Raw genomic sequence first — 54,689 nt, 5'->3', positions numbered from 1 at the left:
GCTCCGCGGTGATCCCCTGCCGCAGCGCCTCGGCCGCCGCGTCGGCGGTGAGCCCGAACCGGACCGACACCAGCACCTGCACGGCGTCGTCCTCGACCGCGACGGCCGACACCCGCACCCCCTCGGGCGCCCGTTCGGCGGCGATGGCCGACGCGAGCTGGGCGACTACGTTCCCGGTGACGCGCAGCCTGCCCGTCTCGCCGGGCACCTCGACGGCGGTCCGGCGGCCGCGCGCGACGGCCCGCAGCACGCGTTCGACCAGCCCGGGCGGGGTCGGCACCCGGCGGCGCGCCGCCGCGCGCACGGCGTCCCAGCGGGGGTCCCGCTCGGGATCGGAAAGCTCGGCCATCACCGCTCCCTCAACTCGGCGAGCAGCGCCACCCTGGCCCGGTGCAGCCGCGAGCGCAAGGCGCCGACGTTCACGTCGAGCACCTCGGCGACCTCTTCGTAGCTCAGGCCCTCCAGCTCGCGCAGCACCAGCGGCACGCGCTGCGACACCTCCAGCCTGCCGATCGCGCGCAGCACCGCGTCGACCTCCTCGGCCCGCACGACACGGCCTTCGGGGCCAGGGTCGGCCCCGGCGAGCAGCGCACTGTCCAGAGTGGACTGCCCGTCGGGTTCCGGGCAGTCGAGCGAGATCGTGGGCCGGCGCCGCCGCAGGAGCGCGAGCGCGCTGTTGGTGACGACGCGGTAGAGCCAGGTCGACACCGCGGACTCGTGCCGGAAGGAGCCGAGGGAGCGCCACGCGGCGAGCCACGCGTCCTGCACGACGTCCTCGGCCTCGGCGGCGCTGCCGGTGATCCGCAGCGCGACGCGGTACATCCGCGGCGTGTGCTGCCGCACGAGCGCGCCGAACGCGGCGTCGTCGCCGGCCGCGGCCCTGGCGAGCAGGTCGGCGTCGCCGCTCACCCGGCGTCCCGGCGGTAGCGCAGGAACGTGAAGCCGTCCTCGAGCAGGATCGACGCCAGCGCGAGCCGGCGCGGGACGGCGACCGGCCCCGCGGCGATCCGGGCCGCCGGACCGGCCACGAGCAGCGGCGCGACCGTCAGGCACAGCTGGTCGACGAGGTCGTCCGCGACGAGCCGGCCGAACAGCCGCGGCCCGCCCTCGCAGGCGACGCGACGCAGCCCGCGCGCGGCGAGCAGCTCGAGCGCGCGGCGGACGTCGACGTCGTCGTGGCCCGCGCGCAGGATCTCCGCCCCGGCGGCCTCGAGGGCGCCGGTCGGCGCGGACTCCGTGGTGACCACGATCGGGGGTACGACGGTCTCGGTGAACAGCCGGGACGAGGGGTCCAGATCCGCGGTGCGGGTCACGACGGCGATCGGCGGGACGGTCCCGAACCCGAGCCGGCGACGGCGTTCCAGCCGCTTCGGGCCCGCGACGACCCCGCGGTAGTCCTCCGCGCGGGCGGTGCCGGCGCCGACCAGGACCACGTCGGCGAGGTCGCGTCCCAGCAGGAAGATCCGCCGGTCGGCGGCGTGCGAGAGCCCCGCGGACGTCGTGTCGACCTCGACGGCGCCGTCGGCCGAGGCGACGAAGTTCACCTGGACCCACGGGCGGTCGAGATCGGCCGGGTAGGCGTAGATCCCCTCGAGGTCCACCCCGGTCAGCTCGCCCGTCGAAGAGGGCCACACGCTCCGCACGCGACAATCCCAACACGGGCGTGAAGTGCGTCTCGACCGGGGGACATCGCCGCCGGGCGCGCCCCGTCGCGCGGTTAGGCTCTGGCACCATGCCCGCGCACCTCGCCGATCGCCGTCCCGAGCTGTCCGCCGACGAGCTGATCGGCGCGCTGGTGCCCCCGCCGCGCTTCGACGCGGTCCGGTTCGACACGTACCTCCCGAACCCCGACGAGCCGAGCCAGGCCGCCGCGGTCGAGGCGTGCTCGGCGTTCGCGGCCAAGATCGGGGCGCGCAAGGAGAAAAAGCGCTTCAAGCTCTTCGGCGGCTCCCCGGAGCCGGCCGGGCCCATGGGGCTCTACCTCGACGGCGGCTTCGGCGTCGGCAAGACCCACCTGCTCGCCTCGGCCTGGCACGCGGCGCCCTCGCCCAAGGCGTACGGCACGTTCGTCGAGCTGACCCACCTGGTCGGCGCGCTGGGCTTCGCCGAGGCCGTGCGGCGGCTGTCCGAGCACCGGATCCTGGCCATCGACGAGTTCGAGCTGGACGACCCGGGTGACACCACGCTGGTCACGCGGCTGCTGCAGGAGCTCATGGACGCCGGCGTGTACATCGCGGCCACGTCGAACACCCTGCCGGAGAAGCTCGGCGAAGGCCGCTTCGCCGCCGAGGACTTCCTGCGCGAGATCCAGACGCTGTCGGCCCGCTTCGGCGTGGTGCGCGTCGACGGCCCGGACTACCGCCACCGCGGCCTGCCGGACGCGCCGCCACCGGTCTCGCCCGAAGTCCTCGAGGAGTCCGTCGCCGCGCACGAGGGGTCCACTGTGGACGACTTCGACGCGTTGTGCGCGCACCTGGGCGAGCTGCACCCGTCGCGCTACGGGCGGCTGCTCGACGGCGTCACCCGCGTGCACCTGCGCGGCGTCCACCCGGCGCCGGACCAGAACGTCGCGCTGCGGCTGGTCGCGTTCGCCGACCGGCTCTACGACCGGGCCATCCCGGTCGTCGTCTCCGGCGAGCCGCTGCCGTCGCTGTTCACCGAGGAGATGGTGAACGGCGGGTACCGCAAGAAGTACCTGCGCGCGGTCAGCCGGCTGACGGCACTGGCACGCGACGCGGCACCGACCACGTGAGCAGCACGACGGCGACCGCGAACAGCGTCCCGCCGACGACGTCGGTGAGGTAGTGGTAGCCCATCCCGACCAGCCCGGCGGCCGCGGCGACCAGCGCCAGCGCGGCGAGCACGGCGACGACCGCCTTGCGCGTGACGAGGACGAGCACGGTCAGCACCGCGACCAGGCTCACCGTGTGGCCGCTCGGGTAGACCAGGGTGTCGTTCTTCCACCGGTCGTAGAGCGGTTTCAGCAGCCAGCCCGTCAGCAGGATCGCCAGCAGCGGCGCGCCGAGCGCGAGGGCGGCGTCGGTCCGCCGCCCGGCGCGCAGACACAGGACGACGGCGAGCACGCCGAGCGCGATCACGACGTACGGCTCGGTCGGGAAGACCAGCACCCGCAGCACACCGGGGCTCAGGTGGGCAGTCCAGCCGGCGACGGTCGCGTCGACGGCGCCGGGCGTGGTCCCGCCGGCGAACGGCAGTCCCAGCAACACCGCGAGCAGCCCGCAGACCGCGGCCGGCACCCACATCGTCCTCACTCGCGAGAGGGTAGCTGTGACTCCGTGATGCACCCGTCTGCCACGATGCGGGCATGCACATCACGGTGGCGGGGGCCGGGATCATCGGCCTGAGCTGCGCGTACCGGCTGGCCGGTGCGGGACACGACGTCACGCTCGTCGCGGCGGCCCCGCCGGGGGAGACGACCTCGGCGGTCGCGGGTGGGGTGCTGTACCCGCCGGTGCGCCTGCCGGACAAGCGGATCGTGCGCTGGACGGCGGAGACCCTGGCCGTGCTGCGCGCGCAGGAGACACCCGGAGTGCGCTTCCGCCGCGGCCACGTCCTGCTGGCGCCGGGGGAGCCCGAGCCGCAGTGGCTGCCGGCGATGCTCGACCCGGTCCGCGACGGCGGCCACCTGGTGTTCACGACGGCCCTGGTCGACACCCCGGTGTACCTGGACTGGCTTCTCGCGCAGGTGGTGGCGCTGGGCGTGCGCGTCGAGCACCGGACGTTGGCTTCGCTGTCGGACCTGGGCCCGGTGGTCAACGCGACGGGCCTGGGCGCGGGGGCGTTGGCGGGCGACGGGTCGATGGTCCCGATCGGCGGGCAGGTCGTGCACTTGAGCGACCCGGGTTTGCCGGAGTTCGTGGTCGACGAGAGCGGCCCGGGCGTCACGTACGTCATCCCGCACGGCGGCCACGTCGTGTGCGGCGGCACGGAGGAGCCCGGCCGGAGCGACGTCGAACCCGACCCGGCCGTGACGGCGGACATCGTGCGCCGCTGCCGCGAGCTGGTCCCGGCGCTGGCGGGGGCGGAGGTCCTGCGGTCGGCGGTGGGCCTGCGCCCGTACCGGCCGGTGGTGCGGCTGGAGCGGAAGGGCGAGGTCGTCCACTGCTACGGCCACGGCGGTTCGGGGATCACCCTGGCCTGGGGCTGCGCGGCGGACGTCACCGAGTTGTTCGCGGCCTAAGGTGCCGAGAAGGCGGCGTGGTCGGCCTCCGTCCGGTCGGCGTAGCGCACCGCGTACGCGCCCATCGCTTCGTCCAGTTCGGAGTCTTCGGCGAAGTAGCCCGCGAGGAGCTTCGGGTGCAGCGAGCGCGTGTGGGCGCGGGCGAGCAGTGCGCCCGCCAGCCTGCCGTAGTCGTCGAGGTGGTCCTTCTCCAGCTCCGACGGGTCGATGTCGCCCTTGAGGTTGCGGAACTGGCGGACGATGAACGGGACGCCGTCGATCGTGGTCCAGCCGAGCAGGACGTCCGTTTCGGCCTGGACCAGGCGGGCGCCGTCGACGATCCGGCGGCCTTCGTGCTCCGCTTCCGGGAGGTCGAGGTACGGCGCGAGCGCCGGTGGTTGCGCCTGTTTCACCTGCAGCACCAGGTCTTCGTCGTCGTTGCCGTGCAGCAGGGCGACGTAGCTGCGCAAGCCCACGCTGCCGGTGCCGACCACGCGGAACGCGACGTCGGCGATCCGGTACCGCGCGATGAGTGTCCGCCGCGACTCGCGCAGGGTGTCCACATAGGACACCAGGCCGGCGGCGACCGCCTCGGCCGTCTTCTCGTCGACGTGCGTGAGCACCGGCGGGTCCTCGACGAACCGGTGGCGCGCCAGGCCGGTCTCGTGGTCGTCGACGCGCTCGGTCCACTTCGCGGCGACCTTCGCGCTGTCGTTCTTGCGGGCCTTCTCGGCGGCGTCGGCGAAGTCGTCGATCAGCTCGTCCGCGCGCGCCTTGGACAGCACCGAGGAGTCCGGCAGGGCGTTCCAGCTGCGCAGGAACGGCAGGTCGGCGAGCGCGCGAATGGTGCGGCGGTAGGACTTCACGGCGTCTTCGGCGGCTTCGCGGCAGCCGGACTCGCCGATGCCGCCCTCGCGGCCGGCGAGCACGAGGCTGGCCGCGAGCCGCTTGAGGTCCCACTCCCACGGGCCCGGGACGGTCTCGTCGAAGTCGTTGATGTCCATCACGATCTTGCCTTCGGGCGTGCCGTAGAGCCCGAAGTTGGCGGCGTGGGCATCGCCGCAGAGCTGCGCGGTGACCCCGGACGACGGCGTCCCGGCGAGATCGGCACCCATCAGCCCGGCGGCGCCGCGGAAGAAGGTGAACGGCGAAGCGACCATGCGTTCGCGACGGAGCTCGACCAGTTCGGGGAGGCGCCCGGCGTTGCTGGCGTCGAAGTACTGCTTCGCGCTCGGCCGGTCCTTCGCGGCGGCTTCGTGATCGTGCACGGCGGCGGGCGTCTTGTCCCGGAGCCGCTTGCCCTGTTCGTAGAGTTCGGCCGGCGTGACGCTGTCGGCGCCGACGAGCGGCCGCTCCACCCATTCCCCTGATCCCATATCGGGCACAACGTCCGAAGGGGACGATCTGCTCCCGAGCCGCCAGGTGTCACCCGGCCGCGCTCATGACCCGAAGGCCGGGACGGGGGACGCGCCGCCGGGCCGGGGCCGCGCATGCCGCGGCGGGGTTCTCGCCTGGGCCCGGGGATGCGCCACCGGGCCGGGGCCGTGCTCGCCTGGGCCGGGGCCGCGCGAGCCGCGCCGGGGTGCTCGCCGGGACCGGATCTGCGCTGCGGACTGCCGCCGCCCGCGGGCCGGCCCGGGCTCGGATCGCCGGCAGCGCATACCGGCGCCGCGTTGTGCTCCGGATGCCGCCAGGGCTGCGGACTGCCGCCGCCCGCGGGCCGGCCGCAGCGCGCACCAGGGCCGCGCACCAAAGCCGCGTTGTGCTCCGGATGCCGCCGGGGCGGGAGGCTCACCCGGCGGCATCCGGGGGTTCAGGGGCGGATGACCTCGGCGATCGCGTCGATGCCGCGGTCCAGCTCCTCGCGGGTGATCACCAGCGGCGGTGCCACCCGCAGCGTGCGCTCGTGCGTCTCCTTGCACAGCACACCTCGGCCGGCCAGTGCCTCGGACGCCTCGCGCCCGGACGGTCCGCCCGGGGCGATGTCGATGCCCGCCCACAGGCCGCGGCCGCGGACCTCGGACAGCCCGGACCCGATCAGCGAACCCAGCCGCGTCTGCAGGTGGGCACCCAGCTCCGTCGACCGCTGCTGGAACTCGCCCGTCGCCAGCAGGCGGACGACCGCGCGCCCGACCGCGCACGCCAGGGGGTTGCCGCCGAACGTCGAGCCGTGCTCGCCCGGCTTCAGCACTCCCAGGACGTCGCGGCGGCCGACCACCGCGGACACCGGCATGATGCCGCCGCCGAGGGCCTTGCCCAGCGTGTACACGTCCGCGCGGACGCCCTCGTGGTCCAGTGCCAGCACCGTGCCGGTGCGGGCCAGCCCGGACTGGATCTCGTCGGCGATCAGCAGCACGCCGTGCTCGTCACAGGCGGCGCGCACGTCGGCGAAGTAGCCCTCCGGCGGGACGATGACGCCGGCCTCGCCCTGCACCGGCTCCAGCAGCACGGCGGCCGTGCGCGGGGTGATCGCGTCGCGCAGCGCGGCCGCGTCGCCGTACTTCACCGTCACGAAGCCCGGCGTGAACGGGCCGAAGTCGGCGCGGGCGGTCTCGTCGGTCGAGAACGACACGATCGTGGTGGTCCGGCCGTGGAAGTTCGAGTCGGCGACGATGATTTCGGCGGTGCCGTCGGGCACGCCCTTGACGCGGTGCGCCCACTTGCGGGCGATCTTGACGGCGGACTCGACGGCCTCGGCGCCGGAGTTCATCGGCAGGACGAGCTCGGTGCCGGTCAGCTCGGCCAGCTCGCGGCAGAACAGGCCGAGCTGGTCGTGGTGGAACGCCCGCGACGTCAGCGTGACGCGGCCGAGCTGCTCGACCGCGGCGGCGATCAGGTCCGGGTGGCGGTGGCCGAAGTTCAGCGCGGAGTACCCCGACAGGAAGTCCAGGTAGGACCGGCCTTCGACGTCGGTCACCGAAGCCCCGGAAGCTTCGGCGATCACGACGGGCAGGGGGTGGTAGTTGTGCGTGCTCCACCGCTCGTCGAGCTCGATGAAGCTCGCGGCGGAGGGGGCGGCGGTCTCCCGGCCGGCGAACGTCGTCATCTGTTCAGATTAGAGGCAGAACACGCAGAGTTCAGCCGGGAATCGTTGCTTTCACCCGTTGTTCGTTGCGCAATCCGTGTGTAACACCCTCGAAACAGTGCGCGCCGGTTGACGAGGCCATTGGTAAGCCGTAACTTACCGTTCGTGGCGACTTACGGAAGCGACCAGCTGGCCGCGCTGGCCGACCCGTCGCGGCGCGCGATCGTCGAAGCGCTCCGTGCCGGGCCCCGCGCGGTCGGTGAGCTGGCCGCGGACCTGCCGATCAGCCGCCCGGCCGTCTCCCAGCACCTCAAGGTGCTCAAGGAGGCCGGCCTGGTCGCGGACCGGGCCGAGGGCACGAAGCGGCTGTACCGCCTCGAGCCCGACGGCATCGCCGCGGTGCGCGCCTACCTCGACCGGATGTGGTCGGACGCGCTGCGCTCGTTCGCCGAGTACGCCGAATCCACCGAACCCACCGAAGAGGAGCAGTCATGACCCTGGAGCCGATCCGCAAGACGATCACCGTCGCGTGCTCGCGCGAACACGCGTTCAAGACCTACACCGAGGCCTTCGACAGCTGGTGGCCGCGCGAGCACCACCTGGGCGAAGCCGACCTCGCCGAGGCCGTCATCGAGCCGAAGCCGGGCGGACGCTGGTACGAGAAGACCGTCGACGGCGCCGAGTGCCAGTGGGGCGAGGTGCTCGTCTGGGAGCCACCCGCCCGGGTGGTCCTGTCGTGGCGGATCGACGGCGACTGGAAGGTCGACCCCGATCCCGCGCACGCCAGCGAGATCGAGGTGAGATTCGTCGAGGAGGGGCCGCGCAGCACGCGAGTCGAGCTGGAGCACCGGAACTTCGAGCGGCACGGCGAAACCGCGCGGAAGGTCCGTGACGGCGTCTCCACCGAGGGAGGACACGGTGGTCTGCTGAAACTCTTCGCCGAGAAAGCCGCCGCCTGAGCGGGTAACTTCACGAGATGGCCAAGAAGGACGACGGAAGCCGGGTCCGGAACACGCTGCGCGTCGGCGCGGAGCTGCCGGACCCGGGCTCGACCCCGGTGGGGCCCGGCAAGAAAGCCAAGGCGCTCGCCAAGTTCGAAGGCGCCGGCGAGCGGCTGTCCGGGCTGCAGGAGGCGCTCTACGCCGAGGGCGTCGGCGGCGGACGGCGCAGCGTCCTGCTCGTGCTGCAGGGCATGGACACCTCGGGCAAGGGCGGCACGGTCTCGCACGTGCTCGGCCTGGTGAACCCGATGGGCGTGCACTACGCCGCGTTCAAGAAGCCCACCGCGGCCGAGCGGCGCCACCACTACCTGTGGCGGATCCGCAAGCAGCTGCCCACGCCCGGCCAGATCGGCGTCTTCGACCGCTCGCACTACGAGGACATCCTGGTCCCGCGCGTGACCGGGCTGCTGACCGCGGCCGAGCGCCGCCGCCGCTACGGCGAGATCAACGCCTTCGAGCAGGAGCTGACGGAGACGGGCACGACCGTCGTCAAGGTCTTCCTGCACATCTCGCCGGAGGAGCAGCTGAACCGGCTGAAGGCCCGGCTGGAGACACCCGAGAAGCGCTGGAAGTACAACCCGGGCGACCTCGAAGCCCGCTCGCACTGGCCGGCCTACCAGGAGGCCTACGCCGACATCTTCAAGAAGACGTCGACCGCCCACGCCCCCTGGTACGTCGTGCCCGCCGACCACAAGTGGTACCGGAACTGGGCGGTCGCCGAACTGCTGATCGAGACCCTCACGGAGCTGAAGCCGGAGTTCCCGGAGCCGGACTACGACGTCGCCGAAGAGCTGGCGAAGCTGAAGGGTGTTGGCGTCCCGTCGTGATCGTCTGAAAGAGTGCGGACGTGACCGATGTCGACGACCTCCCGTTCCTCCGCAAGCAGGCCCGGACCCAGCGCTTCACCCTCGGCGCGCCGAAGGAGTTCCGGGTCGCCCCGGACGCCTCGCGCGTGCTGTTCCTGCGCGCGGAGTCGGGCACCGACCCCCGGCACAGCCTGTGGTCGGCCGACCTGGCGACCGGCGCCGAGACGAAGCTCGTCGACGCCGTCGAGCTGCTGCCCGGCGAGGAGGAGCTGCCGGCCGAGGAGCGGGCGCGGCGTGAACGCGCTCGCGAGACCGGCGGCGGGGTCGTCCACTACAGCGTCGACGCGGCGTTCACGGTCGCCGCGTTCTCGCTGTCGGGCAAGCTCCACACGCTGGATCTCGCTTCCGGCGAGGTGACCCTGCGCGTCGACGGCTCGGTCATCGACCCGCGCCCGAACCCGGCCGGTACGCACGTCGCGTACGTGCAGGACCGGCGGCTGCACGTACTGGAGCTGGCCACCGGCGACGACCGCGTGCTCGTCGAGGAAGACGGCGAGGACATCGCCTGGGGTCTCGCCGAGTTCATCGCGGCCGAGGAGATGGACCGCAGCCGCGGCTACTGGTGGTCCCCGGACGGCGCGAGCATCCTGGCCGAGCGCTCCGACCGCGGTCCGGTGCCGCGCTGGACGATCGCCGACCCGGCCAACCCGCAGCACCCGGCGAACGTCGTCGCCTACCCGGCCGCGGGCACCACGAACGCGCTCGTGTCGCTGTCGGTGCTCGGCCTGGACGGCTCCCGCGTGGACGTCGCCCCGGGTGAGTGGGAGTACCTGGCTTCGGTGCACTGGTCGGCGGGCGGCCCGCCGCTGCTGGCGGTGGAGCCACGCGACCAGAAGCGGATGGACGTCCTCGCCCTGGACGTCGCCGACGGCTCGACGTCGGTCGTGCACACCGCGGCCGACCAGCACTGGATCGACATCGTCGGCGGCGTCCCGGCGTGGACCCCCGACGGGCGGCTCGTCACCGAGGGGATGGTCGACGGCGACCACCGGCTGTTCGTCGGCGGCGAGGCCGTCACCCCGGCCGGGCTGCAGCTGCGCGCCGTGCTCGACGTCGGCGACGAAATCCTCTTCAGCGCGTCCGAAGAGGACCCGACGCAGATCCACGTTTTCCGGACGGAAGGCGCCACGGTCCGCCGGCTGTCCACCGTGGACGGTGTGCACGTCGGGGCCGGGTCCGCGGCGGTCACCGTGCTTTCCTCGTGGAGCCTCGAACACAGCGGTCCGCGGGTGTCGGTGCTGCGGGACGGCGCGCCGGTCGCGTCGATCGCGACGTCCACTGTGGACCCGGACATCGTGCCCAACCTGACCTGGCTGACGCTGGGGGAGCGCGGCCTGCGCGCGGCGCTGCTCCTGCCGCGCGGCTACGAGCCGAGCGAAGGCAAGCTGCCGGTGCTGCTCGACCCGTACGGCGGCCCGCACGCCCAGCGCGTGCTGCAGAGCCGCAACGCGTTCCTGACGTCGCAGTGGCTCGCCGACCAGGGCTTCGCGGTGCTCGTCGCGGACGGCCGCGGCACCCCGGGCCGCGGCGCGGTGTGGGAGCGCGAGGTCCACGGCCGGCTCGCCGACGTCACGCTGCAGGACCAGGTGGACGCGCTGCAGGCGGCGGCTGCGCAGTTCCCGGAGCTGGACGTCGAGCGCGTCGCGATCCGCGGCTGGTCCTACGGCGGGTACCTCTCGGCGCTGGCGGTGCTGCGCCGGCCGGACGTCTTCCACGCGGCGGTCGCGGGCGCGCCGGTCACCGACTGGTCGCTGTACGACACGCACTACACCGAGCGGTACCTGGGCAAGCCCCAGGACGAGGTCGAGAGCTACGCGCACAACTCGCTGATCGAGAGCGCCGCGGAACTGAGCCGCGCGCTGCTGATCGTGCACGGGCTGGCCGACGACAACGTGTTCGTCGCGCACTCGCTGCGTTTGTCGTCGGCGCTGCTGGCGAAGGGGCGGCCGCACGTCTTCCTGCCGCTGGCCGGCGCCACCCACATGACGCCGCAGGCCGAAGAGGTCGCGGAGAACCTGATGCGCACGCAGGTGGACTGGCTGCTGCGCGAGCTTTCCGCCGTGGACAAGGAGAATTCATGAGCCGTTGGGGTCTCACGATTCCGCTGACCGGAGTGCCGCTGACGGCGCACCGGGAGCTGGTCGAGCAGCTGCCGGACCTGGGTTACACCGACGCGTGGACGGCGGAGACGGCGGGCACGGACGCGTTCACGCCGCTCGTGCTCGCGTCGCAGTGGGCGCCGCAGCTGCGGCTGGGCACCGCGATCGTCCCGGTGTACACCCGCGGGCCGGGCCTGCTGGCGATGCAGGCGGCGACGGTCGCGGAGCTGGCACCCGGCCGGTTCGTCCTCGGCATCGGCGCGTCGTCCCCGGTGATCGTCTCGAACTGGAACGCGGCGGCCTTCGAGGAGCCCTTCGCGCGGTCCCGGGACACGCTGCGGTTCCTGCGGTCGGCGCTGGCGGGGGAGAAGGTCAGCGAGAAGTACGACACGTTCGCCGTCTCGAAGTTCCGCCTGGAGCGCCCGGCCGACCCGCCGCCGTCGATCATGCTGGCGGCCCTGCGCCCGGGCATGCTGAAGCTGGCGGCCCGCGAGGCGGACGGCGCGATCACGAACTGGCTGGCGGCATCGGACGTGCCTCAGGTGCGCTCGGTGATCGGCCCGGACGTCGAGCTGGCGGCCCGGATCTTCGTCTGCCCGACGGAGGACGCGGAAGCGGCGCGTGGCCTGGGGCGCATGCTGATCTCGAGCTACCTGACGGTCCCGGTGTACGCGGCGTTCCACGACTGGCTCGGCCGCGGCGAGGCGCTGGCCCCGATGCACGAGGCGTGGGCGGCGGGGGACCGGCAGAAGGCGAACCAGGTGATCCCGGACGCCGTCGTGGACGAGCTGGTGATCCACGGGAGCGTGGAGTCGTGCCGCGAGCAGGTGCAGTCCTATGTGGACAACGGGCTGACGACGCCGATCATCGCTTTGCTGCCCACGGGCGGGGATCCGTTCGAGCAGGTGCGGGGCCTCGCGCCGCGCTGAGGGGTCGTGAGTGAGAAACAGGGTTAGAACACTGTTTCTCACTCACGACCAAAGTGCGGTGGCGAGCAGCAGGCCGAGCGCGCCCGAGGTGAGGCCCGCGACCACCGTCACCACGACGTTGAGCACCGCGTACAGCCGCGTCTTCTCCAGGAACAGCCGGACGGTCTCGTAGCCGAACGTCGAGAACGTCGTCAGCCCGCCGCAAAACCCTACCGCCACGAGAGCCCGGACCGACGACGGCTCCGCGCCGTGCAGCAGCCAGCCGCTCAGGAAACCCAGGATGAACGAGCCCACGACGTTCACCGTCAGCGTCCCGAACGGGAACGGCGAGTCCCGCCACGCCTGCACCCGCCGGTCGGTCAGGTAGCGCAGGATCGAGCCCGCCGCCCCGCCGAGGGCCACCAGGACCAGCGTCACTCCGTCCGCCCCACGTAGCGGACCACCTCGACCTGGTCGAGCGTCACCAGGCCCTCGCCGATCAGCTCGTCCAGCTGCGGCAGGAACGCGCGCAGCTTGTCCTCCGCGTCGATGATCACGATGACCATCGGCAGGTCCTCCGACAGCGAGAGGATCCGCGTCGTGTGGATCAGCGACGACGCGCCGTAGCCCTCGACGCCGCGAAGCACCGAAGCGCCCGCCAGCCCGGCGTCCCGCGCCCGGCGGACGATCTCGTGGTAGAGCGGCTTGTGGTGCCAGTGGTCGTCTTCGCCGAGGTAGATCGTCAGGCGGGTGGCCGGCCCTTCCATCAGCGTCCCTTCCGGACCGCGCGGGTCGCCGTCAGGCCGGCCGTCACCGCGGCCAGGCACAGCACCAGCGACGCTGCCGTGTACAGCAGCGAGCCCAGTATCCGCCCGGTCGTCGCCGCGTCGAGGGTGTCGGTCACGAACGTGGAGAACGTCGTGAAGCCGCCGAGGATCCCGACGCCGAGGAACGGCCGGAGCAGGTGGTGGGGGCGCGCGGTGGTCGTCAGGAACGCCATCAGGACGCCGATGAGCAGGCACCCGAGCACGTTGGTGACCAGCGTGGCGACGGCGAACTCCCCGCGCGCGTGCGGGATCGCCACCGACAGGCCGTAGCGGGCGAGACTCCCCAGCGCGCCGCCGGCGCCGATCGCGAGCAGGACGTCCCACCGGGTCGCCGGAACCGCGGAAATGCCGATCACCTCCCGACCGGGAACCTACTCCAGCAGGCTCCCGGCCGGGCGGTGAGCCGTCACGCCGGGCGAATGTTCTGGTTGACGTGGAACACGTTCTCCGGGTCGTACCGGCGCTTCACCTGGGCCAGCCGCTCGTAGTTCGCGCCGTACGAAGCCTTCACCCGGTCCTGGCCCTCCTCCATCATGAAGTTGACGTACGCGCCGCCCGCCGAGGTCGGGTGCAGTTCTTCCCAGTAGTCCCGTGTCCATTGGGAGATTTCCGAAGCGTTGGCCGGCGACGGGTCGACGCCCACGATCACGCCCGACCAGCCGCCGGACCGGTGCGGGAACGCCGTCGCGTCCGGAGCCACCCGGCTCGCCGCTCCGTCGATCGGGTACAGGTGCATCGACGAGTGCATGCTCGGCAGGCGTTCGCCGTACTTGACGTGGATGTCGATCGCCGCGTCGGAGATCTCGTGGAACACGTCCGCGCGCCAGTACCACTGCAGCCCGGGCGGGTACAGCGCGTCGAACGCGCCCTGCAGCGCCGTGTACGGCATCTCCTGCAGACCGACCAGCAGGGGTGACCCGAACTCGCGCGCCGGGGCCAGGACTTCGTCCGCTTTGTCGTGCGAACCCGTGTAGCACCAGACGATCCCGCACGCCTTGCGCCCCCACAGCTCCTCCGGGAACGGCGGTGCCGGCGGGATCGTCAGCAACCCGAACCAGCCGTTGAGCTCCTCGGGCAGGGACGGCAGCAGCTCGCGGTACCAGCGCAGCACGTCCGGGGTGTCGCCCAGGTCGTACAGCACCGGCCCGCCGATGATCGTGCCGTTCTCGCCGATGTCGTGGCAGCGGAACGTGAACGACGTGACGACGCCGAAGTTGCCGCCGCCGCCGCGCAGCGCCCAGAACAGGTCGGTGTGCGACGACTCGGAAGCGTGCACGAACGAACCGTCCGCGAGGACGACGTCCGCGCCGAGCAGGTTGTCGATCGTCAGGCCGAACCGCCGGGCCAGGTAGCCGATGCCGCCGCCGAGCGTCAGGCCCGCGACGCCGGTCGACCCGACGATGCCCGACGGCGTCGCCATGCCGAACGCGACCGTCGCGTGGTCGACGTCGCCCCAGGTGCAGCCCGCGTCGGCGCGGACGGTGTGGTTCACCGGGTCGACGGTGGTGCTGCGCAGCCCGGACAGGTCGATGACGAGCGCGCCGTCGGCGACGCCGAGGCCGCCCGCGTTGTGGCCGCCGCCGCGCACGGCGATGTCCAGGCCCTGCGCACGGCCGTAGCGGACGCAGGCGACGACGTCGGCGGTGTCGCGGCAGTAGGCGATCGCCGCCGGTCGCTTGTCGATCATGGCGTTGTAGACGGCGCGGGCTTCGTCATAGCCCGGGTCGGCCGGCGTGATCAGGTCGCCGCGCAGCGCGGCGGCCAGTTCCTCGTGCGGCAGAGCGGTGGTGGTCATGGTGCCCCTCTCGGATTTCCCGTACCCGAGGAGAACGTAGGCACGCGGCGTTCGCGCAGCGTTCGGTCCGTTCGCCGCAGGTCAGGACGGGGATCGAACGCTGCGAAATCCGGGGGATCGTCCCGAGCCGGGGGCTCCGCCACCCGGACCCCCTAAAGCGCCGAGGTCGGCCTCCGCCCGCCGCCGCAGGGCGACGCTGCCCTGGGCGCGGGCGAGCTTCGCGGCGGCCCGCAGGCGGGGCGCCGGGTCGGGGTCGTGCGCCGCCCGCAGCCGCAGCACCTCCGGCAGCCACCAGCGGTCGTCGCGGGCCTCCCCGGCGGCGAGCGCGGCGTCCAGCGTCGCGCGGGCCGCCTCCGGCGCCGACACGTCGGCGACCAGCGTCAGCCAGTACGGCATCCGCGCGAACGCCCCTTCGGCCTTCAGGTGCGCGACACCCTCCTGGGCGGCGGCGAGCCCGGCCGCGCCGCCGCGGGACCAGCCGCCCAGCACCAGCGCCCACTCCCGGTAGTACGCGAAGCCGTACCGGTCGCACAGCGCGTGCAGCTCGGTGACGGCGGCCCACAGCGCCCGCCGGTCGCGGCGCATCTGGTGGGTGATCCCGGCGTACGCGAGTGCGATGGCCAGGCTGTACGGCTGCTCGATCGCCCGTGCGAGGTCGATCGCGGCGTTGCTGCTGGCCACGGCTTCGTCGTCGTGACCGAGGAGCCAGTGCGCGTGCGCCGCCCACGCCGGCCCGTGCACGTCCGGCCGGGTGCCGATCGGCCACGACGACGCGCCGCGCGTGCGTTCGGCGCCCAGCTCGAAGTGCCGCAGCGCTTCGGCCGGGTCGTGCCCGAGGCTCAGCGACGAGCCTCCGACGATGAAATGCGCCGAGCCGCCCTGTGCGGCGCTGGTCCCGGGGACGAGCAGCGAGAGGGCGCGTTCGGCCGCTTCGTGCGCCTCCGCCGTCCGGCCCTGGACGAACCGGGACGACCACAGTTCCAGCAGCGCCGTCAGCGCGGACTCCTTGCCGCCGGCGGACTCCGCGAGCGCGAGCGACCGCTCCAGGACGTGCTGCAGCTCGGGGGAGGAGTACCCGTGGTGGGCGTTGAGCGGGCCGGCGAGCGCTTCGAGGACCTCGAGCTCGGCGCGGTCGCGGTTGCCGCTCGCCGGGCGCGCGCGGACGAGTTCGAGGGCCGCCTTGAGCAGCCGGATCGCCTCGGCGTGGGCGAACGTCCGGGCGGCGACGGCCGCGGCCCGCCGGTAGTGGGCGACGGCGCGGTCGGGTCGCCCGCCGCGCGCGTACTGCTCGGCCAGCTGGGCCGCCACGGCGTCGGTGTCGTCGGCGTGCAGCAGCTCCATGCCCTGGGCCAGCCGCCGGTGCAGCAGCCACCGCCGCGGCGGGCTGACCTGCTGGTAGGCGGCTTCGCGCAGGAGATCGTGGGCGAAGTCGTAGCTGCCGCCGAACTCGCGCACGATCCGGCGGCGCCACAGCTCGTCGACCGCGTCGACGACGGTGTCCGCGTCGAGGTCGCTCGCCTCGGTGAGCAGCTCCAGGGTGAAGTCGCGGCCGGCCGCGGCGGCGAGCCCGGCGATCTCGCGGGCGGCCGGGCCGGGCTGCTCGAGCCGCGCCCGCAGCACGCCGGTGAGCCGGCCGGACGGCGGGGAGTCGTTGGTGCGCAACGCTTCCACGACGTACAGCGGGAACCCGCCGGTCGCCGCGTGCAGCACGGCGCGGTCGGACGCGGACAGCGGGCGCCCGGCCACCGCTTCGCCGAGGCGTGCGGTGCCGTCGGCGTCGAACGGGAGCAGCGGCAGCTCGGTCAGCTTGCCGTCGTCGCGCAGCTGGGCGGTCCAGGCCGCGACGCCGGGGTCCTGGTCGCCGTCGCGCAGCGTCCCGGCGACCAGCAGCGGCGCGTCCGGCAGGAGACCGAGGCAGAAGGCGAGGAACGCGCGTGTCTCTTCGTCGCACCACTGCAGGTTGTCGAGCACCAGCAGGACGGGCCGCCCGCCCGCGGTGAGCGCGCGGGCCAGCCCTTCGAAGAACCGCAGGCGCTGCCACGCGTCGACCCTCGGGTGCCCGCCCGTGCTCCGGCGCGCGGCCGGCAGCAGCCGGTCGACCTCGGTCCGCCACACCGGATCCAGCGCCGTCGCCGCCCGCTGCACCGCGGGCGCGCGCAGCCAGTCGGCCACCGGCGCCAGCGCGACCCGGCCCGCCGTGCCGAAACAGCGGCCGACCGCGACGACGGCGCCCTCCGCGCGGGCCTGCCCGGCCAGCTCGGCGACCAGCCGGGTCTTGCCGACCCCGGCGTCACCCCGGACGAGGACGACCCCGGCGCGTCCCGCCGCGGCGCCGCGCCAGGCGTCGCCGAGCCGGGCCAGTTCGGCGGCCCGGCCGACGAGACCGGGTGCGGCCGCCCGCCGGGGTTCGGGGTCCGGCCGGGCGAGCAGCCGGCGCAGCGCCGCGCGGGTCGGCTCGGCCGGGACGACGCCGAGCTCGCGTTCGAGGACCGACGCACACCGGTGGTACGTGCTCACCGCGCCCGCCCGGTCGCCCGCGTCGGCCTGCAGCCCCATCAGCGTCCGGTAGCCGGTCTCCTCCAGCGGGCGCAGCCGGATCCGGCGCCGGGCCGCGGCGAGCGCGACGGCCGGGTCGCCCGCCGGGGTCCGGCAGAGCAGGTCGCACAGCTCGACGCACTGGCGGTCCAGCTCGGCGCGGGCCGCCAGGACCCAGTCGTCGGCCAGGCCCGGCAGCAGCTCGCCGCGGTAGGTCGCGAGGGCGGCCTGGGCGTGGGCGACGACGTCACCGGGGTCGGTCGCGGCCAGCGCGGCCCGGCGGGCGACGTCGAACTCCCGCACGTCCACGCGGCTCGACGGCGTGTCCCGCCAGGACAGGTCGCGCCCGGTGACGGCCAGCGAGGGCGGGTCGCCCAGCACGCGGCGCAGCTGGTGCAGCTCGCGGCGGAGGTTGGTCAGGGCCTGCGCGTCGGTGGAGTCCGGCCAGAACAGCCCGGCGATCAGCCGCCGCGGCTGCGCCAGGCCGGCGTGCACGACGAGGTGACCGACGAGCGCGACCGAGCGCGGCGACCGCGTCAGCACGGCCCCGGTCTCGTCGTCGGCGATCACCTGCTCGCCCAGCAGCGACACCCGCAGCACCCGGTCACGCTAGCGCCGAGACGGCATCGCGCGCGGATCTTCACCGGCGAGGGGTTGCGCCGGGGCGCCCGGGTGCGCAGGCTCGACGTCGTGAGCGAGCACGAGTACGACCTCATCGTCATCGGTTCGGGCCCCGGCGGCCAGAAGGCCGCGATCGCCGCGGCGAAACTGGGCAAGCGGGTGGCGGTCGTGGACCGGCACGACATGGTCGGCGGGGTGTGCGTCAACACCGGCACGATCCCGTCCAAGACGCTGCGCGAAGCGGTGCTCTACCTGACCGGCATGAACCAGCGCGAGCTGTACGGCGCGAGCTACCGCGTCAAGCAGGACATCACGATCGCCGACCTGCTGGCGCGCACCCAGCACGTCGTCGGGCGCGAGGTCCAGGTGGTGCGCGCGCAGCTGATGCGCAACCACGTCGACCTGGTCGCCGGCACCGGCTCGTTCGCCGACCCGCACACGATCGTCGTGGACGGCAAGCACGCCGGCGACCGCCGGACGCTGAGCGCGGACTACGTCGTGATCGCCACCGGGACCCGCCCCGCGCGCCCGGCGCACGTCGACTTCGACGCCGCGCGCGTGCTCGACTCCGACGAGATCCTGCGGCTCGAGCAGATCCCGTCGTCGCTCGTCGTGGTCGGGGCGGGCGTGATCGGGATCGAGTACGCGTCGATGTTCGCGGCGCTCGGCTCGCGCGTCACCGTCGTGGAGCAGCGCGACCAGATGCTCGACTTCTGCGACCCCGAGATCGTGGAGTCGCTGAAGTTCCAGCTGCGCGACCTCGGCGTCACGTTCCGCTTCGGCGAGAAGGTCGCGGACGTCGCGGTGTCCGACGACGCGACGATCACGACGCTGGTCAGCGGCAAGCGCATCCCGGCCGACGGCGTCATGTACTCCGCGGGCCGCCAGGGGATGACGGGCGAGCTGGCCCTGGAGGCGGCGGGCCTGCAGGCGGACGAGCGCGGCCGGCTCGTGGTCGACGAGAGCTACCGCACCGAGGTCCCGCACGTGTACGCGGTCGGCGACGTGATCGGCTTCCCGGCCCTGGCGGCGACGTCGATGGACCAGGGCAGGCTCGCGGCGTACCACGCGTTCGGCGAGCCGGCGAACGGCCTGGGCGCGCTGCAGCCGATCGGCATCTACACGATCCCGGAGATCTCCTACGTCGGCGCGACGGAGGCCCAGCTGACGTCGTCGGCGGTGCCGTACGAGGTCGGCATCGCGCGCTACCGCGAGCTGGCGCGCGGCCAGATCACCGGCGACAGCTACGGAATGCTGAAGCTGCTGGTGTCCACAAAGGACCGCAAGCTGCTCGGGGTGCACGTGTTCGGCACGGGCGCGACGGACCTGGTCCACATCGGACAGGCGGTGATGGGCTGCGGCGGCACGGTCGACTACCTGGTCGACGCGGTGTTCAACTACCCGACGCTGTCGGAGGCGTACAAGGTGGCGGCATTGGACGCGACCAACAAGATCCGCGCCCTGGACCGCTTCACGTCCTGAGCCCCGGCGCCGCGCGGTCCCGGAACGTCTTGAATGAGTCTTTCAAGACGCCTGGTGACCTGAATGACTCATTCAAGACGTTTGCCGCCGCCGGACGGACCCCAGGAGTCACAGCAGCACCACCCCGATTCGCCTGCGGCGAACGCGTTTGACACTCGTCTAGAACATATGTTCGACTGGCGCTGTGCGATGGGATCGGCAGCGAGCGGGGGAAGGTGAGCCGGCACTGCCCGGGCTGGAGGGCCTGGTGCGGTCCGTGCGGTCACCGGAGTTCGACGGCGTCACCTTTCACGAGGTGCACGCCCGCTCCGTGCTGAACAAGGTGCCCTCCGGGTCCGGCGTGCCGTTCAGCTGGACCGTCAACCCGTACCGCGGCTGCTCCCACGCCTGCACCTACTGCCTCGAAGGCGGCACCAAGATCCTGATGGCGGACGGCCGCACCAAAGCGCTGTCCGAGCTGGAGGTCGGCGACGCCATCTACGGCACCCGCGGCCACGGCGCGTCCCGGCGGCTGGTGCCGACCCGGGTCGAAGCGCACTGGACGACCCTGCGCGCCGCCTACCGGGTGACCCTGGAGGACGGCACCCGGCTCGTCGCGGGCGGCGACCACCGGTTCCTCACGAGCAAGGGCTGGAAGCACGTCACCGGCACCAAGTTCGGCGCCGCGCAGCGCCCGCACCTGGAGCCCGGCACCGAGCTGATCGGCGTCGGCCGGTTCGAGCCGACGCCGGACGAGACGCTCGGGTACCGGGCCGGCTACCTCTGCGGGATGCTGCGCTCCGGCGGGTTCGCCGCGGAACCGGACGCCGCCACGCGCGCGCTCGAGTACCTGCCCGACTTCGGCTCGTCCGTCGGGTTCCTCAAGGTCCCGGCCGAGCCGGACGCGCACTGGCAGCGCGGCTTCCTGGCCGGCATCTTCGACATCGCGGGCGACTACGGCCGCGGCGTCCTCGCCGTCGCGCACGACGAACCCGAGATCACCGACGCCTTCGTCGGCGCGCTCACCCGCTTCGGCTTCGCGCACCAGATCGACGAGGTGCCGAAGTTCCCCGCCCGGCAGGAGGTCCGGCTCCTGGGCGGGACGGCCGAGGTGCTGCGGTTCCTGCACGTGAGCAACCCGGCGGTGGGGTGGAAGCGGTCGCTGGACGGCGCGGTGATCGGCGCGAGCCGCCGCCGCGTCGAGGCGATCGAGCCGCTGGGCCTGCAGCTGCCGCTGTTCGACATCACCACCGGCACCGGCGACTTCATCGCCGACGGCATGGTGTCCCACAACTGCTTCGCCCGGAACACCCACACGTACCTGGACTTCGACGCCGGCCACGACTTCGACACGCAGGTCGTGGTGAAGGTCAACGCCCCGGAGGTGCTGACGGCGCAGCTGAAACGGCCGTCGTGGCGGTGCGAGCCCGTCGCGATGGGCACGAACACGGACCCGTACCAGCGCGCGGAGGGCCGCTACCGGCTGATGCCGGGGATCATCACGGCGCTGGCCCGCTCCGGGACGCCGTTGTCGGTGCTGACGAAGGGCACCGTGCTGGCGCGCGACCTGCCGCTGCTGCAGCGGGTCTCCGCCGACGTGCCGGTCTCGCTCGCGGTGTCGATCGCCCTGCTCGACCGCGAGCTCCAGCACCGTCTCGAACCGGGCACGCCGAGCCCCCAGGCCCGGCTGGAGCTGGTCCGCAAGGCCCGTGACGCGGGGCTGCCGTGCTCGGTGCTGGTGGCGCCGGTGCTGCCGTGGCTGACGGATTCGCCGGAGGCGCTGGACGCGCTGTTCGCGAAGCTGGCCGAGGTCGGCGCGACGAGCGCGACGGTGATCCCGCTGCACCTGCGCCCGGGCGCGCGCGAGTGGTTCGGGCGCTGGCTGGCGGGCGCGTACCCGGCGCTGGTGCCGCGGTACCGGGAGCTGTACGCGCGGGGGAGCTACGTGCAGAAGGCGTACCGGGAGCGGCTGGGGGAGCGGGTGGCGCCGTTGCTGCGGAGGCATGGGCTGGCGCCGAAGACGGGGTACGAGGCGCGGCGACCGGAGAAGCTGCCCGAACCGCCGCCGGAAGCACCGGTGGTGGAGCAGCTGCGGCTGTTGTGAGGCCGCGAGCCGAGACACCGGTGGCCGAATAGTCACAGCTCTTCCGGCGCGAAGCGGTGGGAGCGCGAACACCGTCGCGCGATCGGTCCTTTGTGGACAACACCGTCCGCCGGTCCGTGATCATCCGCCGGGCCGCCGTGTGGGTGAGGCCGTCACCCGGAACGCCGCCGGCTACCGGTGAACTCCCCCGTTCGCCGTAGTCCGGACACGATTGCGCCACCGTGTCGCGGCCTTGCGGAAAAATGTCCGATCGTGTCGTTGTCGCCCCACCTCACCGACGCCTAACGTCGAAGGGATCGAAGCGGAAGGGAGAGCGGTGATGACGACCTCGCAGACCGACCGGGTCGCGGCCGCCCGGCTCGCGTGGGCCGCCCTGAAGCTGACCCGGGCCGGCCGGCACCCGGTGGGCGTCGAACGGCTGGCCGCCATCGTCGGCGTCGCCCCGGCCGAGGTCCGCCGGCTCGTCGAGCTGATCGGCTTCACCCTGCACCGCGACCTCGTCAGCACCGGTCCCGCGCCGCGCGGCGCCCACCACCGCCTCCAACCCGCCGAAGGCACCCTCGGTGCCGGCCCGGACGGCACCGTCGACATGTTCCTGCTGGCCATCGCCACCGGCGAGCGCGTGCACGCGGAGGCGATCTGCCCGGTCACCCGGACGCGCATCCGCATCGACCTCACCGACCGGGGGATCATCCAGGCCGACCCGCCGTCGGCCGTCGTCGCCGCGGTCGACCTGGGCTTCGGGCTCGACCACGTCGACGCGATGGCCTGCGCGGGCCAGCCGTTCTTCGCGTCCCCGCCGGCGGCGGCCAGCTGGCTGGTCGCCCACCCCGGCGGCGGTATCTACCCGGTCGGCGCCTACCTGGCCCAGGCCCACCGGCTGGTCGCCGCGCTGGAGGCCCGGCCGAAGTACGTGCTCTGACCACCGCGCAAGCCAAGCCTGCCGACGTCGTACGCTGGGCTGTTCGTTAGCCTTTCCGGGCAGCGAGAACACCCCATGTCGAAGGAGAGCAGTCGCAGTGCTCCGCACTCACAACGCCGGCACCCTGCGTGCCGGACAGGCCGGACAGACCGTCACCCTCACCGGATGGGTGGCCCGGCGGCGCGATCACGGCGGCGTCATCTTCATCGACCTGCGTGATGCCAGCGGCGTCGCCCAGGTCGTCTTCCGCGAGGGCGAGATGGCCGAGCGCGCGCACGCGCTGCGCTCGGAGTTCTGCGTCAAGATCGTCGGCGAGGTCGCGAAGCGCCCCGAGGGCAACGCGAACGCCGAGATCCCCACCGGCGAGATCGAGGTCCTCGCGACCCAGCTCGAGGTGCTGTCCGAGGCCGCGCCGCTGCCGTTCCCGATCGACGACCGGGTCGACGTCGGCGAGGAGATCCGCCTCAAGCACCGCTACCTGGACCTGCGCCGCAGCGGCCCGGCCGCGGCCATGCGGCTGCGCAGCGAGGTCAGCCGCGCCGCCCGCGAGGTGCTGCACAACCAGGACTTCGTCGAGATCGAGACGCCGACGCTGACCCGTTCCACCCCGGAAGGCGCCCGCGACTTCCTCGTCCCGGCCCGGCTCAAGCCCGGCTCCTGGTACGCCCTGCCGCAGTCGCCGCAGCTGTTCAAGCAGCTGCTCATGGTCGGCGGCATGGAGCGGTACTACCAGATCGCGCGCTGCTATCGGGACGAAGACTTCCGCGCCGACCGCCAGCCGGAGTTCACCCAGCTCGACATCGAGATGAGCTTCGTCGAGCAGGACGACGTCATCAAGGTCGGCGAGGACATCGTCTCCGCGCTGTGGAAGCTGGTCGGGCACGAGATCCCGCGGCCGATCCCGCGCATCACCTACCACGAGGCGATGGCCAAGTACGGCTCGGACAAGCCGGACCTGCGCTTCGACCTCGAGATCACCGACATGACGGAGTTCTTCGCCGACACGCCGTTCCGCGTGTTCCAGGCGCCCTACGTCGGCGCGGTCGTGATGGCCGGCGGGGCGAGCCAGCCGCGCCGCCAGCTCGACGCGTGGCAGGAATGGGCGAAGCAGCGCGGCGCGCGCGGCCTCGCCTACATCCTCGTGAACGAGGACGGCACGCTCGGCGGCCCGGTCGCGAAGAACCTGTCCGAGACCGAACGCGAGAACGTCGCCGCCGCCGCGGGCGCCAAGCCCGGCGACTGCGTCTTCTTCTCCGCGGGCAAGGCCTCGAGCACGCAGCCGCTGCTCGGCGCCGCGCGCGACGAGATCGGCAAGCGCCTCGGCCTGATCGACGAGGACGCGTGGTCGTTCGTGTGGGTCGTCGACGCGCCGCTGTTCGCGCCGGTCGAGGACATCGGCGACGACGTCGCCGTCGGCGCCGGCAAGTGGACGGCGGTGCACCACGCCTTCACCTCGCCGACCCCGGAGTGGATCGACAAGTTCGAGCAGGACCCGGGCAACGCGCTGGCCTACGCCTACGACATCGTCTGCAACGGCAACGAGATCGGCGGCGGCTCGATCCGTATCCACCGCGGCGACGTCCAGAAGCGCGTCTTCGCGCTGATGGGCCTCGGCGAGGAGGAGGCCCAGGAGAAGTTCGGCTTCCTGCTCGACGCCTTCGCCTTCGGCCCGCCGCCGCACGGCGGCATCGCGTTCGGCTGGGACCGCATCGTCATGCTGCTGGCCAAGGCCGACTCGCTGCGTGACGTGATCGCGTTCCCGAAGACCGGCGGCGGCTACGACCCGCTGACCGCGGCGCCCGCGCCGATCACGGCGCAGCAGCGCAAGGAGGCCGGCATCGACGCGAAGCCGGCCACCCCGCCGCAGAACTAGTGCTGCACCTCAGGGCCGTGTGCCCGCCGGAGAAGACCGCCGAGGCGCTCGACATCCTGCGGGCACACGCCGGGACGGCGCACCTGATCGTGCACCGCGGCGTCGCCGTGTCCCCGGAAGGGGACCTGGTCGAGGCCGATATCGCGCGCGAGGCGGCGGACGAGATCGTGGACGCGCTGTGCGTGCTCGAGCTCGACCGCACCGGCGGGATCACGCTCGAAGCGATCGACACGGCGCTGTCCGACGCCGCCGACGAGGCGGAGGAGGCGGCGCCGGGCGAAGGCGCGGACGCCGTCGTCTGGCAGGAGCTGCTGGCCCGAACGGGCGAGGAGTCGCGGCTCAACGTGACGTTCCTGGCGTTCCTCACCATCGCCTGCCTGCTGGCCGCGGTCGGCGTGCTGACGGACTCCGCGGTGACGATCGTCGGCGCGATGGTCGTCGGCCCGGAGTTCGGGCCGCTCGCCGCCCTGGCGGTGGGCGTGGTGCTCCGCCGGTGGGACCTCGTCCGGCTGGCGGGCGCGGCGCTGGGGATCGGCTTCCCGCTGGCCATGGTCGTGACACTCGGCGGCTCGCTGCTCGTGCGCGTCACGGACGTGTTCGGCGCGCAGGCGTTCGAGCTGAAGCAGCACAACGAGGTCGACTTCGTCTTTTCGGTGGGCATGCCGTCACTGGTCGTGGCGATGCTCGCCGGCGCGGCCGGGATGCTCGCCATGACCTCGGCGAAGTCGGCGGCGCTCGTGGGCGTCTTCATCTCCGTGACGACGGTGCCGGCCGCGGGCTACGCGGTCGTGGCCGCCGTGGCGGGGGAGTGGGGCCGATGCGTCCAATCGGTGGGACAGCTGCTCGTCAACCTTCTCGGAATCGTTGCAGCAGCGGCCATTGTGTTGATCCTGCGCCGGAATGGGCAACGTTTACCGGTGGGGCAGCGTCCGCTTTCACGGGGATGACCCCGCCCGGGCCGGGGGATCCTTCTTGTCCGGATGTCAGTAGTCATGGTTGCTCAGTCACGAGTAGGGTCGGTGACAATGACAGTCGACACCTCCTCCACCGGCGATGCTGGGGTCGGGGCAGGAGCCGAGCAGCTCGCCGTCGCCGCTGCGGTCGCGGCGGGCGAGTCCGTTCTTTCCCGCCGGTTCGGCAGCGCGATCACGCTGGTCGCGCCCGAAGACCTGGCGGGGAGCGGGCCGGCCACGGTCGTCCGGGCGAGAGTGGTGTCGTCGTCCTTCGCGCTGCCGCGCACGCTGGTCATCAAGCACTACGCGGACCAGCCGTCGTCGGGCGCCGACCCGTTCGCCCATGAGGCGGTCAGCTACCAGCTCTTCACCGCGCTCGCGCCGGACGAGCGGATGTGCCCGGAGCTGCTGGCCCACGACGGCCGCGACCGCGTGCTGGTGCTGGAGGACCTCGGCCGCACGCCGACGCTGGAGGACAAGCTCTACGCCCGCGACTCCCGCGCGGCCGAGCGCGCGCTGCTGTCGTGGGCCCGTTCGCTGGGCCGGCTGCACGCGAGCACGGCGGGGCGCGAAGCGGACTTCAACGCGCTGCTGCGCCGGCTCGGCGGCCCGTCGAAGACGGACTCCGCCGCGGGCGACGAACTGCACGAGCGCGTCCCGGCGGTGATCCAGGAGCGCCTGGGCATCCCGGCGCCGGACGAGGTCCTCGCGCAGGTGGCGGCGGCACTGGAGCAGTCGCGGTCGGCGGGCTTCCGCGCGTTCAGCCCGGTGGAGCTGAGCCCGGACAACAACCTCGTGACGGGCGAGAGCGTCCGCTTCCTCGACTTCGAGTACGGCTGCGTCCGCTCGGCCCTGGTCGACGCGGCGCACCTGAGGCTCCCGTTCGCGAGCTGGCCGGACGCGCTGGCCCTCCCGGCGGGCATGAGCGAGGCGATGGTCGCGGCCTGGCGCGCGGAGGTGGTCGGGGTCTGGCCGGCCCTGGCCGACGACGAGGCACTGGCCGAGCACCTGACGACCAGCGAGCTGCTGCGGGTGTGGCTGATCACGGGCGAGGAGCTGGGATCGCTGGACCTCTCCCGCCACGCGGCCCCGGTGAGCCGCGAGGCGGCGCTGGTGACGTGGTGGCGAGACTTGGCCAAGCACGCGGGATATGTCCGGATGACGGCGGTTTCGGAGTTCGCGACCCGGGTGGCGGCGGCGTTGGCGGCCCGGCTGGGCCCGCACGCCGACCTGGCGTTCTACCCGGCTTTCCGCTGACGCCTCTGAGCCGCCCGCGAACAGGACATTTCGCCCTCCTGTGAGGTGAGCGTCAAGAATTAGGCGCCCGGTCGCGGGCGTGTTACCTCGTCCTCACCGCAAGTGAGCTTCCGTGGCCGATGGTCGTGGGCGTGACCGTGATGAGTGTCGAAGTCACCCCCGAACCCTCCCGTCCGAGCCGCCCAGCGCTCGCCGCCGTGCCGTCGCTCGAGCCGCTGAAGCAAGCCCGGCGGCTCGTCGTGCTCGGTGACTCCACCGCTGTCGGGCTGGGCGATCCGCTTCCCCGGCGCGGGGGCTGGCGGGGCGTCGGCCCGCTCGTCGCCGCCGCGCTCGGGGTCGACGATGGTGGCTACCTGAACCCCGCCTTCACCGGTGCGCGGATGCGGTGCGTGCTCACCGACCAGGTGCCCGCCGCCGTCGCGCACCGGCCGGATGTCGCGCTGCTCGTGGCCGGGATGAACGACACCCTGAGGCCGGACTTCGACGCCGCCCGCATCGCCGCCGACCTCACCGGCATCATCCACCGGCTCCGCGAGGTGAACACCACCGTCGTCCCGGTCCGGTTCCACGACCACAGCAAGGTCTTCCGCCTCCCGCCGTCGCTCAAGCGCGCCCTCAGTGCCCGCGTCGCCGAGCTGAACGCCGCCATCGACGACGTCGTCGCCCGCGAAGGCGTGCCCTGCCTCGACCTCGACCGCCTCCCGGGCGCCTACGACTTGGCCGTCTGGAGCGTCGACCGGCTGCACCCCTCGGAGTTCGGGCACCGCCTGCTCGCGGACGGCTTCACCGGCCTCCTCGCCGAAGCCGGCTTCGACGTCCCCGAGCCCGTGAGCCTCACCTGCGGCGGGGGCGTCGAGCCGAGCGCCTCGGGACACGTGGGGTGGCTGGTGCTCAAGGGAATCCCGTGGCTCTGGCGCCGCGGCCGCGAGTTCCTGCCCTACGCCGCGGTCATCATGTGGAAGTCGTTCCGGACCCGCTGAACACCCGCAGCGCCTCCGCGTCGGAAGCCGGGTCGCGGATGAAGTAGTCCGCCCACGCCTCGATGTCGGGATAACCCGAGCGTGAAGCCAGGAACCGGCACGCCGCCTCGACGTCGTACGCCGTGCGCCGCAGCTGGACGCCGTCACCGAGCAGGGCCCAGTGCGCACCGCTTGCGCCGTAAGGCATTCCGACGCTCCCGGGGTTGACGACCAGGCGCCGGTCCGCGAGCCGCACGAACGGCATGTGCGTGTGGCCCAGCACGACCGTTCGCTCGGCCACCCCGGCAAAGACCTCCGTCCACCGCTCCAGCGGGCTGTCGACGAGCACGATTTCCGTGTCGTCACGCGGGGTCGCGTGGCAGAACAGCACGCCGTCGAGCGACACCGTCAGCGGAAGCGCGTCGAGCACCGGCAGGTCCTCGGGACGCAGCTGCCGCGCCGCCCACGGGAAGATCGGGTCCGGGACGAACTTCCCGGCGCCGCGCGCCGAGGCCGCCAGCTCCCGGTCCGCGTTGCCCCGCACCCAGATCGCGCGTGAGCCCAGCGCCCGCAACCGGTCCAGGGTCTCCACCGGCATCGGGCCCGCGAGCAGGTCGCCCAGCAGCACGATCCGGTCCGCCGCCTCGACGTCCGGCTCGGCGAGCACGGCCTCCAGCGCGGGCAGGACGCCGTGGATGTCCGACAGCACCGCCACGTTCATCGGTCCACCCTCGGGCACGGCGGCGCCCCGGGGCGAGTGATTTCGCCCAGGGCGCAACCGGTTCACGCCGTCGTGAGCGGCAGCTCCCGCACGCCCGTCATGTTCGGGTTCACCTGGAACTTCGGCGGCTCACCCGGGATCGTGCGCAGCGCCGGGTAGCGGTCGAACAGGATGTTCAGCGCCACCCGGCCTTCGAGCCGGGCGAGCGGCGCCCCGATGCAGAAGTGGATCCCGCGGCCGAACGCGAGGTGCGGGTTGGGATCGCGCAACGGGTTGAAGGTGTCCGGGTCGGCGAACACCCGCTCGTCGCGGTTGGCGGCCGCCACCCAGACCAGCAGCATCTGGTCCGCGGGCACGGTCGCCCCGCCGAGCTGCACTTCACGCGTGGTCGAACGGGCCACCACCGCGAACGGCGAGAGGTACCGCAACGACTCTTCGATCGCCGGCGGCACCAGGGACCGGTCGGCGCGCACGCGCTCGTCCCACTCCCGGTGCGTGTCCAGGCACAGCACGGCGTTGCCGAGCAGCATCGTGGTGGTGATGTGCCCGGCCAGCAGCAGGACGTTGGCGAAGTTGACGACCTCGTTGCGGGTCAGCTTCTCGCCGTCGACCTCGGCTTCGACGAGCTTGGTCAGCAGGTCCTCCCGCGGCTGCTTCCGCCGTTCGTCGACGTGCACGCCGAGGTACTCGACGAGCGCCTTCTGCCCCTCCAGGGACTTCTTGACCGCCTCCTGCCGCCCCTCGGTCTGCTCCTTGAGCGAGAACTGCTCCGAGGAGTCGAACAGCTTGTCCACCCAGCCCTTGAACAGGTGCCGGTCGCTCGCGGGGACCCCCAGCAGCTCCGCGATGACGATCACCGGCAACGGGTAGGCCAGGTCCTCGACCAGCTCGAGCCGGCCGGACGAGCCCGCCGCGTCGAGCATCTCGTGCGTCACCGCGGCGATGCGCGGCTCGAGGTCCGCGACGACCTTCGGCGTGAACGCCCGGCTGACCAGCTTGCGCATCTTGTTGTGCAGCGGCGGGTCCAGCTGCAGCAGGTTGCCCGCCTGCATCTCCGCGAAGTCGACGTCGAGGTCCTGCCCCTCCATCATCTCCTTCGGCACCAGCCGGGTGGTGTCCGAGGAGTACGTCGCCGGGTCGCGCAGGACCTCTTCGGCCTCCGGGTGCCCGTAGACGTTCCAGAACCCGAGCTCGGCCGCGTGGTGCACGCGCTCCTCGGGCTGCTTCCCCCGCAGCCAGAACTGGGATTCGTGGAGACCCCAGGTGTCCGCTTGTGTGGTGGTCATGTCCGCCCCTTCTTTCCCCTTGTGGCCCCGGGATCAGCCGGGCGCCCTGGTGGGATCGTGTGCGTAGATCCCTTGCCGGTAGCCCGAGACGAGCTCCTCGAGCGCCGAACCGAGCTCCGCCGCCACGTCCGCGACCGCCGCGGGGTCGGGTTCCCCGGCCGGCTCGAACGCCGTGCGGATCAGGTGGGCGAGCACCGTCGCCTTCTCTTCGAGCGGGATGCCGTCGAATTCGCAGGAAAGCGTGTCGCCCAGGTAGAAGCCGAGCGTCGCGGCGTTGAGCGCGTAGGTCAGGTTCGGGACGTCCGAGCGGATCAGCCCGCGCCGGAGCATCGCCTCCTCGAACTGCGAGCGCAGCGCGTCCTGCTGCTTGCGCAGGGCGAGGTCGCCGAGCGAGCCGAACATGTCGGCGTTGCCGCGCAGCATCGCCATCACCAGCGGCCGCCGGTGGGTGACGAGGAACGAGGACGAGATCATCCGGTGCGGGAGGATCATCGCCGGGTCGTCCCGGATCCGGCCCAGGATCTCGTCGGTCAGGTCGGCCGACTCGCGCATCATCAGCGCCTGGAACAGCAGCTCCTTGTTGCGCCAGTGCAGGTAGACGGTGCCCTTGCCGATGCCGACCGCGCGCGCGATGTCGTCGACCGCCACCTTCCGGTAGCCCATGCGCAGCAGCAGCTCGCCCGCCGCGTCCAGGATGCGGTCGGCGCGCTCGCGGTTGGGATGGCTCATGGGTCTCCACCTGCTTGTTCGTTGAGCGTTTGACCTGTTGACCGGATTCGCACTTTCGGTCAACCAGTCATCACGACGGTAGCGCCGATGCGCCGACCACGGCAAGGGTTCTGTCGGTGCCGTCGGTTAACGTCATCGGTGTGGCACAGGACGAGCTCTTCACCGTGAACGCCGACGTGGCCCCGCCGCCCGAGCGGACGACGTCGAACGCGGACGAGCGGCAGGCGGACCCGGCGAGCTCTCCGCTGGCCGTGCGGATGCGGCCGCGTTCGCTCGACGAGGTCGTCGGCCAGCAGCACCTGCTGCGCGAAGGCGCCCCGCTGCGGCGGCTGGTCGAGGGGGCCGCGCCGGCGTCGGTGCTGCTCTACGGCCCGCCCGGCACGGGCAAGACGACGTTGGCGAACCTGGTCTCGATCGCCACCGGACGCCGGTTCGTCGCGATGTCGGCGCTTTCGGCGGGTGTCAAGGAGGTGCGCGGCGTCATCGAGGAGGCGCGGCGGCGCCGGCAGTACAACACCGAGAACACCGTGCTGTTCATCGACGAGGTGCACCGGTTCTCCAAGACCCAGCAGGACGCGCTGCTCGGCGCGGTCGAGGACCGCACGGTCCTGCTGGTCGCGGCGACCACCGAGAACCCGTCGTTCTCCGTCGTCTCGCCGCTGCTGTCGCGCTCGCTGGTGCTGCAGCTGCGCCCGCTGACCGACGACGACATCACGCGGCTGATCGAGCGCGCGCTGGCCGACGAACGCGGCCTCGGCGGCGAGCTGACGCTGACCGACGACGCGCGCGCCCACCTCGTCCGGCTCGCCGAGGGTGACGCGCGCCGCGCGCTGACGGCGCTGGAGGCGGCGGCCGACGCGGCGTCGGCCACCGAGGCGAAGACGATCGACCTGCCGATCGTCGAGTCCACTGTGGACAAGGCCGCGGTGCGCTACGACCGCGACGGCGACCAGCACTACGACGTCATCAGCGCGTTCATCAAGTCGATCCGCGGGTCCGATGTGGACGCCGCGCTGCACTACCTGGCCCGGATGATCGAGGCGGGGGAGGACCCGCGGTTCCTCGCGCGGCGGCTCGTCGTGCACGCCAGCGAGGACATCGGGATGGCCGACCCGACCGCCCTGCAGTCGGCGGTCGCGGCCTCGCACGCCGTCCAGTTCATCGGCATGCCCGAGGGCAGGCTGGCGCTCGCGCAGGCGACGATCCACCTGGCCACGGCGCCGAAGTCGAACGCGGTCGTCACCGGCATCGACGCCGCGCTGGCCGACGTCCGCGGCGGGCTCGCCGGCACTGTCCCGCCGCACCTGCGCGACGGGCACTACGCGGGCGCGAAGAAGCTCGGCAACGCGCAGGGCTACCGCTACCCGCACAACGTCCCGGAAGGCGTGCTGGCCCAGCAGTACCCGCCGGACGAGCTGGTCGGCAAGGACTATTACGAGCCGACCCAGCGCGGCGCCGAGCGCACGCTCGCCGAGCGCGTCCCGAAGCTGCGCCGGACGATCCGCGGGGAGAAGTGAACCCGGCGCACGAATCGTCGGGAACCTGATCACCGGCGTGGCCCGCGGAAGTCAAGATCATCGGGTTACGTAAGCTTCGCGCCTTGAGGTGGCCCGAAACCGGGGTCGCCGTGACCGCAGGAGGCGCTCCCGTGCCCGCGACACTGCAGTGCATCGTCCTGGATTGTCCGGAACCGGTGGTGCTCGCCCGTTTCTACCAAGCCCTGCTCGGCGGCGAGGTGGACCGGCCGGACCCGCGGTGGCGGGTCGACGAGGACTGGTCCACCGTGCACGTCAACGGGATCGTCCTGGGTTTCCAGCGGTCGTTCGACTACCGGCCGCCGCGCTGGCCGGACCCGTCGTTCCCGCAGCAGTTCCACCTCGACTTCGAGGTCGACGACTTCCGCGAGTCCCACCACCAGGTGCTGGCGAACGGCGGCCGGCTCCTCGACCCCGACCTCGGCGGCCGCGGCTGGCGCGTCTACGCCGACCCGGCCGGGCACCCGTTCTGCCTCCTCGGCGACTACTGACCGGACTGCGGGACCGCCGCGCGTTCGGCACGATGGGCACATGAGCGTCGCGTTTCTGGGAACCGGGATCATGGGTGCGCCGATGGCGGCCAACATCGCGAAGGCGGGCCTCGACGTCCGGGTCTGGAACCGGACCCGGGCGAAGGCCGAGCGCCTCGCCGACGTCGCCACCGTCGCCGGTTCGGCGGCCGACGCGGCCGAGGGCGCGGACATCCTGGTGACCATGCTCGCGGACGGACCCGCGGTCGCTTCGGCGTTCGAAGCCGCTTCGCCCGCTTCGGGCACGTTGTGGCTGCAGATGAGCACGGTCGGCCTCGACTGGACCGACCGCCTCGCCGCGGTCGCGGAGAAGGCGGGCGTGGTGTTCGTCGACGCGCCCGTGCTCGGTACGCGCACCCCGGCGGAGCAGGCGCAGCTGCAGGTGCTGGCATCCGGGCCGGACGAGGCCCGTCCCGCGGCGACGCCGGTGTTCGACGCGGTCGCCGTGAAGACGCGGTGGCTCGGCCCGGCCGGGCAGGGGAGCCGGCTGAAGCTGGTGGTGAACGCGTGGGTGCTCGCGCTGACCAACGCCACGGCCGAGAGCCTCGGCCTGGCCCACGGCCTGGGCCTGGACCCGTCGCTGTTCCTGGAGACGATCAAGGGCGGCGGCCTCGACGTCGGCTACGCGCACGTGAAGGGCGCGGCGATGCTGGCCGGCGAGTACCCGCCGGCGTTCCCGGCGGGCTTGGCGGCGAAGGACGCCCGGCTGGTGGTGGAGGCCGCGGGCACCGACATCGACGTGGCGGGCGCTCGCGCGGCGCTGGCCCACCTGGAGGCGACGGTGGAGGCGGGCCACGGCGAAGAGGACATGGCGGCGCTGTACCTCGCGGTGGTGAAGGACGCCTGACCCGCTCGGGTCAGCCCGGGAGGAGCGTGGCGAGGCGGTCGATGCCCAGCCCGCTCGTCATCAAGCGTTCCTTCGCGTTCCCCAGCAGCCGGCGCGTCCACGGCGTGAAGCCGCCGTCGCCGACTTCGGCCGGCTCGCCGCCGAAGGCCGCGTAGACCTTGAAGCACAGCCCCTCGTAGTACCCGCCTCGGCCGCCTTCGCGGTCCGGGAACGCGTGGACCGGCACCGGGACCCCGTCGAGCAGGCCCTCGAACCGCGGGTCCAGCACCGTCACCCCGAGCGAGACCGCGGTGGCCCCGAGCGCGAAGCAGCCCGCCGCCACGAGGCGCGCGTGCTCGGCCGCCGCCGTCCGCTCGAACTCCAGGCCGCCCGTGTCGCGGCCCGCCGTCACCGCGCCGAACAGCGAGAAGTGCGCGAACAGCCCGGCCGGCACGCGCTGGGCGCGCACCACGCGCTGGACGGTCGCCAACCGGACGACATCCCCGGCCGGGCGCCGGACCGCCGCCTCCAGGGCCAGTCCCGTCGTGGGGTCCGCCGCGACCTCGGTGCCGCGGCCGGTCGGCACCACCCGGTGCTGGGCCAGTCCCGTCACCGCCGACTGCGTGCCCAGCGGGACCAGCGGCGCGAGCGTCACCAGGTCGAACTCCGAAGCCGCACCGAGCAGGGCGTCCTCGACCCGGCGCAGCACGGTGAACGGCAGCGGGCTGGCCGCGACGAACCGGTCGTCCCGGTGCCGGCGGAGCACGTCGGCGGGAGCCAGCCGGGCCGCGCGCCGCCGCGCGATCTCCAGCTGGACCGTCGTCAGGTCGGCGCCCGGCAACGCGGCCAGCACGTCGGCCGCGGCTCCGGCCGGGCCGGCGAGCACCCGGCGACCGGGCCCGTCGTCGTGTCCCATCGCCCAGGTGTACCGCCCCGCGACCGCCGGAGCGAGGCGTTTTCCGGCCCGCGCGGGGTGACACGGTCGGGGACCCGGCCAGGCGGTAACCTCACCTGCACCCAAGACGCCAAGTCACACAGTGAACCGAGGAGGGCCCGTGTCGGCAGGGCAGATCGCCGCGTTGATCGCCGCAGGAGCATTCGTGGTGCTGGTCGTCCTGCTGGCGATCCCGCTGATCAAGCTCGGCAAGACGCTGGACGCGGCCACCGAGGCGATCGAGCGCACCAACAGCAACACCGACCCGCTGCTGGTCGGCGCGAACCAGACGATCACCCACGTCAACGCCCAGCTGGAGCGCGTCGACGGGATCACGTCGAACGCGCAGGCCGTCACCGGCAACGTCTCCGCGCTGACGTCGGTGTTCACCGCGACCCTGGGCGGCCCGCTGGTCAAGACCGCGGCGCTGTCCTACGGGCTCAGCAAGGCGATCCGGGCGCGCAAGAAGAAGAGCGCGCTGAAGGCAGCGAAGAAGGCCGGCAAGTGAAGCGGCTGTTCTGGCTCGGTGTCGGCGTGGTCGCCGGCGTCGCCCTGTCCCGCAAGGCCGCCGAAACCGCTCGTCAGGCCACTCCGGCCGGGTTAGCATCGAACCTGGGCGAGGCCGTGCGCGAGCTGGCCGGCGCCGTCGGTTCGTTCGGCGCCGAGGTGCGCGCGGGCATGAGCGAGCGGGAGCAGGAGTTGCACGACATGGTCGAGGAGCGGACGGGCGTGGTGACGCCGCAGGCGTCCGGCCGGCACGCCGCCGACCGCCGCCCCGTCCGGCGAGCTCGCCGGGCGGAGCGCTGACCGGTCGCGCCCGCGCGACCCGGGGCCGCTCCGCCGCCGACGTCCTCCCACTCCGGCACCACAGCACAAGGACTGACCCGTGGACACACACGAAATCACCGATCGTTTCCTGCGCCATTTCGAGAGCAAGGGCCACACGCGCGTGCCGAGCGCGCCGCTGATCCTCGACGACCCGAACCTGCTGTTCGTCAACGCCGGCATGGTCCAGTTCAAGCCGTACTTCCTCGGTGAGGCGCCGCCGCCGTACCCGCGCGCGACCTCCGTGCAGAAGTGCGTGCGCACGCCGGACATCGACGAGGTCGGCAAGACCACCCGGCACAACACGTTCTTCCAGATGGCCGGCAACTTCTCCTTCGGCGACTACTTCAAGGAAGGCGCCATCGAGAACGCCTGGGAGCTGATCACCAAGCCCCAGAGCGACGGTGGCTTCGGCCTCGACCCGAACCGGATCTGGGCGACCGTCTACAACGACGACGCCGAGGCGGCCGGCCTGTGGCGCAAGCTCACCGGGCTGCCGGGCGAGCGCATCCAGGAGCGCGACGGCAAGGACAACTACTGGGACATGGGCGTGCCCGGTCCCGGCGGTCCCTGCTCGGAGATCTACTACGACCGCGGCCCGGCGTACGGCCGCGAGGGCGGCCCGGTCGCCGACGAGGATCGCTACATCGAGATCTGGAACCTCGTCTTCATGCAGGACGTCCGCGGCGACCTGAGCCCCAAGCTCGGGCACAAGCCGATCGGCGAGCTGCCGAAGAAGAACATCGACACCGGCATGGGGGTCGAGCGCGTCGCGACGATCCTGCAGGGCGTCGAGAACGTCTACGAGACCGACCTCGTGCGCCCGGTCATCGGCCGCGCCGAGGAGTTCTCCGGCCGCCGCTACGGCTCGAACCACGCCGACGACGTCCGCTTCCGCGTGATCGCCGACCACGCGCGCACCGGCGTCATGCTGATCGGCGACGGCGTCACCCCGGGCAACGACGGCCGCGGCTACGTGCTGCGCCGGCTGCTGCGCCGCATCGTCCGCTCCACGCGCCTGCTGGGCGTGCAGGAGCCGGTGCTGCAGGAGTTCGCGAAGGTCGTGCGCGACACCATGGGCCCGACCTACCCCGAGCTGGTCGCCGGGTTCGACCGGATCAACGAGGTCGTCCGGATCGAGGAGGAGGCCTTCCTCTCGACCCTGACGAGCGGTTCGCGCATCTTCGACCTGGCCGCCGAGGAGACCAAGCGCGGCGGCGGCGACGTGCTGGCCGGCGACAAGGCCTTCCAGCTGCACGACACCTACGGCTTCCCGATCGACCTGACCCTCGAGATGGCGTCGGAGCAGGGCCTGTCCGTCGACGAAGACGGCTTCCGCACGCTCATGAACGAGCAGCGCACCCGCGCGAAGGCGGACGCGGCGGCGCGCAAGACCGGCCACGGCGACCTCTCGGAGTACCGGAAGGTCCTGGAGCAGCACGGCGAGACCGAGTTCCTCGGCTACACCGACCTGCAGGCCGAGGCGAAGGTCGTCGCGCTGCTCGAAGACGGGCAGCCGGTCCGCAGCGTCTCCGCGGGCAAGAAGGCGGAGCTGGTCCTCGACCGCACGCCGTTCTACGCCGAGAGCGGTGGCCAGGTCGCCGACACCGGCGTGCTGCTGGGCGACGGCGTCGAGCTGAAGGTCCTCGACGTGCAGAAGATCGTCCCGGGCCTGTTCGTGCACCGCGTTGAGGTCACCGACGGCGAGGTCGGGCTGGACACGAAGCTCACGGGTTCGGTCGACGCGCACCGGCGCCTCTCCATCGAGCGCTCGCACTCCGCGACGCACCTGGTGCACGCGGCCGTCCGCGGCGCGTACGGCAAGCGCGCGGCGCAGGCGGGTTCGCTGAACTCGCCGGGCCGCATGCGGTTCGACTTCACCACGCCGGGCTCGGTGTCGGCGGACGTGCTGACCGAGGTCGAGCAGGAGGTCAACGACTACCTGCAGACCAACGTCGAGGTGCGGAGCTTCACCACGACCAAGGACAAGGCCCTCGAGCTGGGCGCGGTCGCGCTGTTCGGCGAGAAGTACGGCAACGACGTCCGCGTGGTCGACATGGGCGAGTACTCCCGCGAGCTCTGCGGTGGCACGCACGTCGACCGGATCGGCCAGCTCGGCCTGGTCAAGCTGGTCTCGGACGCCTCCATCGGCTCGGGCGTGCACCGCGTCGAGGCGCTGGTCGGTTCGGACGCGCTGAAGTACGTCCGCAAGGAGCAGCTGCTGGTCTCACAGCTGGCGAACACCTTCAAGGTGCCGTCGGACGAGCTGCCGGGCCGCATCGAGGACGTCCTGACCCGGCTGAAGAACGCCGAGAAGGAGATCACGCAGCTCAAGACCCAGCAGGTGCTGGGTTCGGCGGGCGCGCTGCTCGACAAGGCGCAGGAGATCGGCGGCGTCACCGTGGTGGCGGAGGTCGTCCCGGACGTCGACGGCAACGGCCTGCGCGCGCTCGCCTCCGACATCCGCGGCCGGCTCGGCGCGCGGCCCGGCGTGGTGGCGCTGTTCTCGCCGGCCGGCGAGAAGCTGAGCTTCGTCGTCGCGACGACGAAGGCGGCTCAGGACAAGGGCATCGCGGCGGGCAAGCTCGTGCCGTCGTTCGCGGAGAAGATCGGCGGCCGCGGCGGCGGCAAGCCCGATATGGCCCAGGGCGGTGGCACGAACCCGGCCGGCGCGAACGACGCGGTCACGGCCCTGCGCTCGGCGATTGCCGGCATTGGTTAACCGCGGGAACCGCGGCCCGGATCGGCCTGGGGAAGGCGATCCGGGCCGCGGGCGCCGGCTCGGCGTCGATGTCGGATCCGTCCGGGTCGGGGTCGCGCTGAGCGATCCGGCACCGGTGCTCGCATCGCCATTGGTTACCCTCTCCCGCGATGCGACCGACGACAGTGATCTGGACCAGCTGGCCGCCCTCGTCACCGAGCACGAGGTGGTCGAAGTGATCGTGGGCCTCCCGCGAACGCTCGCCAACCGCCAGGGACCGGCGGCCGAGTCCGCGATCGCGTACGCTGACCTTCTGGCCGGGCGCGTCGCGCCCGTGCCGGTCCGGCTGGGCGACGAGCGGCTGACCACGGTCACCGCATCCCGCATCCTCTCCCAGCGCGGGGTCAAGGGCCGCAAGCAACGCGCGGTGGTCGATCAGGCCGCCGCCGTGGAGATCCTGCAGGCCTGGATCGACGCCGCAGCTGCGCACCGCGCCCGGGAGGGAGACCGATGAACGAGCAGCCACCTGAGTCCTCACGCGGGCGCAGGCGACTCCGCGAGCCGGGACCGGCCACACCGCCGCCGTCCCGGCCCGCACCGCGTCGTGCGGACCCGCACGACCCCCACGCCAGCGGGTACCAGGAGCTTCCGCAGCCTTCGCGCCGCGGTGGCTCCCAAAACAGTGGCTCCCAGGAGCTGCCCCAGCCGTCCCGCCGGGCGCGGCCCGAACCGGGTCACGACCCGCGCCGCGACGCGCCGGCCGGCCGTCGTCGCCGCCTCGAGCCGCCGGGCACGCTGCCCCCGGCCGACGAGGACTTCGACCCGCAGGCCCAGCAGGCCGCGCCCGCCCGGGCCGCCCGCGCCCGCCACGGTCTCGACGAGGGTGCCGGCGATACGCCGGCCCCGCGCCGCCGCGCCGCCCCGGATCCCGGCGAACCCCGGCGCCGCCGTCCGGCCCCGGAGGACGAAGCTCCGCGCCGCCGTCCGGCGCCGAACCCGGACGAGCGCGGCGAAGCACGCCGTCGCCGGCCGAGCCCCGAAGAGCTGGCCGAAGCCGAGGCCGCACGTCGTCACCAGGCGATGCTCGACCTGGAAGAGGCCGCCGAAGCGCAGGCCGCGCGCCTGCGTGGCGCGCCGGACGACGAAGGCCAGGTCCCGCGCCGCTCGAGAGGTGCCTCGGACGAGGTGGCCGACCTGGCCCGGTACCGGGCCGCGGCCGGCCCCGACGAGGCCGCCGAGCCACCGTCCGGCCGGCGTCGGCGCGCCGCTCCCGACCCGGGCGAGGCCGTCGATCCACGGCGGCGCCGTGCGGCACCGGACCCCGAAGACACCGGCGATTCGCGCCGGCGCCGGGCCGCCTCGGACCCCGACGCCGCGGCCGACCCGCGTCGCGCGGCACCGGAACCCCCGCGGCGGCCCGTCCAGCCGGGTGACCGCTCTGTCGGCGTGCCCGAAAGCGGCCTGGAGCCGCCTCGGCGCCGTCGCCCGCCGCCCCCGCCGGTGCGCGAGGAACCGGTCACCGACATCATCCCCGCGCAGACCGCTCCGCCGCCTGCGGCCGAGCCGGCGCACGAGGAGCCCGAGGAGTTCTTCGCCGAGGACGACGAGTACGCGCAGTACGACGAGGACTACGACGAGTACGACGAGGGCGAGTACGAGGACTACGACGACGCCGAGTACGAAGACGACTACGAGGACAAACCGGCCAAGCCGCGCAAGAAGAAGGGCAAGCGCGCCCTCGGCTGGGTCGCCGCGCTCGTGGTGATCGTGCTGCTCGCGGGCGGTGCCTACTACGGCTTCAACAAGATCTTCGGCTACGAGGACTTCGAGGGCTCCGGCGACGGGGACGTCCTGTTCCAGGTCGACGACGGCGACTCGACGTCGGCGATCGGCGCGAAGCTCGCCACGGCGGGCGTGGTCGCCAGCGGCAAGGCGTTCGTCAAGGCCGGCGAGGACAACCCGAAGCTGTCGCGGATCCAGCACGGCTTCTACGTGATGAAGTCGCACATGTCCGGGGCCAGCGCGGTCGACCGGATCCTCGACACCGGCTCGCGGGTCGGCCAGCTGGAGATCCGGCCGTACACGCAGTTCGACGACATCACCCAGCCCGACGGCAAGGTGACGCCCGGCGTGTACAGCCTGATGGCGAAGGCGTCGTGCGCGCAGATCGACGGCAAGAGCACCTGCGTCACGGCCGACGCCCTGCGCAAGTTCGTCGACGGCGCCGACCTCAAGACGCTCGGGGTGCCGGACTGGGCGATCGAGCCCGCGAACAAGGCCGACCGCAAGGACCGCAGGCTCGAGGGCCTGATCGCGCCGGGCCTCTACGACGTCCGGCCCGGGGCGACCCCGCAGGAGATCGTCGGGCAGCTGGTGCGCTCCTCGACCGAGGCGATCCAGAGCGCCGGGCTGAGCCCGCAGTCGACCGGTCCGGGGATGACGCCGTACCAGACGCTGATCATCGCCTCGATCATCGAACGCGAGGCTGTGAAGGCCGACTTCGGCAAGCTCTCGCGGGTGATCTACAACCGGCTCGGGATCAACATGCGGCTGCAGATGGACTCCACGGTCAACTACATCCTGGACCGCCCGACGCTGCTGACCGACGAGGCCGACCGCGTGAAGTCCGGGGCGTACAACACGTACAAGATCAACGGGCTGCCGCCGACGCCGATCTCGGTGCCGAGCCCCGAAGCCGTCCAGGCGGCGGTGCACCCGGTGGCGGGGGACTGGGTCTACTTCGTCAAGTGCGAGAAGAACGGCCTGTCCTGCTTCGCGGTCACCAACGACGAGCACAACAAGAACCGGGACCTGGCCAGGGATCGCGGTGTCATCTGAGCCGCGCCGGGCGGCTGTCCTGGGCAAGCCGGTGGCCCATTCGCTGTCGCCGGTGCTACACGGCGCCGCGTTCACCGCGCTCGGCCTGACCGGCTGGACGTACGAGCGCATCGAGACGGGCGCCGAGGAGCTCCCCGGCCTGGTCGCCGGCCTCGGCCCGGAGTGGGCCGGGCTCTCGGTCACCATGCCGGGCAAGCGCGCGGCGCTGGACCACGCCGACGAGGTGACGCCGCGCGCGGCCGCCGTCGGCGCGGCCAACACCCTGGTCCGCACGGCGAAGGGCTGGCTCGCGGACTGCACTGACGTCGACGGCGTCACCGGGGCACTGCGGGCCGCGGGCGGCTACGAGCCCTCGCCCGGGGACACCGGCGTCGTCCTCGGCGCGGGCGGCACGGCGGCCGCGGCGGTCGTCGGCCTCGCGGCGCTGGGCGTGCGGCAGGTGCGCCTGGTCGTGCGGGATCCCGCACGGGCCGGCGAAACCCTCGATGCGGCGAAGCGGGCTTCGCTCGACGTCGACGTGCTTCGCTGGTCCGAGACGGACTTCGCGGCCCTGGGGTCCGCGGCGGTGCTGGTGAACACCGTGCCGCCGGACGCGGTCGCGTCCCTGGCGGACGACCTCGCGGCGGTCGAGCACGTCCTCGACGTCATCTACCACCCGTGGCCGACGCCGCTCGCCGAAGCCGTCGCCGCCCGCGGGGGACGGCTCGCGACCGGGCTGGACATGCTGCTGCACCAGGCGTTCGGCCAGGCCGAGCACTTCACCGGCCGCCCGGCCCCGCGCGCGGCGATGCGCGACGCCCTGCGCGAAGCCACCGGGAACCTGCTGCCGCTGCCGATCTCGTAAATCCGCTTGCGCGTGTTGATAATCTGGTCGACTGCCTTGAAGAAGGGGGTCTACCGGAATGACCAGCCAAGAAGCGTTGAGCGAGGACGAGATCGAGTCGGGTTGGGTCGGCGGCGAGGCGCCGAAGCTCAACACCACGGTCACCCTCGTCGACTACGACCCGGAGTGGCCGGCGCAGTTCGAGCGTGAGGCCGCGCGGATCCGGGGCGCGCTGGGGGAGCGGGTGCTCGTCCTCGAGCACGTCGGCTCGACGTCGGTGCCGGGCCTGTGCGCCAAGCCCTGCGTCGACATCCTGTTGGAGGTGCCGGACTCCGACGATGAGGACGCCTACCTGCCGGCGCTGGAGGCCGCGGGCTATCGGCTCGTGATCCGCGAGCCGGACTGGGAGAAGCACCGCTGCTTCAAGGGCCCGGACACGAACATCAACCTGCACGTCTACTCGCCGGGCAACGGCCAGACGCCGCGCTACCGGCTCTTCCGCGACCGGCTGCGGTCGCACCCGGAGGAGCTGGAGCTCTACGCGACGACGAAGCGTGAGCTGGGTGCGAAGGAGTGGAAGTACGTCCAGCAGTACGCCGACGCCAAGACGGCGGTGGTCGAGGAGATCCTCGCCCGCGCGCGGGCCGAGCAGTACGACGGCTACAGCGAGGCCTACGCGTCGCACGCGGAGAAGTCCGTCACCAACGCCCTCTACGACCGGCCCGCGATCGTGGACCTGGCCGGCGACGTCGAGGGCCTGAGCGTGCTCGACGTCGGCTGCGCGGCCGGGCACCTCAGCGCGCTGCTGGCCGAGCGGGGCGCGGACGTCCTCGGCGTCGACGCCAGCGCGGGCATGGTCGAGGTCGCCCGCCGGAAGTTCGGCGACGTCGCCCGCTTCGACGTCGTGGACGTCAGTGGGCCGCTGCCGCTGCCGGACAGCTCGATCGACGTCGTCACGGCGTCGCTCGTGCTGCACTACCTGAAGGACTGGGGCGCCACCCTCGCCGAGTTCCGCCGGGTCCTCAAGCCGGGCGGGGCGCTCGTGTTCTCGGTGCACCACCCGGGCGAGGACTGGCACTGGTTCGACAAGGACGACTACTTCCAGCTCGAGCTGCTCGAAGACGACTTCGGCCTCGACGGGAAACCGCACCCGGTCCGGTTCTACCGGCGCCCGCTGAGCTGGACGTTCCAGGCGGTGCGCGACGCCGGGTTCGCCGTCGACCGGCTGGTGGAGCCGATGCCGGTCCCGACGGCGGACGAGGCCGACCCGAAGTGGGCGGAGAAGCTGCGGACCCAGCCTCGGTTCCTCTACTTCCGGGCGGTCAGTCCTTCTTAGCCAGATCCTGGATGAGGTCGACGATCTCCCGGCTGACCGGGCGGAACACCCGCAGCCGGGAGAGCGCGGCCAGCCGGGCGATCAGCGGGACGCTGCGCTCCACCAGCATCCGGCTGCGCCTCTGCCCGGCCGAGCGGTCGTGGACCCAGAACAGCACCACGCCCATCTGGTAGAGCCACAGCAGCTCGGGCAGCTGGCCGCGCAGTTCCGGGTCGAGCTTGACGTCGGAGCCGTCGACGACCTCGCGCATGAGGCCGATCGACGCTTCGCGGGCGGCCGAGGAGTCGTCGCTGAACGGGCTCAGCGGCGACTCCGGGTCGGCCGCGTTGACGAAGAACTGCGTGCCGAAGCGCTGGTAGGGCTCGGCGATGTCCAGCCAGCACAGCAGCACGGTCTTCAGGCGGGCGGCGAAGGCGGTCTCGCCGCCGATCCGGGCGCGGGCCTCGTCGAGGTGCTGCTTCGCGATCTCGTCGTAGAAGCCCTGGATCAGCTGTTCCTTCGACGAGAAGTAGTAGTAGGCGTTTCCGACGGACACGCCCGCGCCGGCGGCGATCGCCCGCATCGTCGTGCGGTCGTAGCCGTTCTCGGTGAACAGCCGCATCGCGGTCGTGACGATCAGGGACCGCGTTTCCTCGCTCTTGGCCACGTGCGGCACGTTAGCGCCGGGCACGTCAGGGCGCGGGGAAGGGCGGGGCCTGCGGCATGCCGTAGGGCAGTGGCGCCGGCTGCGGTGCCTGCCTGGCGGCCAGGTGGTGGCGGCGGATGCCGTTGAAGACCAGCACGTTCGTCAGGTGCATCACGCCGAGGATCAGCGCGACCACGCCGACCTTCACCGAGAGCAGCTCGAACACCTCGCGCGCGGTGGGTACCTCGGCGTGGCTGGTCAGGAAGAGCGTCACGAAGCCGAGGCTGACCAGGTAGAAGCCGACGACCAGCAGCTGGTTGACGGCGTTGGCCAGGCCGGGGCTGTCGGCGAAGACCTCGGTGAGGAAGGTGCGGCCGTGCCGGCTCAGCGTCCGGGCCACGAGCACCGTCAACGGGATGCTGATCAGCAGGTAGAGGGCGTACGACAGCACTATGCGGTCCATGGTTCCTCCTTGTTTTGAACGTGTTCAAGAGGGACGGTAGCGCTCCTTTTGAACACGTTCAAGAGGGTAGGGTCACACCGACTGGGAGGTATCACCGTGAAACGCATCGCCGCCGGGTTGACGGCCGCCGCGCTCGTCGCGCTCTTCGTGCCCGCCACCGCTTCCGCGAGCTTCGGGACCAATGTGCGCTTCGCGACCTTCAACGCCTCGCTGAACCGGGCGGCCGCCGGGCAGCTGGTCACCGACCTCTCGACGCCGGGCAACGCCCAGGCGCAGAAGGTCGCCGAGGTCGTGCAGCGCAACCGCGCCGACGTCCAGCTGATCAACGAGTTCGACTACGTGCCCGGCAACCGGGCCGCGGACCTGTTCCGGAAGAACTACCTGGCGGTGGGGCAGAACGGCGCGAAGCCGATCGACTACCCGTACGCCTACACCGCGCCGGTCAACACGGGCGTGCCGACGGGCTTCGACCTCGACCGCGACGGCACGGTCGGCCTCGGCAACGACGCCCAGGGCTTCGGCACCTTCGAGGGCCAGTACGGGCTGCTCGTGCTGTCGAAGTACCCGATCGACCTGGCGCACGTGCGGACGTTCCAGAAGTTCCTGTGGAAGGACATGCCGGGCGCGCTGCTGCCGGACGACCCGGCGACGCCGGCGCCGCACGACTGGTACAGCCCCGCGGAGCTGAACGTGCTGCGGCTGTCGTCGAAGTCGCACTGGGACCTGCCGCTGAAGATCGGCCGCTCGACGGTGCACTTCCTCGTCTCGCACCCGACGCCGCCGAGTTTCGACGGTCCGGAGGACCGCAACGGCACCCGCAACAACGACGAGATCCGCTTCTGGGCCGACTACGTGACGCCGGGCAAGGGTGGCTACATCCACGACGACCGCGGCCACTGGGGCGGCCTGGGCGCGTCGGAGCGCTTCGTGGTGGCGGGCGACAACAACTCGGACCCGCTCGACGGCGACAGCGTCCCGGGCGCGATCGAGCAGCTGCTGAACGCGCGTCGCGTCATCCAGACGCACCCGGGCAGCCGCGGCGCGGTGCTGGCGGCGCAGACCCAGGGCGGCGCGAACGTCGGCCAGCGGAGCGACCCGTTCTACGACACGGGCGACTTCAACGACGTCGCGCCGGGCAACCTGCGGACGGACTACGTGCTGCCGTCGAAGGGTCTGGTGCCGTGGCACGCGGAGGTGTTCTGGCCGGTCCCGTCCGATGCGCTGTCCCGGCTGAACGACGCCTCCGACCACCACCTGGTCCGCGTGGACGTGTTCGTGCCACTACGGTGAGATCATGCGGATCGCGATTCTCGACGACTACCAGGACGTCGCCCTGACCTTCGGTGACTGGGACTCGCTCAAGGCGGACATCACCGTCTTCACCGAGCCCCTCACCGACGTCGTGGCGCAGCTCCAGGGCTTCGACGCGATCGTCGCGATGCGGGAGCGCACCCGCTTCCCGGCCGAGGTGCTCGACCGGCTGCCGGACCTGAAGCTGCTGGTCAGCACCGGTCCGCGCAACGCCGCCATCGACGTCCCGGCCGCGAAGCGCAACGGCGTGGTCGTCTCCCGGACCGGGTACCTCGGGCAGCCGACCGCCGAGCACACCTGGGCGCTGATCCTCGCCGCGTCGCGGAACCTGCCGCAGGAGTTCCGGAACATGCGCGAAGGCGGCTGGCAGACGACCGTCGGCACCATGCTGCACGGCAAGACGCTGGGCCTGCTCGGCCTCGGCCGGCTCGGGGCGGGCGCGGCGAAGATCGGGCAGGTCTTCGGGATGGAGACCATCGCCTGGAGCCAGAACCTGACCCAGGAGAAGGCCGATCCGCACGGCGTCACCGCGGTGTCCAAAGAGGAGCTGTTCGCGCGTTCGGACGTGCTCTCGATCCACCTCGTGCTCAGCAAGCGCACCCGCGGCCTGGTCGGCGCGGCCGAGCTCGCCGCGATGAAGCCGAGCGCGTTGCTGGTGAACACCTCGCGCGGCCCGATCGTCGACGAGGCCGCGCTGGTGGACGCGTTGCGGCGCAAGGAGATCCGGGCGGCCGCGCTGGACGTCTACGACACCGAGCCGTTCCCGGCCGACCATCCACTGAGGACGATGGACAACGCGGTGCTGACGCCGCACCTCGGGTTCGTCGCCCGCGAGACCTACGAGATCTTCTACGGCGACGCCGTCGAGGACATCGCGGCGTTCCGGGCGGGGGAGCCGATCCGGCTCATGGAGTGAGGCGTGCGGCCCGCCGGGGCCCGAGGTCCCCGCACCGGCCCGGCGGCGGGCCCGCACGAGAACCATGACACCACCCGCACATCACGGTGGGCAGGGTCCAAAGACCCTGCCGCCGTCGGCCGTTCGGCTGAACAGCGGGTCCCGGCGGGTCGTGAGTGAGAAACAGTGTTCTAACCCTGTTTCTCACTCACGAGAACGGCACCGCGTCCGGCGCGCAGGTCGTGCCCTCGGCCGGGGCGCTCAGGTCGGTCAGGTACTTCACCACGGCCGCCGAGGCGCACGCGCTCGGGGCGTCCAGTGACGTGTGGCCGTACCCGTCGACGACCAGCACCCGGCCGTCGCCCAGTTCGGCCGCCGTCGCCTGGGCGTTGTGCAGCGGCGTCGCCGGGTCGAAGCGGTTGTTCAGCACCAGCACCGGGTTCTTCCGCGGCCGGTTCCACGGCCCGGTGTAGCGATCGGGGTCGTGCGCGGGCCAGCCGACGCACTGGGCCATCGAAAACACCGAGCCCAGCCCGAAATACGGCTGACGCGCGCTTTCCCGGGGCGCCAGTGCCGCGTAATCCGCCGCCGAGGACGGGTTGTCGCTGTCGACGCACTGGACGGCCAGGAACCCGGGGGAGTGCGCCGGCACGTACGGGTCGAGCACCGGCGCGGCCGGACCGGAGCCCACCGGCATCGCGGCCAGGGTCTGCGCGAGCCGCTTCCACCGGCCCGACTGGTACAGCGCGCTGTCCACGGTCCTCATCAGCGAGCCGACGCCCGGGCCGCGCGACGCCCGCGCGAAGACCCCGGCGAACTTCGCCTTCGGGTCGCCGCCGGAAAACGCGCACTTCGGCCCGGCCGCGGCGCACACCGCGAAGAACTGGTCCAGCTCCTGCTGCTGCGCCCCGGCGACGTCGGCGCGGACGTCGACCGGCTGCTTCTCCTGGCCGGGCTTGCCGGTGGCGTTCGCGACCAGGTCGAGCGTGCCGTCGAGGGTCATCGCGCGGACCTTGTCCGGGAACAGGTTCGCGTACGTGCCGCCCAGGTAGGTGCCGTAGGAGTAGCCGTAGAAGTTCAGCGTGGGGTCGCCGACGGCCTGGCGCAGCAGGTCCAGGTCGCGTGCCACGTTCGCCGTCGACAGGTGGCTCAGCAGCGCACCCGACCCGGCCGCGCACGCCTTGCCCGGGGCCGCGCTCGCCGCGAAGAACGCGTCCGGCTGCCGCAGCGGCGAACCCGGCCCCGGCGCGTGGTCGGCGCCGGGACAGCTGATCGGCGCGGACCCGCCGATCCCGCGCGGGTCGAAGCTCACCAGGTCGAAGCGGGCGCGCAGCTCGTCGGGATAGCGGTCGGCGAACCGCGTCAGCTCGCCGACGCCGTCCGTGCCCGGGCCGCCGAAGTTGAAGAACAGCGAGCCGAGCCGCCGGCCGGGGTCGCTCGCCGGCAGCCGGATCACCGAGAGCGTGATGGCGGTGCCCTTCGGCTCGCGGTAGCTCAGCGGGACGGACGCGGCCGCGCACTGGAACTTCCCGTGACACGGCGTCCAGCTCAGCGCCGGCACGGCGGCACCGTTCGTGCCCAGCGCGGGCGGGGCCGGCGGGCTTTCGGACCGCGTCGCCGGGGGAGGGGTGGCGGCCTCGGGCGCGCTGCAGGCGGCGAGCAGGAGCAGCAGCGCGGCGAGCAGGGCCTTCACGCGCTCAATTCCGCCAGGACGGCGTCGGTGTAGCGCGGCCACACCTCGGCGGCCCACGGGCCGAACGCGCGGTCGGTCAGCGCGACGCAGGCCGCGCCCGCGTCCGGGTCGACCCAGAGGAACGTGCCGGACTGGCCGAAGTGCCCGAAGGTGCGCGGCGAGCTGGCCGAGCCGGTCCAGTGCGGGCTCTTGTGGTCGCGGATCTCGAAGCCGAGGCCCCAGTCGTTGGGCTTCTGGTGCCCGAACCCGGGCAGCACGCCGGACAGGCCGGGGAAGACGACGTTCGTGGCCTCGGCCACGGTCGCGGGGTCGAGCAGCTTGGGGGCCTGCAGCTCGGCGGCGAAGGCCACCAGGTCGTCCACAGTGGACTCCGCGCCGGAGGCGGGCGAACCCGTCAAGGTGGTCGAAGTCATGCCGAGCGGGGCGAACAGCGCTTCGGCCTGGTACTGGGCGAAGGGGATGCCGGAGTGCTCGGCCAGCGCGTCGGCCAGCTGCTCGAACCCGGCGTTGGAGTAGAGCCGCCGCGTGCCGGGCGCGGCCATGGCCTTGTGCGCGTCGAAGGCGAGGCCCGAGGTGTGGGCGAGCAGGTGCCGCACGGTCGAGCCCTCGGGGCCGGCCGGCGTGTCCAGCTCGACGACGCCCTCTTCGACCGCGATGAGCGCGGCGTAGGCGGTCAGCGGCTTGCTGACCGAGGCCAGCCGGAACGTCCGCGCGGTGTCGCCGTGGCGGCCCACGACAGTCCCGCCGGCGGACACCACGGCCGTCGCGGCGTTGTCCACCGGCCACTCGTCGATCAGGCGCACGCTCTCCATGCGTCCACCCTACGAAACGCCACGAAGGCCTCCGCACCGGTGTCGGGGACCGGTGCGAAGGCCTTCGCGTGGTGTTACTCAGGCGTCGAGGTCGGTGGCGACCAGCTGGGCGACCGCTTCCACGGCCTCCTCGGCGCCTTCGCCCTCGGCGCTGATGACGACCTCGTCGCCGTACCCGGCGGCGAGGGTCATCAGGTTGAGCACGCTGCCGGCGGCCACCGGGCTCCCGCCGGCCTTGGCGATCTGCACCGCGACGGGTTGCGCCGCGGCCGCCTTCGCCACCAGCGCGGCCGGCCTGGCGTGCAGGCCCACCTTGCTCGCCACGGCGACGCGTTTCTCCGGCATGTTCTCGTCCTCTTCCTGAAGGGGTTCTACGTCGGTCGGGATGTTACGCGGCGGCCGTGCGGTCGAGGTCGGCCTCGATCGAGTCGTCCTCACGGCCCGGCGTGCGCAGGTTCCACTTGGTGATCGCGAAGCGGAACACGAAGTAGTAGATCACCGCGTACACGAGGCCGATCGGGATCAGCAGCCACGGCTTCTGCGCGGCCGGGGCCCCGAAGTTGAGCAGGTAGTCGATCGCGCCGGCCGAGAAGTTGAAGCTCTGGTGGATGCCCAGCGCGTTGCAGATCGCCAGCGAGGTGCCGGTCATGATCGCGTGGAAGAGGTACAGCGGCCACGCGACGAACATGAACGAGAACTCGATCGGCTCGGTGACACCGGTCAGGAACGAGGTCAGCGCGCCGGCGATCATCACACCGCCGACGACCTTCTTCTGCGCCGGGCGGGCCGTCTGCCAGATGGCGAGGGCGGCCGCGGGGAGCGCGAACATGAAGATCGGGAAGAAGCCGGTGGTGAACGCACCCGCCGACAGCTTGCCCGCGACGAAGTTGTTGATGTCACCGCCGTCGAAGATGAACCAGACCGGGACGTTCAGCAGCTGGTGCAGACCGACCGGGATGAGCAGGCGGTTCAGCGCGCCGTAGATGCCGCCACCGACGATCGGGGACGAGGTGACCGCGTCACCGGCGGCCTGGATGCCCTGGTCGACCCAGTGGAAGACGAGGCCGAAGATCACGCCGAGGATCACCATGACGAGCGCGGTGATGATCGGGACGAACCGGCGGCCACCGAAGAACGCCAGGTAGGCGGGCAGCTTGATGCGATGGTACTTCTGCCACAGCAACGCGGCCACGATGCCGACGACGACACCCGCGAGCACGGAGTACGGCCACTTGATCGGCGCGAGCTCGGTCGCGCCCGCCTTGTAGCCGGGCAGGTCGGTCAGCGGAGCGAACACCTGGATGACGGCGCTGAAGACGAAGAAGCCGACGACCGCCGCGACGGCGGTCGAGCCGTCGCCCTTCTTGGCGAAGCCGACCGCGATGCCGACCGCGAACAGCAGCGGCAGCCAGTTGAACAGCGTGCCGCCCGCGGCGCCCAGCACCGAGGCGACCTTGTTCCAGCCGAGGCCGTCCTTGCCGAGCATGTCGTCCTGTCCGAACCGCAACAGGATGCCCGCCGCCGGGAGCACGGCGATGGGGAGCATGAGGCTACGGCCGAAGCGCTGAAGACCGGCGAGACCGCTGCCGCTCTTCTTCGCCCCCTCCGCGGTGGTGGAGCTCATCTGGATCCTCCATAGTGGGGTGGTTGACCGGGTTCCGGGGTGTTCCGGTCCAACTGCATGGTCACCTGGTAATGATCTCCCCGGTACCAGGACGTGATGTCTTCGATCGGGTCGCCGTTGGCGCTGGAGACCCGGCGGAACACGAGCAGGGGACTGCCGGCACGCATGCCGAGCAGCCGGGCCGTCTCGCGGTCCGCGCCTTCGGCCCAGACCGTCTGCCACGCCTGGTCGGGACGCACGTCGTACGTCTCGGCCAGCTGCGCGTAGATGGACTGGGTCAGGTCGAGCTCGAGCAGGCCGGGAGCCCGGCCCGCGTGGTACCAGCCGCGTTCGACGGCCAGGGGCACGCCGTCGGCGTGGCGCAACCGCACGAGGTGGTGTGCGGGGGCGCCCTCGGACAGCCCGAGGGCGTGCGCCGAGGCGGTCGGCGGGACCTCGGTGGCCGCCGAGACCACCTCGGTCGTCGGCGTCAGCCCCCGCCTCCGCATGTCGTCGGTGAACGACATGAGGTAGAGCTGCAGCTCCATCCGCCGGGCCGCGGTGAACGTGCCCTTGCCGCGGACGCGGGCGAGCAGACCTTCCTCGACGAGCTTGCCGATCGCCGATCTGACCGTGAGCCGCGACACGCCGTAGCGCTGGGCCAACTCACGTTCCGACGGGATCGGCGCACCCGGCGGGAGTTCCCGTTCCACCGTGCGGCGGAGGATCTCCCGCAGCTGGGCGTGCTTGGGCGTGGGCCCGTTGACGACCCGGTCGGGTGGCGGGACGTGCGCTGCCGCGCTCATCGGCGTCACCCTCCTCGTTCTCGCGTCACCGGGGGACCGGTGCTCGCGTCCGGCCCGGAACATTGGTACGTTCCGGTCTAGACCAATGATCTGATGGGGCAGGATGCTCCGCCGCGCGGACGGGTGTCAACCACCGTTATCCGTTCGTGGCCCGCGGCGGGGTGCATGCCGACGAACGGCGTAGTACAGGTGGACACGCGGTGCGCGTCAGGTTGGGAACAAACAGTGATCAAGGAGACCGCGATGGCGGATGACAGGCCCGAAAAGATCCTCGCCGCACTCGGCGGCACGGAGAACCTCACCGAGATCGAGGGCTGCATCACGCGGCTGCGCTGCGAGGTCGAGGACATGAGCCTCGTCGACGAAGCGGCGCTGAAGAAGGCCGGTGCGATGGGCGTGGTCAAGATGGGGTCGTCGGCGCTGCAGGTGATCGTCGGGCCGGAGGCGGACACGATCGCCAGCGACATCGAGGACCTGCTGTGAGCCTGGAGATCCTGAGCCCGGTCGCCGGGCGGGTGGTGCCGATCACCGAGGTCCCGGACCCGGTGTTCGCCGAGGCCATGGTGGGTCCGGGCGTCGCGGTGCAGCCGTCGGGCGGCCGGACGGACGCGGTCGCGCCGGTCGACGGCACGGTCGCGACGCTGCACCCGCACGCCTACGTCGTCGCGACCGAGGACGGCAAGGCCGTGCTGGTGCACCTGGGCATCGACACGGTCAAGGAGAAGGGCGAGGGCTTCACGCTGCACGTCGTCAAGGGCGAGCAGGTGCGGGCCGGCCAGCCGATCGTCAGCTGGGACCCGGAGGCGGTGACCGCGGCGGGCTACTCGGCGATCGTCCCGGTGGTCGCGCTGGACGCCTCGGCGGACGTGCTGTCCGGTTTGGACGCCGAGCGGGACGTCGCCGCCGGCGAGAAGCTCTTCGGCTGGGACGCCTGAGGTCTTCCTGTCACACGAAGGGCCCTTGTGGACAGTCGTCCCAAGGGCCCTTCGCGTGCTCCCGGCCCGTCAGCCGGTCACGACCTTGCCGTTTTCGACCTTGACCGGCACCGACGGCAGCGGCTTGTTCGCCGGGCCCTGCTTGACCTCCCCGGTGAGCGCGTTGAAGACCGAGCCGTGGCACGGGCAGACGAGGTCGGCGCCCTTCGGGGCGACCGTGCAGCCCTGGTGGGTGCAGATCGCGCTGAACGCGGCGCAGGCGGATTCGGACGTCCGGGCGACGATCACGTCGGAACCGTCCGGCGCCTTCGCGGCCTTCGCCTCCCCGACCGGGACGTCGGCGAGGGCGACCAGCGGCGTGCCGGCGGCGATCGGTGCCTGCGCGGTGCCCGACTTGGCGTCGTCCGAGGAACCGCAGGCGGTGAGCGCGACGGCGCCGACGGCGAAACCGGCGACGGCGGCACCGGTGGTGAGGACGGTGCGGCGGGAGTGGGTTTCGGCAGTCATGCCCCTCTAAACGAGATCGACACCGCATCGGTTCAATCCGCGGTGAACCGGATCGGCCCCTGTTCCGTGTATGTAGCCGAGTGGGTGTGGAGTGGAGGATCGATCATGGTGAGTTGGGTTCTGCGCATCGTCGTGGCGGCCGCGCTGCTGGGTTCGGCGGGCGTGCACTACTTCCTGTGGACCGAGGACTACCCGGGCATCGTCGGGCCGTTGTTCCTGCTCGACGCGATCGGCGGCCTGGTCCTCGCGATCGCGGTGCTGGCCTGGCGGCACTGGCTGCCGGCGCTGGGTGCGGTCGGGTTCGGCGTGCTGACGCTCGGCGCGTACGTGCTGGCCGCGACCGTCGGGTTCGCCGGGAACCACGACCAGTTCAACAGCCAGCCGGAGTACTGGGGCGTCATCACCGAGGCGGTCTGCATCGTCGGCGGCCTGGCCCTGATGTTCGTGAAGGACCGGCGCCGAGTCGCGGCCTGAGTTCGTGGGGGAAGTCGCCGAAGACGCGCTGATGCGCGCCTTGCACGAGGAGCACGCGGGCGCGCTGTGGTCGTACGCGCTCCACCTGACCTCCGGCGACCGGATCCGGGCCGAGGACGTCGTCCAGGAGACGCTGCTGCGGGCCTGGCGGTCGACGGCGGTGCTGGACCAGTCGCAGGGCTCGGCGCGGGCGTGGCTGTTCACGGTGGCGCGGCGCATCGCGATCGACGGCTGGCGCTCGGCGTCGGCCCGGTCGGAGGTGATGACCGACCGGCCGCCGGAGCGGGCGGTCGGCGACGGGACCGACCGCGCGGTGCAGGGCTGGCTGGTCGCGGAGGCATTGGCCGAGCTGTCGGAACGGCACCGCGAGGTGCTCGTGCTGTGTTACTTCCAGGGCTATTCCGTAGCGGACGCGGCCACCACGCTGGGCGTGGCCGAGGGGACGGTCAAGTCCCGCACGCACTACGCGTTGCGCGCGCTGCGCCTGGTGCTCGAGGAGAGGGGGGTGACCCAGTGAGCGAGGACCCGTTCGCGACGTTCGACGCGGCCTACGTGCTCGGGGCGCTTTCCCCCGAGGACCGCCAGCGCTTCGAACAGCACCTGCGCACGTGCGACCGGTGCGCGTCCTCGGTCCGCGACCTGGCGGGGTTGCCGGGTCTGCTGGCCAGGGTGGACGCGCCGGCTCCGGCCTTGCTGCCGGACGCGGGCCCGCCCCCGCCGGACCTGCTGCCGGCGGTGCTGCGCCGCGTCCGCCGGGGCCGCCGGATCCGGCTGGCGGTGACGTCGGTGTCGGCCGCGCTGGCGGTGTCGTCGTGCGTGGCGCTGGCGGTGGTGGCCTCAGCGCCTTCGCCCGCGCCGCCGCCTTACTCCGCGATGACGGCGCTGGGCGAGTTCCCGGTCCGCGCCGACGCCAGCCTGGCGGCCTTCGACTGGGGAACCCAGGTCGACATGTCGTGCAGCTACACGGGCGAGCGCAGCAGCGGCGAGTACATCCTGGTGGCGATCTCGCGCTCGGGGGCGGAGACCCAGCTGGCGACGTGGAAGGCGGTCCCGGACAACACGGCCCGCATCGTGATCGGCACGGCCCTGAAGCGCACCGACCTGGCGGCGCTGGAGGTACGCGGAGGCAGCGGCCGAGCCCTGCTCCGGCTGACGCTCTGACGGGCTTTGTGAAGGGGTGGTGGCTCGTCCGGGCCGCAGGGGGTCCCGGACGAGCCACCTGACTTCCCTCCGCCCGCCCCGCCCCGCCCCGCCCCTCCGCCCGCCCGCCCCCGCCCGGCCTCGCGCCCCGCCTGCCCCCGCCCCTCTCGGCCTCGCCCGCCTCGCTCCGCCACGCGCCCCGCCCGCCCCGCTTCGCCACACGACCCGCCCGCCCCCCCCGCCAGCCCCGGCTTCGCCACGCGCCCCGACTCCCGGCACGCGCCCGGCCCAGGCACGCGAACCGACCCTCCAGGCACGCGTGTCGACCCTGCAATCACGCGTGTCGACCCTCTGATCACGCGTGTCGACTGTCTAAGCACGCGTGTCGTCCGCCCAGGTACGCGTGTCGTCCGCCTGGGTACGCGTGTCGTCCGCCCAGGCACGCGAGTCGTCCGCCCAAGTACGTGAGCCGACCGCCCCAGGCACGTGAGCCGACCCTCCGATCACCCGAGCCGCGCCTCCACCCACCCGAGCCCGCCCTCGCGCCACGCGGCCCCAGGCCCCCAAAACACGCGCTCCCGAGCCCCCAACCGTCCCCCACAGGAGTGAAACCCGGCCCGGAACGTAGCGAACGGACCGTTCGCGACGCCCGCCATTTGCCCAGCTCAACCCGCCCGCCGCACCCTGGACCCATGCCCCCGACGATCTTCGTCCTCACCACCGCGGCGGCCGCCGGAGCCGTCACCGCGCCACCGGCCGCGCGGCTGCTCCGTCGCGCCACCGCCCCCATCCCGATGCCCCTCGCCGCCGTCCTGGCCGCCGCGGGTGCCGCCGTCGTCGCCGCGTGCTGGCGAGCCGTCGGCTGGCCCGTCTGGTGGCTGCCCGTCCCGCTGGTCCTCACCGTCGTCGCCGTCCCGCTCGCCCTCGCCGACCTGCGCCACCTCCGGCTGCCGGA

At 72.5% G+C, this 54,689-nt stretch carries 56 protein-coding genes (2 of these 56 running past the window's edge); 32 read left to right on the top strand and 24 right to left on the bottom strand.

Features of this window, described 5'->3' with window-relative positions:
- The 3 genes in view from ACZ7PG_RS08615 to ACZ7PG_RS08605 are tightly spaced (each overlapping or abutting the next) and all read right to left on the bottom strand, a layout consistent with a single transcriptional unit that may run on beyond the window.
- Positions 1-349: the 5' portion of an Asp23/Gls24 family envelope stress response protein gene (locus ACZ7PG_RS08615; RefSeq protein ID WP_470238454.1), read on the bottom strand. The gene continues 65 nt to the left of window position 1, outside the view; 349 of the gene's 414 nt are visible here — the first part of the coding sequence; it begins with the start codon at positions 347-349; its stop codon lies beyond the left edge, outside the window.
- Positions 349-909 carry an RNA polymerase sigma factor gene (locus ACZ7PG_RS08610; protein WP_470238453.1) on the bottom strand — a complete coding sequence of 187 codons (561 nt, stop codon included), beginning with the start codon at positions 907-909 and terminating at the stop codon, positions 349-351. The genes ACZ7PG_RS08615 and ACZ7PG_RS08610 overlap by 1 nt, the downstream gene beginning before the upstream one ends.
- On the bottom strand, positions 906-1,643 hold the full coding sequence (locus ACZ7PG_RS08605; protein ID WP_470238452.1) for a pyrimidine reductase family protein: 738 nt from the start codon (positions 1,641-1,643) through the stop codon (positions 906-908). Before ACZ7PG_RS08605 ends, ACZ7PG_RS08610 begins: the two co-directional genes overlap by 4 nt.
- A gap of 89 nt (positions 1,644-1,732) precedes the next feature.
- Between ACZ7PG_RS08605 and zapE the strand changes: the two genes are divergently transcribed.
- Entirely contained in the window at positions 1,733-2,752 is a 1,020-nt protein-coding gene (gene zapE / locus ACZ7PG_RS08600) for a cell division protein ZapE (RefSeq protein WP_470238451.1), read from the top strand.
- Here the strand turns inward: zapE and ACZ7PG_RS08595 are convergent.
- Positions 2,706-3,257 (bottom strand): phosphatase PAP2 family protein, encoded by a 552-nt coding sequence (locus ACZ7PG_RS08595; RefSeq protein WP_470239016.1) that lies wholly within the window; start codon positions 3,255-3,257, stop codon positions 2,706-2,708. The genes zapE and ACZ7PG_RS08595 overlap by 47 nt on opposite strands.
- Before the next feature lie 68 nt (positions 3,258-3,325).
- On the opposite strand from ACZ7PG_RS08595, the gene ACZ7PG_RS08590 reads away from it, so the two are divergent.
- The gene (locus tag ACZ7PG_RS08590; protein WP_470238450.1) at positions 3,326-4,201 is read left to right on the top strand and encodes an FAD-dependent oxidoreductase; all 876 of its coding nucleotides are present in this window, start codon (positions 3,326-3,328) and stop codon (positions 4,199-4,201) included.
- On the opposite strand, the gene ACZ7PG_RS08585 is transcribed toward ACZ7PG_RS08590, so the two are convergent.
- Positions 4,198-5,556, bottom strand: a complete 1,359-nt coding sequence (locus tag ACZ7PG_RS08585) for a DUF2252 domain-containing protein (protein WP_470238449.1) — start codon at positions 5,554-5,556, stop codon at positions 4,198-4,200. The two genes, ACZ7PG_RS08590 and ACZ7PG_RS08585, sit on opposite strands and share 4 nt — an antisense overlap.
- Positions 5,557-5,993: 437 nt before the next feature.
- A complete protein-coding gene (gene rocD / locus ACZ7PG_RS08580; protein WP_470238448.1) occupies positions 5,994-7,226 on the bottom strand; it encodes an ornithine--oxo-acid transaminase in 1,233 nt (410 codons plus the stop codon).
- A gap of 144 nt (positions 7,227-7,370) precedes the next feature.
- Here rocD and ACZ7PG_RS08575 point away from each other — a divergent pair, with 144 nt between their 5' ends.
- The 5 genes from ACZ7PG_RS08575 to ACZ7PG_RS08555 are packed head-to-tail and all read left to right on the top strand — an operon-like array spanning position 7,371 to position 12,100.
- On the top strand, positions 7,371-7,700 hold the full coding sequence (locus tag ACZ7PG_RS08575; protein WP_470238447.1) for an ArsR/SmtB family transcription factor: 330 nt from the start codon (positions 7,371-7,373) through the stop codon (positions 7,698-7,700).
- On the top strand, positions 7,697-8,164 hold the full coding sequence (locus tag ACZ7PG_RS08570) for an SRPBCC family protein (RefSeq protein ID WP_470238446.1): 468 nt from the start codon (positions 7,697-7,699) through the stop codon (positions 8,162-8,164). The genes ACZ7PG_RS08575 and ACZ7PG_RS08570 overlap by 4 nt, the downstream gene beginning before the upstream one ends.
- Positions 8,165-8,181: 17 nt before the next feature.
- The gene (locus ACZ7PG_RS08565) at positions 8,182-9,033 is read left to right on the top strand and encodes a PPK2 family polyphosphate kinase (RefSeq protein ID WP_470238445.1); all 852 of its coding nucleotides are present in this window, start codon (positions 8,182-8,184) and stop codon (positions 9,031-9,033) included.
- A gap of 20 nt (positions 9,034-9,053) precedes the next feature.
- Positions 9,054-11,153, top strand: coding sequence for a S9 family peptidase (locus ACZ7PG_RS08560; protein ID WP_470238444.1), 2,100 nt, complete (start codon positions 9,054-9,056; stop codon positions 11,151-11,153).
- On the top strand, positions 11,150-12,100 hold the full coding sequence (locus ACZ7PG_RS08555) for an LLM class F420-dependent oxidoreductase (RefSeq protein WP_470238443.1): 951 nt from the start codon (positions 11,150-11,152) through the stop codon (positions 12,098-12,100). Before ACZ7PG_RS08560 ends, ACZ7PG_RS08555 begins: the two co-directional genes overlap by 4 nt.
- Before the next feature lie 42 nt (positions 12,101-12,142).
- Here the strand turns inward: ACZ7PG_RS08555 and crcB are convergent, their stop codons facing one another.
- From crcB to ACZ7PG_RS08530, 5 genes are all read right to left on the bottom strand, one after another.
- Complete coding sequence (gene crcB / locus ACZ7PG_RS08550; RefSeq protein WP_470238442.1) at positions 12,143-12,517, bottom strand: fluoride efflux transporter CrcB; 375 nt, start codon at positions 12,515-12,517, stop codon at positions 12,143-12,145.
- Positions 12,514-12,846 (bottom strand): DUF190 domain-containing protein, encoded by a 333-nt coding sequence (locus ACZ7PG_RS08545; protein WP_470238441.1) that lies wholly within the window; start codon positions 12,844-12,846, stop codon positions 12,514-12,516. The genes crcB and ACZ7PG_RS08545 overlap by 4 nt, the downstream gene beginning before the upstream one ends.
- Positions 12,846-13,253 (bottom strand): fluoride efflux transporter FluC, encoded by a 408-nt coding sequence (locus ACZ7PG_RS08540; protein WP_470239015.1) that lies wholly within the window; start codon positions 13,251-13,253, stop codon positions 12,846-12,848. The genes ACZ7PG_RS08545 and ACZ7PG_RS08540 overlap by 1 nt, the downstream gene beginning before the upstream one ends.
- Positions 13,254-13,312: 59 nt before the next feature.
- Positions 13,313-14,701, bottom strand: coding sequence for an FAD-binding oxidoreductase (locus ACZ7PG_RS08535; protein WP_470238440.1), 1,389 nt, complete (start codon positions 14,699-14,701; stop codon positions 13,313-13,315).
- Between the two features lie 81 nt (positions 14,702-14,782).
- Entirely contained in the window at positions 14,783-17,836 is a 3,054-nt protein-coding gene (locus tag ACZ7PG_RS08530) for an ATP-binding protein (RefSeq protein WP_470238439.1), read from the bottom strand.
- Positions 17,837-17,926: 90 nt separating this feature from the next.
- On the opposite strand from ACZ7PG_RS08530, the gene sthA reads away from it, so the two are divergent.
- The 7 genes from sthA (at position 17,927) to ACZ7PG_RS08495 (ending at position 27,407) form a co-directional block, all read left to right on the top strand.
- Positions 17,927-19,339, top strand: coding sequence for a Si-specific NAD(P)(+) transhydrogenase (gene sthA / locus ACZ7PG_RS08525; RefSeq protein WP_470238438.1), 1,413 nt, complete (start codon positions 17,927-17,929; stop codon positions 19,337-19,339).
- Positions 19,340-19,523: 184 nt separating this feature from the next.
- Positions 19,524-21,422 carry an intein-containing Rv2578c family radical SAM protein gene (locus ACZ7PG_RS08520; RefSeq protein ID WP_470238437.1) on the top strand — a complete coding sequence of 633 codons (1,899 nt, stop codon included), beginning with the start codon at positions 19,524-19,526 and terminating at the stop codon, positions 21,420-21,422.
- A 319-nt stretch (positions 21,423-21,741) separates the two neighbouring features.
- The gene (merB, locus tag ACZ7PG_RS08515) at positions 21,742-22,344 is read left to right on the top strand and encodes an organomercurial lyase (protein WP_470238436.1); all 603 of its coding nucleotides are present in this window, start codon (positions 21,742-21,744) and stop codon (positions 22,342-22,344) included.
- Positions 22,345-22,441: 97 nt separating this feature from the next.
- Positions 22,442-24,217 carry an aspartate--tRNA ligase gene (aspS, locus tag ACZ7PG_RS08510; RefSeq protein WP_470238435.1) on the top strand — a complete coding sequence of 592 codons (1,776 nt, stop codon included), beginning with the start codon at positions 22,442-22,444 and terminating at the stop codon, positions 24,215-24,217.
- Positions 24,217-25,164, top strand: a complete 948-nt coding sequence (locus ACZ7PG_RS08505) for a DUF389 domain-containing protein (RefSeq protein WP_470238434.1) — start codon at positions 24,217-24,219, stop codon at positions 25,162-25,164. Before aspS ends, ACZ7PG_RS08505 begins: the two co-directional genes overlap by 1 nt.
- A gap of 78 nt (positions 25,165-25,242) precedes the next feature.
- A complete protein-coding gene (locus ACZ7PG_RS08500; RefSeq protein WP_470238433.1) occupies positions 25,243-26,427 on the top strand; it encodes a phosphotransferase in 1,185 nt (394 codons plus the stop codon).
- A gap of 119 nt (positions 26,428-26,546) precedes the next feature.
- Positions 26,547-27,407 carry an SGNH/GDSL hydrolase family protein gene (locus tag ACZ7PG_RS08495; RefSeq protein ID WP_470238432.1) on the top strand — a complete coding sequence of 287 codons (861 nt, stop codon included), beginning with the start codon at positions 26,547-26,549 and terminating at the stop codon, positions 27,405-27,407.
- Here ACZ7PG_RS08495 and ACZ7PG_RS08490 read toward each other — a convergent pair.
- The 3 genes from ACZ7PG_RS08490 to ACZ7PG_RS08480 form a co-directional block, all read right to left on the bottom strand.
- Complete coding sequence (locus ACZ7PG_RS08490; RefSeq protein WP_470238431.1) at positions 27,379-28,107, bottom strand: metallophosphoesterase family protein; 729 nt, start codon at positions 28,105-28,107, stop codon at positions 27,379-27,381. The two genes, ACZ7PG_RS08495 and ACZ7PG_RS08490, sit on opposite strands and share 29 nt — an antisense overlap.
- Before the next feature lie 62 nt (positions 28,108-28,169).
- The gene (locus ACZ7PG_RS08485; RefSeq protein WP_470238430.1) at positions 28,170-29,393 is read right to left on the bottom strand and encodes a cytochrome P450; all 1,224 of its coding nucleotides are present in this window, start codon (positions 29,391-29,393) and stop codon (positions 28,170-28,172) included.
- A 33-nt stretch (positions 29,394-29,426) separates the two neighbouring features.
- Positions 29,427-30,122 (bottom strand): TetR/AcrR family transcriptional regulator, encoded by a 696-nt coding sequence (locus ACZ7PG_RS08480; RefSeq protein ID WP_470238429.1) that lies wholly within the window; start codon positions 30,120-30,122, stop codon positions 29,427-29,429.
- Positions 30,123-30,262: 140 nt separating this feature from the next.
- Between ACZ7PG_RS08480 and ACZ7PG_RS08475 the strand changes: the two genes are divergently transcribed.
- From ACZ7PG_RS08475 to ACZ7PG_RS08465, 3 genes are all read left to right on the top strand, one after another.
- The gene (locus ACZ7PG_RS08475; protein WP_470238428.1) at positions 30,263-31,639 is read left to right on the top strand and encodes a replication-associated recombination protein A; all 1,377 of its coding nucleotides are present in this window, start codon (positions 30,263-30,265) and stop codon (positions 31,637-31,639) included.
- Between the two features lie 131 nt (positions 31,640-31,770).
- Entirely contained in the window at positions 31,771-32,148 is a 378-nt protein-coding gene (locus tag ACZ7PG_RS08470) for a VOC family protein (RefSeq protein WP_470238427.1), read from the top strand.
- Positions 32,149-32,188: 40 nt separating this feature from the next.
- Positions 32,189-33,034, top strand: coding sequence for an NAD(P)-dependent oxidoreductase (locus ACZ7PG_RS08465; protein WP_470238426.1), 846 nt, complete (start codon positions 32,189-32,191; stop codon positions 33,032-33,034).
- A gap of 10 nt (positions 33,035-33,044) precedes the next feature.
- On the opposite strand, the gene ACZ7PG_RS08460 is transcribed toward ACZ7PG_RS08465, so the two are convergent.
- Positions 33,045-33,929 (bottom strand): hypothetical protein, encoded by an 885-nt coding sequence (locus tag ACZ7PG_RS08460; RefSeq protein WP_470238425.1) that lies wholly within the window; start codon positions 33,927-33,929, stop codon positions 33,045-33,047.
- Between the two features lie 139 nt (positions 33,930-34,068).
- On the opposite strand from ACZ7PG_RS08460, the gene ACZ7PG_RS08455 reads away from it, so the two are divergent.
- The 4 genes from ACZ7PG_RS08455 to ruvX all read left to right on the top strand — a co-directional run bounded on the left by ACZ7PG_RS08455 (position 34,069) and on the right by ruvX (position 37,987).
- Positions 34,069-34,455, top strand: a complete 387-nt coding sequence (locus tag ACZ7PG_RS08455) for a DUF948 domain-containing protein (protein WP_470238424.1) — start codon at positions 34,069-34,071, stop codon at positions 34,453-34,455.
- Positions 34,452-34,754 carry a hypothetical protein gene (locus tag ACZ7PG_RS08450; RefSeq protein WP_470238423.1) on the top strand — a complete coding sequence of 101 codons (303 nt, stop codon included), beginning with the start codon at positions 34,452-34,454 and terminating at the stop codon, positions 34,752-34,754. Before ACZ7PG_RS08455 ends, ACZ7PG_RS08450 begins: the two co-directional genes overlap by 4 nt.
- A 79-nt stretch (positions 34,755-34,833) precedes the next feature.
- Positions 34,834-37,494 (top strand): alanine--tRNA ligase, encoded by a 2,661-nt coding sequence (gene alaS, locus ACZ7PG_RS08445; protein ID WP_470238422.1) that lies wholly within the window; start codon positions 34,834-34,836, stop codon positions 37,492-37,494.
- Positions 37,487-37,987: a Holliday junction resolvase RuvX gene (ruvX, locus tag ACZ7PG_RS08440; RefSeq protein WP_470239014.1), complete on the top strand. Its 501-nt coding sequence runs from the start codon at positions 37,487-37,489 to the stop codon at positions 37,985-37,987. The genes alaS and ruvX overlap by 8 nt, the downstream gene beginning before the upstream one ends.
- A gap of 20 nt (positions 37,988-38,007) precedes the next feature.
- Here the strand turns inward: ruvX and ACZ7PG_RS08435 are convergent, their stop codons facing one another.
- Positions 38,008-38,547, bottom strand: coding sequence for a hypothetical protein (locus tag ACZ7PG_RS08435; RefSeq protein WP_470238421.1), 540 nt, complete (start codon positions 38,545-38,547; stop codon positions 38,008-38,010).
- Positions 38,548-38,553: 6 nt separating this feature from the next.
- Here ACZ7PG_RS08435 and mltG point away from each other — a divergent pair, with 6 nt between their 5' ends.
- Genes mltG through ACZ7PG_RS08420 form a run of 3 tightly spaced genes read left to right on the top strand, consistent with a single transcriptional unit; the run spans position 38,554 to position 42,470 of the window.
- Positions 38,554-40,311 carry an endolytic transglycosylase MltG gene (gene mltG, locus ACZ7PG_RS08430; protein ID WP_470238420.1) on the top strand — a complete coding sequence of 586 codons (1,758 nt, stop codon included), beginning with the start codon at positions 38,554-38,556 and terminating at the stop codon, positions 40,309-40,311.
- Entirely contained in the window at positions 40,301-41,155 is an 855-nt protein-coding gene (locus ACZ7PG_RS08425) for a shikimate dehydrogenase (RefSeq protein ID WP_470238419.1), read from the top strand. Before mltG ends, ACZ7PG_RS08425 begins: the two co-directional genes overlap by 11 nt.
- Before the next feature lie 58 nt (positions 41,156-41,213).
- Positions 41,214-42,470, top strand: coding sequence for a GrpB family protein (locus ACZ7PG_RS08420; protein WP_470238418.1), 1,257 nt, complete (start codon positions 41,214-41,216; stop codon positions 42,468-42,470).
- On the opposite strand, the gene ACZ7PG_RS08415 is transcribed toward ACZ7PG_RS08420, so the two are convergent.
- Together ACZ7PG_RS08415 and ACZ7PG_RS08410 are read right to left on the bottom strand one after the other, a co-directional pair.
- Positions 42,457-43,116 (bottom strand): TetR/AcrR family transcriptional regulator, encoded by a 660-nt coding sequence (locus ACZ7PG_RS08415; protein WP_470238417.1) that lies wholly within the window; start codon positions 43,114-43,116, stop codon positions 42,457-42,459. The two genes, ACZ7PG_RS08420 and ACZ7PG_RS08415, sit on opposite strands and share 14 nt — an antisense overlap.
- A gap of 25 nt (positions 43,117-43,141) precedes the next feature.
- Complete coding sequence (locus ACZ7PG_RS08410) at positions 43,142-43,558, bottom strand: hypothetical protein (protein WP_470238416.1); 417 nt, start codon at positions 43,556-43,558, stop codon at positions 43,142-43,144.
- Between the two features lie 96 nt (positions 43,559-43,654).
- On the opposite strand from ACZ7PG_RS08410, the gene ACZ7PG_RS08405 reads away from it, so the two are divergent.
- Together ACZ7PG_RS08405 and ACZ7PG_RS08400 are read left to right on the top strand one after the other, a co-directional pair.
- Positions 43,655-44,848, top strand: coding sequence for an endonuclease/exonuclease/phosphatase family protein (locus ACZ7PG_RS08405; protein WP_470238415.1), 1,194 nt, complete (start codon positions 43,655-43,657; stop codon positions 44,846-44,848).
- 4 nt (positions 44,849-44,852) lie between these two features.
- Positions 44,853-45,785, top strand: coding sequence for a D-2-hydroxyacid dehydrogenase family protein (locus ACZ7PG_RS08400; RefSeq protein ID WP_470238414.1), 933 nt, complete (start codon positions 44,853-44,855; stop codon positions 45,783-45,785).
- Positions 45,786-45,972: 187 nt separating this feature from the next.
- Here the strand turns inward: ACZ7PG_RS08400 and ACZ7PG_RS08395 are convergent, their stop codons facing one another.
- The 5 genes from ACZ7PG_RS08395 to ACZ7PG_RS08375 form a co-directional block, all read right to left on the bottom strand.
- A complete protein-coding gene (locus tag ACZ7PG_RS08395) occupies positions 45,973-47,457 on the bottom strand; it encodes an alpha/beta hydrolase (protein ID WP_470238413.1) in 1,485 nt (494 codons plus the stop codon).
- Positions 47,454-48,269: a serine hydrolase domain-containing protein gene (locus tag ACZ7PG_RS08390; protein ID WP_470238412.1), complete on the bottom strand. Its 816-nt coding sequence runs from the start codon at positions 48,267-48,269 to the stop codon at positions 47,454-47,456. The genes ACZ7PG_RS08395 and ACZ7PG_RS08390 overlap by 4 nt, the downstream gene beginning before the upstream one ends.
- A 78-nt stretch (positions 48,270-48,347) precedes the next feature.
- Positions 48,348-48,614 (bottom strand): HPr family phosphocarrier protein, encoded by a 267-nt coding sequence (locus ACZ7PG_RS08385; RefSeq protein WP_013224593.1) that lies wholly within the window; start codon positions 48,612-48,614, stop codon positions 48,348-48,350.
- A 43-nt stretch (positions 48,615-48,657) separates the two neighbouring features.
- Positions 48,658-49,893 (bottom strand): PTS transporter subunit EIIC, encoded by a 1,236-nt coding sequence (locus tag ACZ7PG_RS08380; RefSeq protein WP_470238411.1) that lies wholly within the window; start codon positions 49,891-49,893, stop codon positions 48,658-48,660.
- On the bottom strand, positions 49,890-50,678 hold the full coding sequence (locus ACZ7PG_RS08375) for a GntR family transcriptional regulator (protein WP_155542382.1): 789 nt from the start codon (positions 50,676-50,678) through the stop codon (positions 49,890-49,892). The genes ACZ7PG_RS08380 and ACZ7PG_RS08375 overlap by 4 nt, the downstream gene beginning before the upstream one ends.
- Before the next feature lie 243 nt (positions 50,679-50,921).
- On the opposite strand from ACZ7PG_RS08375, the gene ACZ7PG_RS08370 reads away from it, so the two are divergent.
- Complete coding sequence (locus tag ACZ7PG_RS08370; RefSeq protein ID WP_167379806.1) at positions 50,922-51,161, top strand: PTS sugar transporter subunit IIB; 240 nt, start codon at positions 50,922-50,924, stop codon at positions 51,159-51,161.
- On the top strand, positions 51,158-51,613 hold the full coding sequence (locus tag ACZ7PG_RS08365; protein WP_470238410.1) for a PTS sugar transporter subunit IIA: 456 nt from the start codon (positions 51,158-51,160) through the stop codon (positions 51,611-51,613). Before ACZ7PG_RS08370 ends, ACZ7PG_RS08365 begins: the two co-directional genes overlap by 4 nt.
- A 69-nt stretch (positions 51,614-51,682) precedes the next feature.
- On the opposite strand, the gene ACZ7PG_RS08360 is transcribed toward ACZ7PG_RS08365, so the two are convergent.
- Positions 51,683-52,120, bottom strand: coding sequence for a QcrA and Rieske domain-containing protein (locus tag ACZ7PG_RS08360; RefSeq protein WP_470238409.1), 438 nt, complete (start codon positions 52,118-52,120; stop codon positions 51,683-51,685).
- Positions 52,121-52,225: 105 nt separating this feature from the next.
- Between ACZ7PG_RS08360 and ACZ7PG_RS08355 the strand changes: the two genes are divergently transcribed.
- The 4 genes from ACZ7PG_RS08355 to ACZ7PG_RS08340 all read left to right on the top strand — a co-directional run.
- Complete coding sequence (locus tag ACZ7PG_RS08355; protein WP_257919254.1) at positions 52,226-52,594, top strand: hypothetical protein; 369 nt, start codon at positions 52,226-52,228, stop codon at positions 52,592-52,594.
- Positions 52,595-52,598: 4 nt separating this feature from the next.
- Positions 52,599-53,111, top strand: coding sequence for a sigma-70 family RNA polymerase sigma factor (locus tag ACZ7PG_RS08350; protein ID WP_470238408.1), 513 nt, complete (start codon positions 52,599-52,601; stop codon positions 53,109-53,111).
- Positions 53,108-53,755, top strand: coding sequence for an anti-sigma factor family protein (locus ACZ7PG_RS08345; RefSeq protein WP_470238407.1), 648 nt, complete (start codon positions 53,108-53,110; stop codon positions 53,753-53,755). Before ACZ7PG_RS08350 ends, ACZ7PG_RS08345 begins: the two co-directional genes overlap by 4 nt.
- 671 nt (positions 53,756-54,426) lie before the next feature.
- Positions 54,427-54,689, top strand: the 5' portion of a protein-coding gene (locus ACZ7PG_RS08340; protein ID WP_470238406.1) for a prepilin peptidase. Its footprint extends 358 nt past the window's final position; the window shows 263 of its 621 coding nt (coding positions 1-263); its start codon is at positions 54,427-54,429; its stop codon lies off the right edge, out of view.

The sequence above is a fragment of the Amycolatopsis sp. NPDC114504 genome (genome assembly GCF_055633595.1).
The sequence above is the reverse complement of the archived record's forward strand: the minus strand, read 5'-3'. Positions and strand labels throughout refer to the sequence as shown.

What these genes read in the sequence shown, in the direction of transcription:
- zapE (WP_470238451.1), top strand. Translation starts at nt 1,733, where the DNA reads ATGCCCGCGCACCTCGCCGATCGCCGTCCCGAGCTGTCCGCCGACGAG.
- ACZ7PG_RS08590 (WP_470238450.1), top strand. Translation starts at nt 3,326, where the DNA reads ATGCACATCACGGTGGCGGGGGCCGGGATCATCGGCCTGAGCTGCGCG.
- ACZ7PG_RS08585 (WP_470238449.1), bottom strand. Translation starts at nt 5,556, where the DNA reads ATGGGATCAGGGGAATGGGTGGAGCGGCCGCTCGTCGGCGCCGACAGC.
- rocD (WP_470238448.1), bottom strand. Translation starts at nt 7,226, where the DNA reads ATGACGACGTTCGCCGGCCGGGAGACCGCCGCCCCCTCCGCCGCGAGC.
- ACZ7PG_RS08570 (WP_470238446.1), top strand. Translation starts at nt 7,697, where the DNA reads ATGACCCTGGAGCCGATCCGCAAGACGATCACCGTCGCGTGCTCGCGC.
- ACZ7PG_RS08565 (WP_470238445.1), top strand. Translation starts at nt 8,182, where the DNA reads ATGGCCAAGAAGGACGACGGAAGCCGGGTCCGGAACACGCTGCGCGTC.
- ACZ7PG_RS08555 (WP_470238443.1), top strand. Translation starts at nt 11,150, where the DNA reads ATGAGCCGTTGGGGTCTCACGATTCCGCTGACCGGAGTGCCGCTGACG.
- ACZ7PG_RS08545 (WP_470238441.1), bottom strand. Translation starts at nt 12,846, where the DNA reads ATGGAAGGGCCGGCCACCCGCCTGACGATCTACCTCGGCGAAGACGAC.
- ACZ7PG_RS08535 (WP_470238440.1), bottom strand. Translation starts at nt 14,701, where the DNA reads ATGACCACCACCGCTCTGCCGCACGAGGAACTGGCCGCCGCGCTGCGC.
- merB (WP_470238436.1), top strand. Translation starts at nt 21,742, where the DNA reads ATGACGACCTCGCAGACCGACCGGGTCGCGGCCGCCCGGCTCGCGTGG.
- ACZ7PG_RS08500 (WP_470238433.1), top strand. Translation starts at nt 25,243, where the DNA reads ATGACAGTCGACACCTCCTCCACCGGCGATGCTGGGGTCGGGGCAGGA.
- ACZ7PG_RS08495 (WP_470238432.1), top strand. Translation starts at nt 26,547, where the DNA reads ATGGTCGTGGGCGTGACCGTGATGAGTGTCGAAGTCACCCCCGAACCC.
- ACZ7PG_RS08490 (WP_470238431.1), bottom strand. Translation starts at nt 28,107, where the DNA reads ATGAACGTGGCGGTGCTGTCGGACATCCACGGCGTCCTGCCCGCGCTG.
- ACZ7PG_RS08485 (WP_470238430.1), bottom strand. Translation starts at nt 29,393, where the DNA reads ATGACCACCACACAAGCGGACACCTGGGGTCTCCACGAATCCCAGTTC.
- ACZ7PG_RS08480 (WP_470238429.1), bottom strand. Translation starts at nt 30,122, where the DNA reads ATGAGCCATCCCAACCGCGAGCGCGCCGACCGCATCCTGGACGCGGCG.
- ACZ7PG_RS08465 (WP_470238426.1), top strand. Translation starts at nt 32,189, where the DNA reads ATGAGCGTCGCGTTTCTGGGAACCGGGATCATGGGTGCGCCGATGGCG.
- ACZ7PG_RS08460 (WP_470238425.1), bottom strand. Translation starts at nt 33,929, where the DNA reads ATGGGACACGACGACGGGCCCGGTCGCCGGGTGCTCGCCGGCCCGGCC.
- mltG (WP_470238420.1), top strand. Translation starts at nt 38,554, where the DNA reads ATGCTCGACCTGGAAGAGGCCGCCGAAGCGCAGGCCGCGCGCCTGCGT.
- ACZ7PG_RS08420 (WP_470238418.1), top strand. Translation starts at nt 41,214, where the DNA reads ATGACCAGCCAAGAAGCGTTGAGCGAGGACGAGATCGAGTCGGGTTGG.
- ACZ7PG_RS08410 (WP_470238416.1), bottom strand. Translation starts at nt 43,558, where the DNA reads ATGGACCGCATAGTGCTGTCGTACGCCCTCTACCTGCTGATCAGCATC.
- ACZ7PG_RS08400 (WP_470238414.1), top strand. Translation starts at nt 44,853, where the DNA reads ATGCGGATCGCGATTCTCGACGACTACCAGGACGTCGCCCTGACCTTC.
- ACZ7PG_RS08390 (WP_470238412.1), bottom strand. Translation starts at nt 48,269, where the DNA reads ATGGAGAGCGTGCGCCTGATCGACGAGTGGCCGGTGGACAACGCCGCG.
- ACZ7PG_RS08385 (WP_013224593.1), bottom strand. Translation starts at nt 48,614, where the DNA reads ATGCCGGAGAAACGCGTCGCCGTGGCGAGCAAGGTGGGCCTGCACGCC.
- ACZ7PG_RS08380 (WP_470238411.1), bottom strand. Translation starts at nt 49,893, where the DNA reads ATGAGCTCCACCACCGCGGAGGGGGCGAAGAAGAGCGGCAGCGGTCTC.
- ACZ7PG_RS08375 (WP_155542382.1), bottom strand. Translation starts at nt 50,678, where the DNA reads ATGAGCGCGGCAGCGCACGTCCCGCCACCCGACCGGGTCGTCAACGGG.
- ACZ7PG_RS08370 (WP_167379806.1), top strand. Translation starts at nt 50,922, where the DNA reads ATGGCGGATGACAGGCCCGAAAAGATCCTCGCCGCACTCGGCGGCACG.
- ACZ7PG_RS08360 (WP_470238409.1), bottom strand. Translation starts at nt 52,120, where the DNA reads ATGACTGCCGAAACCCACTCCCGCCGCACCGTCCTCACCACCGGTGCC.
- ACZ7PG_RS08355 (WP_257919254.1), top strand. Translation starts at nt 52,226, where the DNA reads ATGGTGAGTTGGGTTCTGCGCATCGTCGTGGCGGCCGCGCTGCTGGGT.